The sequence below is a fragment of the Flavobacterium piscis genome (assembly GCF_001686925.1).
GTDB classification, from domain to species: domain Bacteria; phylum Bacteroidota; class Bacteroidia; order Flavobacteriales; family Flavobacteriaceae; genus Flavobacterium; species Flavobacterium piscis.
The window spans coordinates 57,672-115,342 of sequence record NZ_LVEN01000035.1; the positions used below are offsets into that span (position 1 = coordinate 57,672).

The window sequence follows — 57,671 nt, forward strand, 5'->3', positions numbered from 1 at the left end:
TAAAATAGTCGAAGAACCATTATCAGGTGTAATCATCGAGAAAGCCGCTTCCTGAGGCTCCAGGATCATCAAATCTGTTTCATTTTCACAAGACCAAAGTCCTGTAATTAAGGCAATAACTGTAAAGATTTTATATATGTGTTTCATTTTTCGTATCGTTTATGTTTTAAAAAAAGTTTTAGTAACCCGTGTTTTGAGTCAAATTTCTATTGGCTCCCAATGATCCTTCCGGAATAGGGAAAACGCTCATGTAAGCAGGAATCGAAATTCCTTTTGATGAATTTCCTTTCCAGGCCCAATTGTAAGATCCTCCGGTATATTTGCCAAAACGAATTAAATCTTGTCTTCGGTGTGCTTCCCAGTGTAATTCACGCGCTCTTTCATCAATTAAAAAATCCAGCGTTAACTCACTTAAAGTAATGTTTCCAACAGTCAAATTACTATTCGCTCTTTGTCTTAAAGCATTTACATAAGTTAATGCCTGAGCAGTTGTTCCGTTTCCGCCTCTTAAAGTCGCTTCTGCATACATTAAATACACATCTGCTAATCTGAATAATGGGAAATCAGTATCGGCATAAGTAGAACTGATTCCGTTTACTCCTGCGGTAGTTTTATTAGAAAATTTAGACAAAATATAACCTTGAGTTTTTACACCAATATCTTCAATATCAATAGACCTTTGTTTTGCAGGATCGCCCGCAACACCTTTCCCTATAGTATTTCTTGTATCTTGGCTGAATTTTACACCATCAAATTTTTGAGCAAATTCTTTTCTTATTCTAAGTGCTCCTGTCCAGCCGCCAATTCCAAAATCGGCACCATTGTTTTCCCATGCACCAATTTGTCCGTTTGTTAAAACCGTTGTTGCTCCCCAGTTTTGAGAAACCGCTCCATCCGACTGGATTCCGAAAATGATTTCTTCTGAGTTCTCGTTATCCGCTTTAAAGTTGTCCAGGTATTTTGGTTTCAAAGTATAACCACCGGCAATGATTTCGTTACACATTGTAATACAATCATCAAAACGATTGGCCTGAACATAAACCTGAGCATTCAGATACATTTTTGCCAAAATCATACGCGCCATAGATTGATCCAATCGTCCGTATTCATTGGTTCTGGCTGCTTTTAAATCTGGTAAAACCGCTTTTAATTCACTTTCGATAAAATCAAATAATTGTTTTCTGTTAAATTCAGGCCCCGCAAAATTTACAGGATCATTTTCAGTGTACATTGGTGCTTTTCCAAATAAATCCATCATGTTATAATACGCATACGCTCTTAAAACACGAACTTCCTTACGCCAAAGTGCAATATCTGCTAATGTTGTAGCATTTGTAATACCTCTTGAACTTAATTTTTCAGGCGTGCTCTGACGTAAAAATTCGTTGGCATAGGAAACAGAAACCATGGTTCTGCTGAACATTCCTAAAATAACAGGATTTGCGGCTGTCCAGATATTACGTTGTAATTCTGCGGTTCCTCCGTCATTTTCGTAACTCCAAACCAATTCGTCTGTCGTTAATTCCTGCATGTATAATAAACATCTTGTAAACTGGCTTGTTCCGGCATCTACCCCTTCAAGCGAAGAATTATCAGGCCCCAATACACCGGTTAAAGTTAAATTTCCGTAGACTCCTGCAAAAGCTTTTTTATATCCTTCCGGAGTCGAAAATAAAACATCAGACGAAAGAACGTCATCATCTTCAGAGACTACATTTAAGTCATCAGTACAAGAATGAAAAACGGTAGTCAATGCTAAAATTGTTATTAAAATATATTTTTTCATCTTTATTAAAATTTAAGATTAAGACCAAATAAAATAGATCGTTGTCTAGGATAAATTGTTTTGTCTACACCGTTATTGGTGATTTCAGGATCTAAACCGCTGTATTTTGTAATTACAAAAACGTTCTGAACTCCAGTCGAAAATCTTAACGATGCTTTACTGTTTAACCAGTTGTTTAAAGTATATCCTAACGTAACGTTGTCCATTTTTAAGAAAGAAGCATTCTCGATATAAAGATCTGACAATACTACATTTGAAGTAGTCTGAAAATTAGTATCTAGTATCTGAGACGGAACATTACTTAAAACCCCTCCGTTTTCCATAGCATCATATTGTGCTCTGCTGGCGTCTACGGCATTATAAATTCGGTTACCAATACTCGCTCTTAAATTGAATGAAAAATCGAATTTTTTATAATTCATATTCGATGCAAATCCTAATGTAAAGTCAGGATCTGGATTATTATAAATGTATTTATCAGCATCGTTTCTAACATTATCACCATTTAAATCTGCAAAAGCACCTTCAATTGGTTTTCCTTCGTTATTGTACATTTGTTTGTATACGTAGAAAGAATAAGGAGTATAACCTTCTCTGAAAATTTGTCCGGGAGTTCCTGTTCCTGCAATATTATCTCCTAAAAAGATATCGCTTCCGTTTACTAAATTTTTGATTCTTCTTTCAAATTTGGATACATTAAAATTCATATTCCAATTGAAATTCTCCGTTTTAATGGCATTCGCATTAAGCGTAAACTCTACTCCTTTTGTGGTAAAGCTTCCTACGTTTTGATACACACGGTTAGAGAAATTACTACCATCAGAGATTGCTGCATTTACCAGTAAATCTTTCGATTCTTTGTAATACACATCAAGTCCGGCAGATAAACGATTGTCTAAAAATCCAAAATCAAGACCTGCATTGTACGAAGTAGTTTCTTCCCATTTCAGGTTGTTTGTTCTTTTTGACGGAAGTGCAACCGGAACCGGACTTGTACCAAAATAGTATTCAGAGTTTCCGCTACCAACTTGATATTTCTGCAAGTATCCGTTTGGCTCAGGAATATCCTGCTGTCCTGTAATACCGTAACTTAATCTTAATTTTAAATCAGATAATACGGTACTTTCCTTAAAGAAATCCTCTTTGATTTTCCAGGCAAAAGCTACTGAAGGGAAATTTCCCCAACGATTCGCTTCTTCAAATCTTGAAGAACCATCTCTTCTGTAAGACAGTGTTAGTAAATATTTATCTCTGAAATTTAAGTTTGTTCTGGCAAAGAATCCTAATAAAACAACATCTGTATCCAAAGTGGTTTCAGGAAATGTTGATGGTAAATCCGGATTTAGGATATTACCTGTTTCAAATTTTGAGCTTTGAAATTTTTGATACGAATAACCTGCTGTCGCTTCAAAAACCAGTGATTTAAAGGTTTTATTATACACTAAATAAGTATCTAATAATTTATTTCGTCTGGTTGCTTCTGTATATTCATCTGTACCATACGGAATGTTGTTGTTTGATGGAGCAGAACCCGCATCAGCACCAACCAATCTTCTTCGGTCTCCGTTTGACTCATCAAAACCAACATTTACAACCGCTCTTAAAGCAGGAAAAAAGTGGAATTTATAATCAATTTCGAAATTTCCAAAAATTCTGTCATTCGTTCCTCTGTCATTGGTATTCAACAATTGCGAAACAGGATTTCTTGCTGCAGTAGATACTAAAGGATAATTTCCGTTGGAATCAATTCCGGTTGTATATTCAAAATAACCGCCATAAGGAGCGCCATCCACTTTTATGGGTTGAGTTGGATCAAAACCAATAGCAGCACCTTCAACAGCATCTGTAAATCTGTTTTTTTCGTTGGTGTAATTGGCTGAAAGCCTCAATTTTAAATGATTGTCAAGAAAAGCAGGATTCATAACTAAACCAACTGTGTTTCTTTTGAAAGTATTCGTTAAACGCAAACCTTGCTGATCTGTATTTCCTAAAGTTAAACTCGTTGGAATAATATTGAATAAACTTCCTCTAACGGCTAAACTTTGATCTATGGTTCCGGTGTTTCTGTAAATTGCTTTTTGCCAATCGGTATTTGCAGTTCCCAGTTTACTTAAATCATCGCTTCTTCTGTCGGCGATAACACTTCTAAACTCATCGGCACTAAAAACATCTACCGTTTTAGTCAGCGTTCCCGCTGCATATTGTACATTATAATCTACAGATAATGTTTTGCTTCCTTTTTTAGTTGTGATGATAATAACACCATTTGAAGCGCGTGAACCGTAAATGGCAGAAGCCGATGCATCTTTTAAAACCGTAATAGATTCTACCGTTGCAGGGTTTAGTGAAGCTAAAAAGGAAGACGAACCTGTATTGGTAGCATTATCAAGAGGCAATCCATCAATTACAATAAGAGGATCATTGCTTGCAAAAAGCGAACTTCCGCCTCGAATTCTGATTTGAGAACTAGATCCCGGAGCACCAGTTGAATTTACTGATAAACCGGCTACTCTTCCGTTCAGTAAATTTTCTGTCGTAATATTATTTCCTTTGTTAAAGTCTTTTGTAGTAAGTGCAGTAACAGATCCTGTCGCGTCTTTCTTTTTAACGCTTCCGTAACCTACCTGAACCACAACTTCTTTTAGCAGATTAGTATCTTCATCAAGAAATACCGTTATGTTTTTTTGGGTGCCAACCGGAATGGTCTGATTAGAATATCCGGTATAGGAAAACGTAATCTGACTATCTGCTTTTACTCCGGATAATTTAAATTTTCCGTCAAAGTCTGTAGAGGTACTAATATTTGCGCCTGATACTTTTATGTTTACTCCCGGTATGGGCTGTTTGGAAGATTTTTCCAATACAACGCCGGTAATTGTGTTCTGAGCAAAAACACAAAAAGGTAGTAAGAATAATAAAAGTAAAAATTTTGTTTTAATTCTTTTCATACTTTTTTAATGGGTTTGGTTTAAGATAGTTTTTGTTTATTAGTGTTGGTTACAAAATGATTGCAGCGTTATATAAGTTGTTTTATAACCTGCTTCTTAAAATAAGTTTATTCACTTTTTTAATAACTAGGAAAAGGTTTTCCTCTGTAAATGGTAATTGAAGTGTTGGTCATGTTTACATTGTTTTTGGTTAAGATAATTGGTTAGTTTTTTTTGATTGACTTGCTCTGAACAAAAAAGTAAAGCAGTATTACTCAAACGTTGTAGCTTGTCAACTCACTTTGCAAATTAAGTACAGAGCAAGGTATTTAGACAGGGAAAAATTCATTTATAAAAGGGGACAATTTCGTAAAAGTGTCTGTACAACACTTCATAAAAACATATTATCTATTTTTTTAATTCAAAAAAAATCAAAACATCAATAATTAAGCTTTAAAATAATAGAATTACTAATGAAATAGTTTGTTGTTTTTTAATCGGTTTATTCTGAAAAAAGCAATTTGATACGCTTAAATTTTAAATAAGAAAATTCAAAAAACCTATTAGAAAAAAATTACCGCAAAGAGCGCTAAGTTTTTTTTCTCTTAGCTTTTAAAAAAGGAAAAGTTCGCAAAGCTTTGTATTGATTCAGCTTTGCGAACTCTGTGTTTTTTTAAAGCAATCTTAAATAAAAACCTTTGTGTTCTCTGTGGTAAAAAACAATTACTATATTAACCTCAAAACCTTAGAGAAAGAAATATTTACCACAGAGAACGCTAAGTTTTTTTTAATATGATAAGTCTAATAACCACAGAGATCACAAAGCTTTGTCTTCATTTAGCTTTGTGATCTTTGTGTTTTTAAAGCAATCTTAAATAAAAATCTTTGTGTTCTCTGTGGTAAAATAATGTGGCAAGTATGTTTTTTAACTCTTAACTTTTATAAAGCAAAAGTTCAAAAGCTTTGTCTTCATTTAGCTTCGAACTCTGTGTTTTTATTTAAAATTAAGCTTAAATAAAATCTTTGTGTTCTCTGCGGTAAAAAAACAACTAGTAAGCATCTTTTTTTCCAAAGCAGTGAGCGTTGATTACAAAAAAACACTAAAATCATAATCCGCCATTCCTGTAAAAAACCAGTAGTGTTTTTTGAGCATTAGTTAATAAATGTGTTAATTTCGCAAAGTACACAGCTATCAACATATATTCACATAAAAAAATTGATCCTGATTTCTAATCACATCCCTTTTATTTTTCGTATATCAAAGAGCAGCATGCTTTTTAAAAAAATTTCTATGAATAAATTAAAGTTCTTTCTTGTTATTAGTCTTCTGCATCTACATGCATCCGGACAGAATTACCCGATAAGACATCTTGATATTTCATCGGGACTTTCGAACAATTCTGTTGCATCTATATATCAGGATCAAAATGGCTATATGTGGTTTGGAACTTTTGATGGACTAAACCGATATGATGGAAATGATTTTAAAGTTTACCGCCATATTCATACCGATCCAAATTCTATTCAGGGAAATGCTATTAGCTGTATCGAAGGTGATTTTGAAAATAATTTGTGGGTAGGAACAACTGCCGGACCGGTAGTTTTTAATGCAGAGCAATCTTCTTTTAGTCCGCTGCAATATTATGATACTAATAAAAAAATCAAACCTTTAAACTTTACGGCTTACGAAATAATTGCTGTTCATTCGCTACATATGATTCTCGTCGCTACAAAAGAGGGGATTGTAGTTTATAAAGAAGGGGAGAAAATTGGCACGGCAATCCCTTTCAACGGAAAATTAAATTATATCGCAAGATCAATAGCTTATAATGCAAAAAAACAAATTTTCTACGTTTTTATCACCGGAACCGGTCTTTGCCAATATGATATTAAATCAAAAAAACTAACACTTCTTAACCCTACCATTACAGGTTCAAATTGCATTAAATTGACAAATGACGGACTCTGGATAGGAACAGATGAAGGGGCGTACTTATATAATCATAACCTTAATACTTATTCTAAAAATTACTTTCTGGAAAAAACAGTCGTGCGTGATTTTTATCAGCAGGGAAACAGACTCTGGATTGCCACTGATGGTGCGGGCCTTTTTACCATTACCAAAAATCAGCCTGCTCCTGTTTTATATCGTGCCAGTGGGCCTGTTTCATTACTAAACAGTAAATCGCTGTATGATATATTTGAAAGCAAAACTGGAGAAATGTGGTTTGGAACCCTGCGTGGAGGTGTAAGTATGATGGGAGTAAAACCGCTCTATTTTAATCATTTTAAAAGCAAGGATCCGCTGACCAATAAAGAAGACGAAGATCCGGCTGCCAACTTCATGCTTTCTTTTTGTGAAGACGAAAAGAAAAATATCTGGATTGGTACAGATGGCGCCGGAATGCGATACTGGAACAGAAAACAAAACACTTACGATGTTTACTCGACCACCTCAGCTGCAGGCAGAAAAATTCAGAGCAATTTTGTTACAAGTATTGTCAGGGATGCTGATAATGCCATTTGGGTGGCGATGTGGAAAGGCGGAGTCTGTCGTATTGACCCGAAATCAAAAGCCATTCAGAATTTCTCTATTTATAATCAGATTACCAAAAAAGCAGAACAGGAATCCTGGCTGCTGTTTATAGACTCAAAAAAAACGCTTTGGCTTGCCGTTACTAATGGCGGAGCATTATATCAATTTGATAAAAAACAAAACAAATTCATTTGTTACAGCACCGCTTTGCGCGATGTTACTTGTCTCTACGAAACTCAGGACGGAAAAATCTGGGGCGGAACTTTCAATTCCTTTTTTGAGATCGATACCAAAACAAAAAAAGTAAAAAATTATCATTCAGAGTATACTATTCGATGTATAACCGAAGATGAAAATAAAAATCTTTGGATTGGTACGGTTGAAGGCGGTTTGCTTTTATTCAACCGAAAAACGGGCACTTTCAAAAAATATACCACACAAAACGGTCTTTCGAGCAATACCATTCTTCGTCTTTTAAAGGATAAAAAAGGAGATTTATGGATGAGTACGTATCAGGGAATCTCAAGATTAAATCCTAAGAACAATACTTTCAGAAATTTTGGAGTTTCTGATGGACTTCAGGGCAGTCAGTTTAGCTGGAATGCGGGAACGGAACTTTCGACAGGAGAATTTATTTTTGGAGGTATCAACGGATTCAATGTTTTTGATCCCAATACTATAAAAGACAAAAAAAATACGGGTAAGTTTTTATTAAATGATTTGCTGGTGAACAATCAGTCCTTAAAATTGGACAGCCCCTATATTACCGAAAAAAAGCTCGAAATGATCAGTGGCGCCGAACTTCCTTATGAAAAATCGGCAGTGAGTTTTGATTTTGTTTATCTTGATTATGTCAATTCAGAAAAAATCAATACCGCTTACTTTCTTGACGGATGGGACAAAGACTGGAACTATACCTCAAAAAATAACAGGGCAAATTATTCCAGGCTGACGGAAGGCACCTATATTTTTAAAGTAAAAACAACTGATGTTTTAGGCAACTGGACAAAGGAAGTAACGCTGGCAACAGTAAAAATCCTTCCGCCCTGGTACAGAACATGGTGGGCGTATACTTTTTACCTTATCGCTGCTGCCGGGGCCATTTATGCCTATGTACTTTACCACAAAAACAAAGAAAGATTGCGCTACGAAATAAAACTTTCCCGTATGGAACATAAAAAAGACAAAGAACATGCTGAAAAGCAGTCTTCGATGTTTACTTATATGGCCCATGAGCTGCGCACTCCCCTGTCTCTGATTATAAATCCGCTAAAAAGCGCGATGGACAGAAAAAACCGTTCTGAAGATGATCTCGATCTGAATCTTGCCTATAAAAATGCCAAAAGATTATTGAGCCTTACAGATCAGTTATTACTGTTTAGAAAAGCGGAAACAGATCTTGATGAACTCAAAATTTCGAAAATTAATTTAAATAACCTGTGTCGGGAAATCTACGAAAGCTTTACGCAAATGGCTGCGGTTAAAAGTCTCAATTATCAGTTTATTGAAGAAAAAACACCTGCTGAAATATACGGCGATTACGAAAAAATAGAGATTAGTCTTTTTAATTTAATCTCAAATGCTTTCAAATTTACACCAAATAAAGGTGCTATAACGATCGAAATCATCGAGAATACTGCTGATGTTTCTATCATTATATCAGATACCGGAAGCGGTATTCCTGAAAATGAAATTGATACTGTTTTTGAAAAATTCAAACAGGTTCAGTCTAAAGCCAGCAACGGATTTGGAATAGGTCTTTATGTAGTCAAATATTTTGTAAATAAACATCACGGCGAAATACAGTGTAAAAGCGAATTAGGAAAAGGTACTTCGTTTACTATTATTCTTCCAAAAGGAAAAAGTCACTTTGCAGCAATGAGCATCAATGAAAATCATCCTCAAATGTCGCCTCTTGTTGGGGAACTTTTAGAAGGAATGCCTGCTGATAATCAAAATACTCATGAAGACAAAAGTCAGCCCTCAAATCCTGAAAATATACAGTCAGCATTAATCAGTACCAAAAAAGTACTTTTAATTGTTGAAGACAATCCTGAAATGAATCATTATCTGGTGCAGCTTTTTTTCAACAACTATATTGTTTATTCGGCAGCAAATGGTCTCGAAGGTTTAAAACTTGTCGAAAAACACCTGCCGGATATTGTGCTGAGTGATATTTCGATGGAAGGCATGAACGGTTTGGATTTATGTAAAAAAATCAAGCAAAATGATGATTTAAGCCATATTCCGGTTATACTTCTCACAGCTACCACCAGCAATGATATTCACTTGCAAAGTATTACCGAAGGTGCAGACGACTATGTCACGAAACCTTTTGACAGCGATATACTTCTGGCACGTGTAGATGCTGTTCTTAGAAACAGAGGGCAATTGCGCAAGTATTACTTAGACAGTATTACACTTCGAGAAAATGTCAATAAAGTTCCTGTTGAATACAAAGAATTCCTTGATAAATGCATCGAAATCGTCGAAGCCAATCTTGAAAACAGTGAGTTTAACCTCAAAACTTTTTCTGCTGCAATGGGAATGAGTCATTCAAGTCTCTACAAAAAAATTAAAGCCATTTCAGGACAAACCGTCAATGTTTTTATAAGATCGATCAGAATCCGAAGAGCGGCTGTAATTATGCTTACAGAAAATATTAATATCGCGCAGGTAGGCCCTCAGGTAGGTATAGAAGATCAGCGTTATTTCCGTCAGCAGTTCGTGAAATTATTTGGGATGAAACCTTCTGAGTATATTAAAAAATACAGAAATTCTTTTAATAAGGAGTTGAATATTATTCAGAAGAGAGATGTAACGTAGTTATGATTTTTAACGAATAAAATAAACTTTTAATTATAATTTAATGAATAATCGCATCGCTAAAGAATTGATAGAAATGGCGCATCATGACCTGCAGGTACGCGAAGAACTTTTAAAAGAAGGGAAACTTTCACCTGGCTATAATCCTGATATGGAGCGCGTGCATCTGGAGAATGCGAAACGACTTAACGAAATCATCAATGCCATCGGCTACCCTACAAAATCAATTGTTGGCGAAGAAGCTAGTCAGGCAGCATGGCTGATTGTTCAGCACGCCATCAGTTTGCCGGTTTTTATGAAAAGATGTTATACGCTAATATCCGAAGCTGGTGATGAAGTCAGTCCGCAAAACTTTGCTTACCTGCATGACAGAATATGCTATTTTGAAGGAAGACCACAGAAATTCGGCACTCAGTTTGACAGCAACGGAATGTATCCCGTCGAAAATAAGACCGAAATGATACGCTTGCGCAAAGAACTACAACTTGACGCACACGACGAAAAATCTATAGTAGAGTTCATCCCTTCGGTTCATAAAACGGGCTTGCATCAAAATGATGCGGAGTTTAATCATTGGAGAAAGCAGGTTGGATGGTTATGAGCCTTTCTGAATATTTTAAAATATAAGAAATGACATTTTTTTTACAACTAAAAAGCCACAAACTGATTCTTTAATTGTTTAATACCGACTAACTACATTAGGATAATGTGGATTAAAATGCTGCAGAATTACTTTGGGTGTTGCAATAATTTCTTTGCGAATACTATCAAACCATTCGACCTCTTTCGTCACTTCAGCACAGCATTCGTTTTTTGAGTTGAAAAAGCTACTTTTAATTTTGATTGTATCATTGATATAACAATGTTTCATCTCCACAAAAAAAGGTTCAGTAAACATTAAATTTTTATAGCAAACCAGTTCATGATGTCCTTCCTGCAAACCCAGATGCAAAGCATTGAGTTTCTCTTTTGAAAATCCGTTATTAAATAAAAAATGATATAATAATCGAAGCGTGTATGAAATATAGGCGGTATTTTCCATTACCATATAATCATTTACATCTTCGCCGGCAACAACGTAATTTTTGCAGATCATTTAGATTCAGTTAGAGTTATTAAAAAAAGAGGCCAGTTCATTAATGAAACTGACCTCAGGCAATAGTCATGTTTAATGATCTTCCAAATCAAAAAAAGTTCTCTTTAGCTAATATGCGATGGGTAATTTCTATTAGCTAAATAGTTACTGACAGTGTTATTTTACCAATAAAAAATTATAGCTGATTTTTATTTTATCCGCAATTTTTTTTCTAACCATGCTTGGTATCTCGATATCAAAATCTTCAGGTTTTACTTCGAATGCACCAATGGCATTAACTCCGTTGGCCGCTTTTGAAATTTTTACGATTACCGTAACAGGTTTTGTTTTTCCGTGAATAGTAAGATCGCCTTTCAAGGTAAAATTTTTAGCTGTGCTTGTGATTTTTGCACTGTCAAAATCTTCTATTTTCCCTTTTAATGTTGCTTTCGAAAACTTTTCAGACTCCATATAATTTTCATTAAAATGTTCCTCCATCAGAGCCACTTTAAAACGAAAACCTTTTATAAGAACCAAAGCCGCAAAATCGCCTGTTGATTGTTCTAAAACAGCAGATACACTTTTGTTCTCGGCAGCCACTTCTTCATAAGAAGGCATTGTAGCCTGAAATTTTATATTTCCTGTTTTTGTGATCAGTTTTTGCGCAAATCCATTTGTATTGACAACTATTATCAGTAGTAATACAAAGAAATTTATAAGTTGTTTTTTCATAATAATTAATTTTCTTTAAGTCCGTCAGTATTCCATTTTACAATTACATCAATATTGGCCTGAGACATTCTTCCTGCTTGCGGCATAATCCCTTGTTGTCCTGTTTGCAGTTGAATACGGTTTAATAAACCAGCATTTTCAACCGCAGCTTTTACTTCGGCATAAGTCGTTAAAGGCCTGAAACCTGCAGATCTTCCTGCCTGATGGCAGCCTGTACAATTGCCATCAATAATTGATTTTACGTTTTTAGTGTAGCTGGTTGCCACCACCGGATCAGTCCCGGGCGTTCCCGTTCCCGGAGGTGTTACTGCTCCCGGAGGCGTTTCGATATCCTGATAAGTATCGGCATCGCTACAGCTTGTTAGTGCAAAAAGTAAAATTGTTATTGCTATTAATCTCTTCATAATGTGTCTGTTTATAGTTTTTAAAATACTCTGTATAAGTTAAATCCAAAAAAGAAATCTCCTTTACCCCAGTTGCCGGAAGCATTGGTAAGATATCCGCTCTCGCTCATTGATTGAGAATTGGTAAATATCAATTGAAAAACATGCCCGCCTGTCTCTATATCAAGACCTACAGACAAAGGATTTTCATAAAAACCAGGAGTATCAAAATTGTGCATGTATTCTAAGTTTACAGATAATCTTTTGGTGATTTTATAGCGACCGCCGCCTCCAAATGAAAATTGATTATCATTTTCGATTGTCGGATTGTAAAGGTTTTTATGAATAAAAGAAGGTACTAGCTCAAGAGATAGCCTTTCGTTAATTTTTCTTGACACCAATAACTGCTGTACATAAGTCGTGCGGTGCTTAAATTCCAGTCCTGGATATTGGTCTTTTTCTAAAAAACTATTAATATCGGCAACACTGTATCCAACAATGTCAACAGGAAAATTGGCATTTTGCCTCGCCATTCTGTATTTTAATCCGGTCTCGTACATTTTGTTTAATGTATGTCTGGAAAGACTGACCGATAACCAGTCTGTAACGCCATAAATTCCCCCTAGCTTAGTGGTTGCATTATCAAGACCAAAAAAACTATCAAAACCATCTTTTACAGTACCAAAACGATGTGAGACTACAAAATAGAACTCTTTTTTTGCTGCCATTTTTGTTGTTTGTAACGTTACAACCTGTAATGCTTTAAAAGTTGCTGCAGCATAACTATCTTCTACCTGAGTCGAATCCAGATCTTTGAGCAGATCCTCTTGCGAATAAGCCATCGTCGCCAAAAAAAGGCAGATTGGGATTAAAAATTTCTTCATAAAATTGATTAATTGTTTTGTTTATTAATGGTACACTGATCTAGTTTAATCTCCTGAAAAAGCTCATCATAACCTATGCACTTTCCTTTTACCGTCACATTTTTATTGGTAATTTTCTCTTTTATTTTTTGAGTAAAAAGACAAAAAACAGTACTTTCAAGGAGGATCACAGAGTCTGTTTGTTTGGTAATTTCACCCGTTATTTCAATAGTTTTATTGAGATATAATGAATCTGCTTTTTGTGGATTTGAGGTATAGTCTTTACTTAATTTTGCTGCTGTAAGACTAAAATCCGGCATTTCGGATGCGATATTGCGTGCTTCCTTATAAAGAAATCCGTAATAAAAATAATAGCCCGCAGGAATCAGCAAAAGCAAGACTACAATTATTAGTGTTATTCTTTTCCTTTTCATAAATAGATTTTAAATGCTGTTTTATCCGGTTATATGAAGTTGTATACCAGGATTTTACTTTATAAGTATTTCAAATTAGTCCGGTATAAATTGGACTAATTTGAAATTTCCTTAAAAAAAAATAGACCTTTTTTATATCGCCAGCGGAGCATCTTTTATCGCTACCGGCCAAACTCCAACAGCAGGAAAACTAACTCCTTTATTGGCACCTCGTACGTTTGCATCTTGTCCAAAATAATACAAAGGCCAGCCGTTGTAAACCAATTGAGATTTCCCAAATACTGTAATAACACTAAATTTAGATTTATCAAGTACAGAAGGAACTACGATTTTATCTGTTTCATAAATTGGCCAAATCGCATTGTTCGAAAAATCTGCTTTTGTAAAATTGTTTTTCTTGAAATTATCGTTCTTAAAAGTATACAGCGTTATTCCTTTAGCATCTGTAAAATAAGTAGTCAAACCATCTCCTTCAGTATAATCTGATTTATAGTTTTTAGTATCATGTCCTACAAGCTGACTTCTTACGATCATAATCGAGTAATCAGGTTTTGCAATAAACCAAACACCGCCAACTCCGTCTCCGGTTGTTTTACCGGCTGCTTCTGCAGTATTGGTTCCGTTTACACTTGGTGCGTAATAATATAAAGGCCATCCTTTATAGGTTACTTGTTTTTTGCCGGATGCTGTAGTTATGGTAGCAAAATCTGAAAATGTTAATCCTGTTCCTATTTTATCTGCCGTTAAATTATCTACCACAAAAGCAGGCCATACAGCTTCACATCCACCAGTACAAGAAGCTTGTCCGTTTGCATCTGTTGAAAAATAGTACAAAGATCTTCCGTCTTTATCAGAAAGATAAGAGCCTAATGTTGCACTGGTAGAAAGACTTACTTCTTTTTTTACTTCGGCAGTTGGAGTAGTATCATTGTTGTCACTGTTACAGCTTGTAAAAAAAGTTGTCGCTGCAAGAGCAACAAGGGCGATTTTAATTTGTTTTAATTTCATTGTTCTTTTGATTAGGTTAAGGGAGTTATTTTTTCCTCGTTTAATTGGATCCAATAGTAAAACAGCCTTGATGTAGATTACCCTACCAAAGAATTATATTTTTTTGAAAAAAAAGTAAAAAAAAAAGTGCAGAAGCCTTAATAAAACAAGATAGTTCAGGCTATAATGAAATCCTAAAACTCAGATTTGGAGTTCTTTGGAGTGAGAATGTTTCGACTTCCTCAATAGAATTTGAAAGTGAACTTACTCTGTAATATTCGCTGATTTCATTTCGTCTGTTCAGTATATTTAAGATAGAAAGTCCAATTTTATATTGAATTCCCTTTGCCGTTTCCCACTTATAAGTAGACGAAATATTAACCTGCGAAAAAATGTGCAAATTGGTATTGTTTGGTTTATTGTAAACCAATACAGGATCCGAAAGATCAATTTGAGAAAGATCCGGTGAAGTTTTTGGCCTGCCGGAGGACCATTTTGTGCCCAAAGCTATTTTAAAATTATTTTTCTCATAAATTCCTGCCCACGAAACCGTATGCATCAGCTGAAAATTGTTGGGGAAACTTGGGTATTCATAATTAGAAAAATGATAATTATTGTGGTTGTACGTATAACTTAACCAGGTTAAAAAATGATTCATTTTTTTCTGAATCAGCATTTCTGCTCCCCAAACTTCGTAGTTACCAGTTGTTTTAACAAATTCTAACTGGTTCTGAAATCCCTGGCTGGAGGTAGTAATGCCTTTTACTTTTTTATAAAAACTTTCGATATCCAGCAGCCAGTCGTTCTTTTTGTAGAATAAATTTAAGGATATCTGCCTGCTTCTCTGAATAGGAATAGTACTGTCATTTGAGGTAATCCAACGTCTTTTTTCGATGCCGAAATAATCTTTTTGCAAATCAATAATTTGTTGTGAGTTCTGGCTTTTTAGCTCGCCAAGCAATTCTAAATTCAGGTTTTTATTTATGCCGTAACTCAACTGCATGCGCGGTTCTACAATAAATTTCTTAAATTTTTCGATATAATTAATTCGGGTTCCTGCCTTAAAATAGATGCGTGAAAGTGTATCGTTAAACTTTCCTTCTACAATAAAAGCATGCGTCCTTAATACATCTTTGACTTTACGGTAGAAATCAGGATTGCTTACCTGCTCTAAATTAGTAATCCCCATTTCGTTAAACTGATAACCATCGTTTAAACTAAATTTAGAGCTAATAATATGGTTGTTTTCTAAATTAACACCATTATTGTTTACTGTATTTTCCTGAATAACAACCTGATCGCCAAATGTCGTTTTTTGGTTGGCCAAAAGTTCATAAGAAGAGTTATACACATTAATTTTAGTCGTATTAAAGCTGTTCCAGTTTCTTTTCCATGACAAATTTCCTCCATAATTCTGCTGGCGTAAAACATTGTCTTCAGATCTGTTCATGTCATATATAGTGGCACTTTGAAAAACCTCCAGATTGTCTTTGATGGTAATTAAATCCAGAATTATTTGGTCTTTACTTCCAATTTTCTGAGCATATTTTAGTGTAGCATCATAAAAACCAAATTTTTTATCACTTTGGTAATCAATATTCTGACTTTTAGAAAAATCAGTAATGGTCGTATTTTGAAATACTTTATTAAAATATTCCCTGTACGTTGGTGTTTCTACAAAATCAGTAATCGATTTACGGGCCGAAATTTCGATATAACTCTTTTTCGAAACATTGTACTTGGCGTAAACATCGGCATTAATCATATTGATTCCTGCGCTAAAAGCGTTTTTCTCTGTGTTTTCGGCAGTAGAGGAAATAGCCACAACACTAGAAACACTTTCTCCGTAAAAAGCAGAGCTTCCGTTTTTGTAAATCGAAATAGTATGTGCCAGATTGGGATTAAAAACAGATATTAAACCAAAAAAATGTCCCGTTTGAAACATTCGTATCCCATTCCATAAAAACAAATTTTGGTCGTGTGTGCCACCGCGAACATTAATGCTGGAAACACTTTCGTCAATACTGTTTACCCCAGGTATTTGCTGCATGGTCTGCAAAGCATCCGGTTCTATAAGCCCGGGAAGAATACCAAATTTCTTGGGTTTAATTTCAAATGATCCATCGGTATTTTTTGAAATTCCCGAAGCCAGAATAGCATTGGCTTTTATTTCTTCAAGTTGTGTAATTTCGGGGTCTAATACTATTTGAATACAATTTTCAGCGTCTGATTTGCCCAACAGAATTCTTTTCGATATAAATCCCACATGACTAATGATTAACAGGTTTGCATCGGCTTTGTTACATTCAAAATAGCCTTTTGCATCTGTAGCAATCTGAGCTTTGTTGGCTAAAGTAACATTGGCATTTTCAATAGGTTTTTTATCTGTACCTGAAAAAACATTACCGCAAATTCGTATTGCTTCTTTCTCTTTTTTATAAATATTAATAAACTGGTTTCCAATATTTTCAAAAGCCAAATTCGTTTTTTTTGCCAGATATTGCAATTTTTGCTCCAGCGAAAGTGTTTTTTTTGGTGGTGCTACTTCCAGGCCCGCAACATTATCTTCGGTATAATTAAAATTTACCTGATGCTGTTGTTCTATTTCAATTAATATCTTTTTTAAGGGTATAGCATTTCCTTTGTTCTGAGCAGAAAGATTCAGAACAAGAAAAAAAATCAAAATCAAAAAATGAAATGGTTTGGGGCGCAGCATTTATTTTTTGTCAAATATTATTTTATTGTTTGCCACTTTTTTTGCTTCTAAATGATAGGTTGTGCTAATGATATTTAAAGCTACATTCAAATCATTAGTAGGTAATTTTCCGGTAAACAGCGAAGTAGTATCTTTCGAGTTTAATTCTATAGTAATATTGTATTGTCTTTCCAATTCGTCTAACAAACTTTTAATGTTTTCTTTATTAAAACAAATTTGATTGTCGATCCATTCTGGCTTAGAAGACTTAACGGGAGTACTGAATTGTTTTCCATTTTCGAAAGTAACGCTTTCTCCGCGTGTTAAAATGATTTGTGCATTGCCGTAATTTACTTTTACACGTCCTTCATAACAAATGACATCAAATCTATTTTTTCTGGCTTTCACATTAAACTGAGTTCCTAATACGGATACTTTACCCAGACTGGTCTGTACTTCAAACTTTTTACCTTTGGCTACTCTAAAATAAGCTTCGCCTTGTAGTTCCAGATGCCTGTTGTTGTCCCAGTTCCATTTTTTATAATTGATTTCAGAACCTGAATTTAACACTACTTCAGAATTATCCGGAAGCGAAAAAGTACTTCTTTCTCCAAAATTGGCTGTTTGAATTTGTGGCACAAAATTTTTGACAGCAAAAGTAACTCCCAGTGCCAGAACAAAAATAGCGGCCGCACGAAAGATCCAATTTTGAGATAACGGAATCACTTTTGGAGTTTCTTTTTTCTGTTTAAGAATGTTGGCTAAAATAGTATTTTCATCCATATCATCTACTTCAAGATGAGCGGTGTAGTTCTTTATTTTTTGGTATTTTTCGAAATCCGGACTAGCTTTAAATTCAGCTAATTCTTGTTCTGATAAATCATCGCTGAGCCATTTGGCCAATAAGTGATTTTTTTTCATTGTATTGGTATTATATTGTTAAAACAATTAAAATTAATTTTACCCTACTTTTATAGATCAATTTCTTTACGTAAACTTAATAAAGCCAGATGAATGCGTTTTTCTACGGCTTTTACGCTAATATTTAAATCCAGTGCAATTTCGCTGTATTTTTTGCCGTCAATGCGGTGCATTAAAAAAGCTGTACGTTGTTTTTCATTGAGTTTTTCAATGGCTTTCAAGAGCTTTGTTTGAAATTGCTTTTCTTCGAGGATATACTCCGGATTTTCGTTTGTTTTATCCAAACCGGTAAAGTTTTTTTCATACCGCAAAACCACTTTTTGATGTGCAATTTGGTTCAGGCTGCTATTGTTTGCAATAGTATAAATATACGATTTCGCTTTTTCCAGCGGAACAGCACTGCAATTTTGCCAAAGTTTTACAAAGGCTTCCTGCGCCAGATCTTCGGCCTGTTGCATATTGCCAAATTTGTAAAAAAGAAAATTTCGAAGCGACTTGATCTGACTTTTAAAAAAAGACGAAAAAATCAGTTCATCACAGGTATTTGATTCGTTTTTATTTGGCATTTATCTCTTAATTTGGAATGTGCAAAAGTATTTGTTTTTAATTCAAGTAGGGTAAAAGAAGAACTTATTGTTTTATAAAAGTATAAATGCTATTACCATTTGATAATTTAGTATAAAGATTAAAATGAAAACCCTGATGTCGAATTTATTAAAAACTAGTTTCTTTAAATTTTATTACATTTGTGAAAATCTAAATATGTTCCCTTTTAAAAAATATTTATCAATTGCCGTTGTTCTGCTCTTGCTGTCTTGTCAAAGTGAGATAGATGAGGGAGATTATAATGTGCAGGGAACAATTACAAATGTTTCTCCGCTTACGTCCTATCTGCAAAGGGTTGCTATGGTGCCTACAGTACAGGATAATATCATAGACGGATCTAGTTATTGTACAATAAAATTACCCTATACGGTTACGGTAAACAGCCAGCAAATCGCACTAAGTACTACAGCTGATTATCAAAAAGTACTGGATAATATCAATGCAAGTACTTATGATGATGATATTGTAAGAATAGATTTTCCGGTAACAATGGTGTACTATAATTACATCGAAAAACTGATTCCTAATGAAGCGGATTTTAATACCTTAATTGATTATTGGAATATGTATCCTGATCTTTTATCCAAAATTAATGGACTAAAGATCAACTATCCCATTACGATTAATACTTACAACAGTGCCAATCAAATGGCAAGTTCAGTTTCTATTATAAGTGATCAGGCTTTTTTTAATTTTATAAAAAATCTAAACAGCAGTCAGTATATTTCATTAAAATATCCTATTTCGGTAGCAGATTATAATGATCAGCCTAAATCAATTAATACTAATTTAGAATTCGAAAATGCCATAAAATATGCTATTGATTACTGCCCGGAAAACAATATTGTTTCGCTGGATTTTGCAGCAACCATAACAAAAGGTTCCTGGATAATTCCTTATTATTTTTATGATTCAGATAAAACGTTCTTTTACAACGGGTATTCGTTTGTTTTTAAAAGTGATAAATCTGTAATAGCTACAAAAGGGGCCATGTCTGAAACAGGTCAATGGGAAACTAGCGTACAGAATAACGTTCGCGAATTGAAACTCACTTTTAGCACTGAATTAATGGGTAAATTAAATCATAGCTGGAAACTTTTTGAATTTAATAATTCGCAAATAAGATTACGCGATGTAAGCAATAGCACACAGTATCTTTATTTCGAAAAAAAATAAAAATCAATTGGTTATAAACTAATTGATGGATGAAGGCCTGACTTTTTTTTGGGTATTTGCAAAGGCAAAGTAAACTTAAAAGTACTGCCTTTTCCTAATTCGCTTTCGGCCCAGATTTTACCTTTATGTTTGTCTATAAATTCACGGCAAAGTAGTAATCCCATTCCGCTTCCTATTTCATTATCTGTTCCTCTGCGGATCACTTTTCCGTTGATTTTAAATAATTTTTCTTTGATCAAATCAGGAATTCCAATGCCATTATCGGTTATTGATATTTCGGCATTTTGATGTTTCTTTTGCACCTTAACTGCAATTTTACCATTTTCGCCAGTAAATTTAATCGCATTATTCAGCAAGTTGCGTACAATTGTGTCGATCATATTTTTATCTGCTTCAATTTCTACTTTTTCAGTGGATTCAAACAAAAGATCGATATTTTTATTAAGTGCTGCATTTTGATTGAGTTCTATATTTTGGGTAATTAATTCGTTCAGGGTAATTTTTTCGGGACTGTATTCCAACATTCCGTTTTGTGCTCTGGACCACTCTAATAGATTGTCCAGTAATTTGTAAATATTTTTATTGGATTGATGGAGCACTTCTACAATTTCGTTAATTGCTGCAAGGTTGCTTTCTTTTACATCCTCTATCAATAGTTTTGAAAGTGCTACTGATGAGCCCAATGGACCTCTTAAATCATGGGCAATTATAGAAAAAAAGATGTTTTTATCGTCTAAAAGTTTCTGAATTTTAAGGTCTTGTTTTTCCTTAATCAATAATAAAAATCCAACTGTACCAATAAGAGCAAATAAAAATAAGCTTATACTGTACAAAAGGTCTAACGTACTATTGACAAAAAATAAATTTTGCGGATTAAAATAACAGTAAATAGCCCTTACAAATAGCAAAACTTCAAATCCGGCGTAGCAAAGCGCATAGAAATTTCGGAAAAAATTATACCTGTTTTCGTTAAAATGACTGATTGTTGGAGGCAAATAAATAGCAAATATTCCCAGTAGCATTATTAAAATACGGGTATTTACTGCCGCCTCAAATAGTATTGCAGCATTGAATATGACAGCTGCAATAATAGTAATGCCTATTTGCAATTGATAACGTTTCTTTGATTTTATCCTAAGCGATGCCAGCATGGCGATCGTTTCATAAAAACAGGCTATAAAAATGATCGTATTGGCAATATTTACTGAGATAAAATCAGGTATAACGTTTCTTAAAAGAATGAGTATCCAGCCAACGGTTAATAGTAATTTTGCACGGCCAAAATGATTTAAAATTTTCTTGCTGTCACTTGTAGCATTGGAAAATGAATAGCTAAAAATGATAATAGATATAAATAAATTTTCAAGAAAAAATAATATAACTGTATTTGGATCTAATGGTAAGAATTTGAACATTATATATTGGGGGTTATTAGAAGAACTTGTAAGTGAAACGCCTTATTATTAGCTAAAATCTTTCCCGAAGTTTCGAGTATTTTACAACATTCATTAATAGATTTATTACAATAGAATTTCTCTATTTTTAATACAATGAAGCTGCAAAAATCCCGCTAAATCAGGTTGTAAATTTCAATATTCAAACAGGATAACATTTAATTAAACAAGATTTAAATGTCCTGAATAAGACTTTAATGTCCTTTTTTAATAATTGTTTGAAGAAGAAGCGTAAATAAATTTGAAGCAAAAAAATACTTTATGTTTTCAATATTTAAATCAAAATTTTATCTGCAGGAAATATTACCTGATGGCTATATTGATATTCATAACCATTTACTGGCAGGTATTGATGATGGTGCTAAAACCCCCGAAGAAACGAGCTATTTAATAACTCAGATGAAAGCACTTGGTATTCATGCTGCTATTGCCACCCCGCATACTTTTAGCGGGATCTGGAATAACACTTCTGAAAGTATCAAAGAGGCTTATGAAATAGCTCTTAAAAACGATAGTAATAAGATGTTTTTAAGAGGGCATGCAAGCGAGTATATGTTAGATGATACTTTAATTGAAAAAAGCAATCACGAAAAATTATTATGTCTGACTCATAATTATCTTTTGATAGAATTCAATTTATTTTATAATCCGCTGAATCTGTATGAAATGCTGTTTGAGTTAAAATCAAAAAATTATAACATAATTATAGCGCATCCTGAACGTTATCTTTATCTTCATAACTCGATTAGTAAGTATCAAAAATTAAAACAATCCGGAGTCTATTTTCAACTCAACTTACTTTCATTAACAGGATATTACGGAAAAAGTATTCAACGCCAGGCGCTAGAGTTACTTAATAATGATTTGTATGATTTTACGGGATCAGATATTCATAGTGAGACTGAAATTAATCAATTTAAAACAGTACCTCTTAAGATTCCTGACAAAAAGAAAATAGAACGTTTGCTGGAAAACAATACACTCTTTTTATAGCTCAATCTATATTTATTATAAAAACTCCTGAAGCATCCAGAAAAAGGCAAAAAAAAAGCTGTTCGATTATGAACAGCTTTTTTTACTAACAATAAATAACTAAATCGCATTTTACTTTTGACCAATAATCTGCAACCTTCAATCAAACTAACTTTTTAATTAAAAACCTTTTATCTTTTTTTTAGAATTAATTTGTCTTTTTTTCTAATTGCATCGAAGTGCAAATATTGTTTATTCTTTCGTTCAGCAGATCTTCTGTAACCTTAAAATTTTCTATGGTATCTAATTCTTCATTCACACTGATGTAGAATTTAATTTTTGGTTCAGTACCGCTAGGTCTTGCGCAAATTACAGATCCATCTTCGGTATAATAAATCAGGACATCTGCTTTGGGCATGTTTATCGTTTCTGATTGGTTATTAAGTAAATTAAAGGATACGGATGATTTATAATCTTCAACCCGCACTACTCTTTGATTGTTGATTTCTTTTAAAGGATTTTCTCTTAAGTTGACCATCATTTTATTGATTTCAGCCAATCCGTCGATTCCTTTTTTGGTAATAGAAATTAAATGTTCTTTATAAAAACCAAAATCTACGTAATGCTGCAATAATGCTTTGTATACAGAACTGTTATTCGCTTTGGCCTGGGCAGCTACTTCGCAAATTAGTAAACTTGCTGCAACCGCATCTTTATCGCGAACGCTGTCTCCTACCATAAAGCCAAAGCTTTCTTCGCCGCCGCCAATAAATTCGAGTTCAGGAAAGTCTTTGATCATTTTGGCTATCCATTTAAAACCGGTCAGACCACTTTTATAGGCAACGCCATAAGCTGCTGCCAATTCTTTAATCATTGGTGTCGAAACAATGGTTGAACCAATGAATTGTTTCCCGTTTATTTTTTCCACTTTTTTCCATTCTTCTAATAAAAAGGCGGTCATTAAAATCATGGACTGATTTCCGTTCAGTAAAGTCATTTTTCCGTCATTATCGCGAACCGCGACTCCTAAACGATCACAATCAGGATCAGTGCCAATAACAATATCAGCATTGGTTTTTTCTGCTAATGCCAGGGCCATTGTTAAGGCTTCCGGTTCTTCTGGATTTGGAGATTTTACCGTTGGGAAATCTCCATTTGGTACTCTTTGCTCTTCAACAATATGTACATTTTTATATCCTGCCAACGCTAATGTATCTGGTAAAACGGTAATTGAAGTCCCGTGCAAAGAGGTAAAAACAATATTCAGATTATCTTTTGCCTCACTTGTAGTATTAAAACTGGCATTTTGAACAGATGATTTCACGAAAGCCTCATCTATTTCGGTATCGATATACTGAATTAAATCATCATTTGCTTCAAACTTAATTTGGTCGTATTTCAGGTCTTCGATGGCTTTTATAATTTGTGCATCCTGAGGCGGAACAATTTGGCCGCCATCTTCCCAATATACTTTATACCCATTATATTCCGGTGGATTATGTGATGCTGTAAGTACAATCCCGCATTGACAATTGAGGTATTTTAAAGCAAAAGATAATTCAGGCGTTGGTCTCAGACTGGAAAACAAATATACCTGAATGCCATTGGCTGAGAAAACGTCAGCAACGGTTTTGGCCAGTGTATCACTATTATGACGGCAGTCGTACGCTATAACCGCCTTGAGCTTTTGGTCCGGAAATACTTTATACAAATAATTAGATAATCCCTGTGTACTTTTGCCCAGCGTATATTTGTTAATACGGTTATTACCAACCCCCATTACGCCGCGCATTCCGCCTGTACCAAATTCAAGATTTTTATAAAAACTTTCTTTTAATTCTTTGGGTTGTAAAGCAATCAGTTCATTTACTTTATCTTGTGTTTCCTGATCAAAAACGGGTGTTAACCATTCTTGTGCTTGTTTTAAAATACCTATCGCTAAATTCATTTGGATTGCTGTTACTTTATTTTTTTAGAATTGCATTCTTTTTCTACTACAATTTCGATTATTTCTTTTTTTTCCATCTTTGGAGCCATGATTTTTTTTCTGCTTCTCTTCCGTAACCATAACCATAACCGTAGTTGTATCCGTAACCATAACTTGAACTAAAATCAATATCGTTAAGTACATACCCCATATTGATGATTTTTTTATCCTTAAATAGTTTTTTAGAATAAGTCAACAGATTTTTTTCTGTAAATCCGGAACGTAAAACAAACAAAGTGGTATCTGCATACTTAGAAATCATAAGTGTATCACTAACCAATAAGGTTGGAGGTGTATCAAATATAATAATGTCATAGGCTGCTGTTACCTCATCAATAAAACTTGCAAAACGCTCATTGGATAATAATAAGGTTGGGTTTGGAGGTATAAGTCCGGATAAAAAAAGATCAAAAGAAAATTCATTATCCCCATTGTTAAGCAATAAATCTTTCCAATGTAAAGTATTATCATGCAAATAATTACTAAAGCCTCTGGTGTCCTTACTTATATTATCTAAGTTTCTGTGTAATTGTGGATTTCTAAAATCAGCACCTATAACAATTACTTTTTTATCAAGATGTGAGTAAGCGGTCGCTAAATTGTAAGAAACGAACGTTTTTCCCTCTCCCTTTATAGATGAAGTAACAAATATTACTTTCCCCTTTTTATCCTCGCTGTAAGGCGTAATAAAATTAGTATTTTGGGCTAAAGTCCTAAAAGCTTCTAAATTTTGAATTTGGGAATTTTTATCTTCTTTTAGCGAAGGCAGTTCTACCAGAATAGGGATATTGCCTGCTATATTTTCGACATCTGTTGCGGTATATATTTTATTATCTAATTTAAAAATTACAAATAAAATACTAAACGGAATCACCATACCTAAAAATAAAGCGATCAAAACAATCTTAGCTTTTTTTGGAGAAACGGGATAAATATCTGTAATAGCGTAATCTATAATTTTAGTATTAGCCACGGTAACGGCTAAATTGATCGAAGCTTCTTCACGTTTTTGAAGCAATAATAAATACAAACTTTCTTTAAGGTTTTGCTGACGTTCAATACTACGCAAAACTTTTTCTTTTTCAGGAATAGAAGCAAAACTTCCGTCAGCTGCTTTTTGAGCTGATTCGCTCTGAACCAGAGTGGTTTTTAGTTGCTGCTTAAAACCTTTTACAGAATTGATAATATTGTTCTTTAAGCTTACTAGTGTAGTAACCAAAAGCTGAATAGCCGGATTATTGCTTCCTGCACTTGTTTGTAGTTTTTGATAAGATAAAACAGCAGTATTATAATCCGCTACCAATTGATTGATTGTAGGATTTTGTATGCCGATATCTGCCGGTAAAAGTTCAAATGCTTTTTGAGATTCGATACTTTTTTTAAGTAAATCCGCTAATAATAATTGAGATTCTATATCAAATGAGGCTTGCTCCTTTGCTGTTTTCTGGAGAATACTTGAACCGGCATCTTCCTGAATAAAACTTAAATTATTGCTTTTCTTGTAGTTTTTTTTAGAACTTTCTATAGAGTCCAGTTCTTTTCTTAAATAAACAAAACGATCATCGACAAAATTGATTGTCCTACGCGAAACTTCTTGCTTATCTGTAATACCATCTGCCTCAAATACATGAATTAAATTATTGATAATTGCTTCTGATTGAGGGCCATTGGTTCCTTCTAAAGAGATCGAAAGAATGTCACTGTCTTTTCCTTCGGCATCAATTTCGAATGCATCACTGAGTTCTAATGCAGTCTCATTCAGTGGTTTTAGCGTGACATTATAGCTCATATCGACACTTTTTGTAATGTCTGATCCTAAGGCCGGCTTTATGCTTATAGGCAAATGGGCATTTTTTTTATCTGAATTGTATCCGGCAATCTCAAACTTTTGTCCCGATAAAACATCTAAAATGTTATATCCTGTTGGCGTTACCTTGATCGTATATTGCAAAGCAGCTTTTAGGTTTGTTATATCTTCATTGTAGCTCACAATAAAGGGAGCATTATAGATTTGTTTCGATCTCACCGTAGAATTATAGTAATACTCTACATTCAGTTTTAAATTCTTAACGACTTGTTCTGATAGGTGAACCGACTTAAACAAAGCGATTTCGTTTTCTAAATTAATGTTTGACTTATTAAATAATTTCGTTACATCTAATGTAAAATTCGAGCTTTCCTTATCTACCAATAATTTTACTTTGGCTTGTGATTTATAAACAACGTCAGCATATCTCAAATAGGCAAAAACGCTAAAAAGTGCTATTATAATGGTAAGTAAAAACCAAGGCCAATACCTTAAATATTTACTTAACATTTGTTTTAGTTGTACAGAATTCTCGTCTTCTATTGGGTCAAAATATTCATTTTTATCTGTATGCATGAGCTTTTTATCTGGTTAATAATATAATAGAACTTAGTATCAATGAAGCAATAGTAAGTACAGTACCTGTACTGCCAATATATCCGGCCGTTTTTACTTTTGCAGTATTGGGATTCACAACTAATACGTCATTTTGGCGAATCTGATATTGTGGGTTGTTCATCCAGTTTACTGTTGTAAGATCCACACTCATCATTATTCTCTTGCCTTCTGATTCTCTAATTAATAAAATATCATTTCGCTTGGCACTTATGGTTAAATCTCCGGCGTAACCCAAGGCTTGCGGAACAGATAGTGATTGCTCTAAAAAGGTATAAGTTCCGGGTGCTTTTACCTCGCCCAGAATGGTCACTTTAGCATTCAAAATTCGAATTGCAACGGTAGGATCTACTAAATGTCCTCCCTTTTCGAGTGCTCCTTTAATCTTTGTTTCTAAATCGGTTACAGATAATCCCGCTGTACTAACAGATCCTAAAATAGGCAGTACAATTGTTTCGTCAGGAGACACTAAATAGCCCTGAACTTTTAGCATATCTAATGTAGAATTGTTTGCGGCGTTTCCTGTTTGTATATTATAAGGTACTGCTGTCTCCGGAACCAGCGCGCCAATCCGGATACTTAAAATATCATTTGGCTGCACTAAAACAGCTTTGATAGAAGTTGGAACTGAAGCATAACCAGCAGCATCCTGAAAATAGATGATATCTTTTTTTGATGCACAGGACGAAAATAAAATAACGATAAGAAATAAAATGTAGGATACTCGATTCATAATAGATTGTTTAAGTAATTTAAAATTCCGGGAATAATAAATTATGGGGTTAAAAAGACAGAACTAGTATTGCAGTTTCGGAATACTTAGAGAAGTATAAATTCAATTGATTAGAACGTACTAATCAATTAATTGGATTCTAATTGGAATTTTTGTTTCGATTTCATGTTGTCATTCAATTTAGCCAAACGGTGCAGCTGTTTTTTTTGCACTTTGTCTTTTACATAAAAACGATACAATTCCTTGCCAATAAAAAAACCAGCAATAGAAACGCCAGAAATGAAACCAGCTAAATAAGAGATAAGGGTAATATTCATAACATTTTTTTTTAAGTTTAAAAAGCATTTTCATCCCCTTTCAGGGTTACAATTATGGTCAAAACACAAATTTTAATATCTTTTATGAGACTCCAGTTTTGCAGATAATCAATATCAGCTTTTACTCTTCGTTGCATATCCGAGACTTGTTTCGTTTCTCCTCTATGACCTGAAACCTGAGCCAAACCGGTAATTCCCGGTTTTACAAAATGGCGAACCATAAAATTATTAATCTGTTCGTTGTAGTCCTGCGTATGCTTGAGCATGTGAGGACGGGGTCCTACGACACTCATGTTTCCTAATAAAACATTAAAAAACTGAGGCAGTTCATCAATACTAGTTCGTCTAATAAATTTTCCTATGGGTGTAACTCTTGCGTCTTGTTTTTGAGCCTGTAAACTATCACTTTGACTATTAACAGTCATGCTTCTAAATTTATAACACCAAAAAGCTTCATTTTTTTTCCCTGTACGAAGCTGTTTGAATAAAACAGGTCCCTTACTTTGCTTTTTGATTATTATAGCCATTAACGGATACAGCCATGATAATATTAAAATCAAAACTGACAAACTAAAAACGATATCAAATACCCGTTTGACCAATCGATTGTATGCGTTTTGCAAGGGTTCATAACGAGGACGTATAACATGAAAATTTTCGAAATTAGAACTGCTGAAAGAAGACTTTGAAATTGTAGATAAATCAGGAACAAATTTCAAACGCATACAATAGCGGTCTGCCAATTCAAAATAGCCATTCAAATCGTCTATAAATTGTGGTTTTACTACAATGTACAACTCCTGAATACCGTTTCCTGAAGCTCTCAAAATAGCATTTGACAGGGCTTCTCCAAAAGTTGCTTTATCTGTAAAAATCTCTTCGTTGATATCGTTTATAATTCCGGGGAAATCATAAAAATAAGCGTTGCTTTCTAGTTTTGAAGCCAATTGTATACTCGTGGTATTAAAACCCCAAATGGCTACTATAAAAGGTTTTTTTATGAACTTTTTAATATTATTTAAAACCAGCGTAAAAACAATCCTGGACAATAAAAGGTAAAAAAGCAAATAACTAAATTGCAGCAAATTAGCTCCAATTGCCATTCTATATTCACTGGCACCCTGAAAAACAAGAAGGTAAATCTGCCATAAGATACACTGACTTAAAAATACTCGCCAACTGTTGCGATAAAAAGTAGTCAGGCTAAAAATAGTATCCAGTCGGTACAAATTAAAATACAAGGCTGCCACTAACCATCCCACTACAGCAAAGAGATAACTGTTTTCAACAACAAAAATATTCCATTGCACAGAAGCTTCTTCTGTAAAGTTGAAAAAAAGAAATATGCCTCCGATTATCGCAAAAAAATCAGAAAGGATACTGCAAAAAATAAAAGTAAATTTATGTCTGTTACGCATTTTTACTAAATAAAAAGTTGATTTTTTGAATTAAATGATACACTAAACAACCCAAAATACCTCCTGAAATTCCGAAGAAAATATCCATAAAATCCGGTTGACGCGTTGCTATAAAAAACTGTCCGCCCTCTGCCATGCAAACCACTACTGCAGTTATTATTATGCTTTTTAATCGAAAAGGAGATTGGGTAGCTGCAGCGTTAGAAAGTCCTTGCCATACTTCTAATAAATAGCCCAGAGCTACAAAGGGAACAGCAGTTCGTAAATTAAAATATTCATTACTCCAATTCCTGATCCAAAGGGGCAAATAAGTTTCGGTTTCCAAACCTGGATTGTGAATCCATGAGTAGTAAAAAATACTACCGGTACATACAAGCAAAAAAAGAATAATGATACTCTTTTTCCGCGCATTTTTTATTTTCATTCTTGGTAATGAGGTAATTGAAAGATTAGTTGATATATTGTTTCAGCGCTATTAATTTCTTCAGAAAAACAGCTCTAAATGCTGATAAACCATGATGTTTATAAATACGATAATCTTCATACAATACTTCAAAAGCTCTTTTATAAGAAGTGCTTAATCCGCCCATTCTCATTTTGACAACATAGGTACTCAGGTATACTAATTTTATTTTATTCACAAATAAATAGCGGAGCAGTAATTCAGTATCCGAAGCAATTGTAAAGTTCAAATCATAATCTCCTAATTTTTCGATCACAGATTTTCGCAAATAAACAGTGGGATGTAAAGGAAGCCAGCCTACTTTTAATTTTTCAAAAACAAAGTCTCCTCCTATTCTATTGCGGATTATTTTTTCTTCGGCATCGTTACTCACGTATATGCCGTCTCCGTAAATTCCTTCAGTCTGATTATTTCGCTGAAAAGCGCTTACAATTTTAGTGACAACACCAGCATCATAAAACTCATCATCAGAATGCATTAAACCTATAATATCTCCCGTAGCCATTTTCAATCCTTTATTGATGGCATCATACATCCCTTTATCAGGTTCTGAAAGGTATTGGCTAATTTTATCAGCATAAGATTGAATGATATCTTTTGTACCATCTTTAGAATTCCCATCGATGACAATGTATTCAATATTGGTATAGTTCTGATTTAAAACACTTTCTATACATTGGGCAATAGTATTTTTTCTATTGTAGCAAATAGTGATTATAGAAACTTTCATAATTATATTATTATTACAAATTATTGGCTGAACACCTGATAGGCATGAAGAGTTGATAAGCTTCTTCATAAAAAAGCTTATCAATCGTAAATTGAAAAAATGTATTAAGAAATTGGAGCTGCTATTATATACTATAATTCTCCACCATCCAGTCTACAGTTTGTTTCGTTCCTTTGCTTCTGGATACAGGTAAATGAGGTGCCAATTTTTGGATATCAGATAAATCGAAAAAATTATTGGTCGTCATGTTTTTTAATCGAAAACTCGTCATAGGAAATTTAACTTTCATTAGTTTCAGACAATCGCCAAAAAAAGCCGCCATTACAAAAACAGAATAAGGAACATTATGGATTTTTATATTTTTGGTTCCTGCAATTTCATCTGCCCAAGAAGTAATATTATAAGGCTCATAATCTCCCAAATAAAATATTTTTTGATCTACCAGCTCTTTATTTGAAGCAATAATTGATTGTATCTGGTAAATAAAATTATCGATATAGCCATACGTTTTTTTGCAGGCTTTACTGCCCATATGAAAGTACTTTCCGGAAAGTACTATTTTAAAAAAAAGATTATAAGGTTCATCAAAATAAGGTCCCCAAATAGAGGTTGGCCTTACAATAGTCCAGGTATATTTAGGATTCCAGTCTGTGATGTTTTTTTCTGTTAAAACTTTACTTTCTCCGTAAATGGTATGAGGTGTAAAGTCATTAAAATCCTGAGGGACATAACCTGGCTGGCAAACATACATTGAGGAAGCAAAAATGACTTTTTTAAGATTTTTTAGTTGATCTAAAACAAATAGTAAATTTTTTACTCCGCCAATATTAGCATCATAATCTTCTAATGTTTTTCCATTTAAGTCTGTTCTGGCTCCTAAATGAATGACATATGCCGGATCATATGAAAGTATTACACTCTCTAATTCTTGCCTGTTGCATAAATTTACCTTTCTAAAAATAGAATTATGTTCCTTTGTTTTAGGTTCCTTAATATCGATACTCACTACCTGGTGATTATCTTTTAGTAATTTATTGATCAAATTGGTACCAATAAACCCTGATCCGCCGGTAATTAAAAATTTTGCCATTTTTATAATTTTAAATTCTGTCTTTTATTGCAATAGCTGGAGTTCCTACACATATTTTACCGCCTGGCATGCTCTTTAACACGGAACTTCTGGCGGCGATTATTGAACCTTTGCCAATAGTTACTCCCGGAGCAACATATACATCATTTGTTAGCCAACATTCATCTTCGATAACTACCGGTTCGCAAAAAATATCAAAAGAAATTTTATCGTATTCATGTCCGCCCGTATTGATGTAGACTTTATGTGCTAAGGCAACATTACTGCCTATTTTAATTTTTCCAAGACTGTACAAAACATTGTCCTCGCCTATCCAGCTATAATCTCCTATTTCGATATTCCAGGGATAAGTAACCTTTACGGTCGATCTTAATAGTACTCCTTTTCCAATTTTGGCTCCAAACGACCGAAGAAGAAAACGACGCCATCCATAAAAAAATTGAGGCGACAATGCAAAAAGTGTTCCTTGTACGATCCACCATAATTGTACAGTAATTTTAGATTTTCCGCGAAATGTTTTGGGTACAGTAAATTTTTGTAAATCCTGATAGATCATCTTAAATAAGTGATTTTAAAACTTTGTTTAATCTTTGGGCAGTGCTTTTTACATCAAAATGTTTTTGATATAGTGAAAAGGCATTTTTGCCCATTTCTGTTTTTTCATTTTTATTCAGTGCTTCCCATTTTTTTAGAATTCCCAGAATTCCATTAAAAGTATCAGCACCAACAAAACCTCCTCCACCATCTTCAATCTCCCTGTAAATATTGACTTTATCTGTAATTAATACTGCTTTTTCGCAGGCCAGTGCTTCGACAATAGCAATACCAAAATTCTCCTGATGACTTGGTAACAAGTAGGCTTCGCAATTGTAGAAAGCGCCCCATTTTTCATCGCCCTGCAACATTCCTGAAAAATGAATTTTTGAATTTTCGGCGGCCATTTTTACCATTTCCTGTCCGTAAACAGATTCATGTGGTCCCGCAATTACTAAATCCGGAAGAGCGGGATTATCGATAGAAAGCTGATTGTAAGCCTGAATCAATAAATCGACTCCTTTTTTTTCGTGAATCCTGCTTAAAAAAAGCCAATATTCCTTGTGGAGCACTTCAGGACATTTTTTATAGAATGCAGTATCAAATTCCGGCTTTCTGACGGGTGGTGCCTGAATTCCGTAGCTCACATTAATCGCCTTTTTAGGGCTATATCCTTCAAAAGTTGTTGACGCCAGCTGCAATTCTTCCTGACACGTATAAAAAAGGGCATCGGCGTTATTTATGCATTTTTTTTCTATAAAATACCAAACCATTTCATTTCTAAAAGCTTTCCATTTTCGGTCAGCCGCAGTTTGAAAATAAGGATCTAGCATACCATGTGGCATGATCACTACTTTTGGTACTTTTTTATAAGACTTTTTTAAAGAATTAATTGCCTTGTAAACCATTAAATTATAATGCTGCCAAAGACCATGAACCATTACCACATCATACTTTAAAGCGTTTTTTATCAACCAGTCATATAATAAAGGCTGGTATTGATAAGAGGTTTTTCCTTTTCCTATTTTATGAATAATAAAATCATCTTTTGTAGCATACTCTTCCTCTGCATTATCCAAACATACTACTTCGACCTCTGTACCTAATTGTTTAATAAAAGGATTTACATTACGTATTCCCTGACAAGGACCTCCAGTTTTTGGATTCATGGAGGTTATAACTCTGAGTACTTTCATTTCTTGTTATGGTTGTTTAATTTTAAATCGTGGTGATGCATTTTTCATCTATTCTGCAGCAATAACTGTTTCTTTATTATTGCTTTTTTTAGTTGAAGGGTAAAAACGATCTCTCAAACGCAATGAAGGCCATTCGATAATGGTTGATGTTACGTATCCTAAAAATAAACTTAGAGATAACTGAAACAGCATTACTATAATTAAAATAACCAGGTCATTATATCCTTGATTAAAAAGTATCTGTTGGATTTTTTTGGAAGGTCCAACAGAGACCGAGTGCCATAGATAAATTCCATAAGAATAAATTCCGATCCATGCTATAAAACGATAAATAATACTTTTTTTAAGAATCGATTTAGAAGTTACGACCTGTACAATTAGTAATGTAAAACCAATGGCCTGAACTAAATAACCAATGCTTCGGTCGAGATACGGATTATTTACCGTGAAAAAAATTGTTAGTACTAAAACAGCAAATGAAATGTTAAGTAATAACCGATTAGAAGCCAAACGATCAAATGATTCTTTGTAATAAATATGCACTACTGATAAAATAACACCAAACAGCAAACTATCCATTCTATATTGTGTCTGGCGAAAAGTGGCGTCTAAATAGCCATAATTTACAGCAACCAAACGTAAGCTCACAGATATTACAATAACTATTAATAGATTGAATATGATTTTCTTTGGTGGATTTTTTGCCTGATACGATATAAAAAAAGCAAGAAATATATAAAAATGCTCTTCTACCGCTAACGACCAGGTTTGATTAATTGAAGAACCAAAATAATTTTGTACATGAAAAAGATTTTGCCACAAAAAAGTACTAATAGGATGATGGCCTGAAAACAGATGAACAATCAAAAGAAAGTATAGCGGAGGCCAAATTTTTATCGCTCTTCGAACTAAAAATCTTGGCGCATTGATGTCTCCTGTCGCCTTTAATTCTTTCAACAATAATCCTCCTACCAGAAAACCGCTTAAAGCAAAGAAAAGATTAACTCCGGTTCCTCCAAACGATTTAACCGTTAAGATCGCCTTATCTAAAAAGTATAATCCTGAAGTGGGTGCATTAAAATGTAATCCCAAAACCAACAAAATAGCTAAACCTCTCAGAAAATCCAATTCAATTCTTCTATTGGCTACTTTAGGCTGACTGAACAATTTTATCTTCATTATTTTCATTATTAAAAAAATGCAAAAAGAAATAAATCCTCTTATTCTATTATTAGTTTATACTGTTGTTCTAATTGATTTAAAAAAAATTCAGTGTCAAATTTTTTAATCGACTCTAATCCTGTAGCGATACATTCCTGTCTTTCTGAATCAGAAAGATTTACAATTCTGGTTATTTGATTTGCTGCTTTTTTACTCCAATCTTCCACTAATAATGCATTAAATGGCCTACGCTGTATTAGAAAAAAATCAGCAAAACCAAGAATCTCTGTCATAGGAGCCCGATTTGTAGTCACTACCGGACACCCACATGCCATTGCTTCTGCTATTGGCCAGCCAAATCCCTCATCGAGCGAAGGAAACAATAAGCAGGTGGCCCCGGAATAAGCTGCATTAATATATTGGTCATCAAGGCCTATTACGAAATGAATGTCTTTTTTGTATAAAGATTTTTCATATACCTCTTTTAGTTTGTCTGTAGGTTGGGCACCTACCAATACAAGCGGCAAAAAAACATCCGACGAGGCTCTCCAGGCATTGTAAATCTCTATTACTCCTTTTCTGTTTTTATAAAACTGATTGCCGCCAACATGAAGAATATAACCTGCTGATAAATCAATATTCAAGAGATTATCCAGAGAATTGCGTGACGAATGAGTATCTAAAACTTTAAACTCTCTGTTTAAGCCATTATAACAAACTACCGAGGATGAAATTTTACCTTCGTGCAATTCATGCAAATCTTCCTGTGTTTTTTTTGATATCGATATAAAGTGCTTTCCTTTAGAAAATCCTTTTCGAATAAAATCCTGATAGATTTTTCCGGTTCCTCGAGTGGGATTTTCAGGAATTTTTCCTAAAGCTGAATTTAGTGCTAAAAAATCATGACAATGAATGACATGCGGTTTCGTTTTTACTAATGGTACCCATGGACCTAAAGCCTGATCGGCAAAAACAAAAATCGTATCCTTAGAACAATGTTTGAGTTTTGATTTTACTTTTAAAGGAAAAACAAGGTATTGATCAATATATCCTAACCATTTTTTGATGGGCGAAAACGGTAATTTATGAAAAAAAGCCTGAGGTTGCCATGTCAGCACTTCGTAGCCTTTTTGCTGCATGCCATCGGCTAACATTTTTGCATATCTGGGCATACTTTGTGATCCTACAAAACTGGGGTGTGTAAATAATACTATTTTCATGATTGTTTTTTCTATAGGCTTACTTCGCCAATATCTACTACTATTTAAGCGGTATAAATATCTTTGTCGGTTGATTTTTTTTAAGAAAAATGAGGACCATTTCTAAGCGGTCTGCGAGATGATTATCTTCTGTTTTTTTTAGGCAGCTGCATTAGTTTTATTAAAAAAACCAATAGCCAAAAAATAAAACATTGTTGCCAAAACCCTCTTAATATATAAGCTAATGGAACGATAGAACTAATAGAGTTTCTGAAAATACCCAGAAAACCAAATATATTTATGAGTCCCAGAGTTGAGAATAATATGGTGCCATTTTTAAATAAAACAAGACTATCCATTAATGTAAATGACAAAAACAATAATACAAACACGATCGGGAAACACCAATAACCAAATGTGGCCAACCCATCTCCAACCAGGCTTGTAACCCGGAATCCGCCTAATGCAGAAGGTGTATGCGTACCGGTAAAGTAAAGCTTATCTCCGGGAGAATATTCTAACTCTTCTTTATCAATAGTAACTCCAACTACAGACAAAAATGGAAGCGGATAAATCGCTAACGTTTTTTCGAAAAAACTCTTTTGCATTTTTTCATTTCCATAGCCAATTTTATTGGCATAATATAAGGTTTGATCAATAACCCTTGCATTACCATATCTGTTAATCATAAAATTATTCAGATAGGTTTCGTCCCAGCCTCTGCTATAACTAAATACATTATCCTGTACTTCTATTGAGGTATTTCTAAGCTTTTCCATCAGCTTTTCGTTTTGCATGGTTTCGATAGTATTGTCCAAAAGTTCACTTCGACTTACATCATTACGAATTTTTCTGTTGGCAAGCATCGCTAAGGAAATATCAGACAGAAATCCTAATCCAAAAAATACCAGAAAAATGATTGTCCCTATTTTCCAGGGTGAAAGAATGCTGAAAATAGAAATGTTATCTTTTAATAAATAAAGAATAAACAATAAAAGAACCGTAAAAATGGGATAAATCATTTGTTGACGGCTGTTTGCAGCAAAACTTAAAACAAACGTAAATGATGCATAGATAACGACAAGATTACTGCGAAACTTGTTGTATGGCAGTCCTGATAATGAAGGGAAAAACATAATTATAGGCGCATATTGCAAATAAGTTAATCCTTCTAAAAACTTGTTTCCAGCGTCTCCATACTGCACTTCGTTTACCACTGCAAGACTTTTTATTCTGGCCAATAAACCTATAAGTCCTAAAATCCATAATGTTGAAGGTTCGGTTTCGAAAAAATTTAGGTTGTATAAGGTGCGCTGTATGATATTGTTGCGTCTTCGTTTTCTGTAAACTACTACATAAAATGATAATGAAGCTACAATAAAAATCAGTGTTTGATAAAAAAAGGTCTCATAAGGATTTTGAAAACCGTATGTAATGGGTTTTGATTCTATTAATGTTGCCGTCAAAGGAATAAAACTCGCCAGAAAAATAGATGAAAATGCTAAAAAAGAAAACGGATGTTCCAGTATAATTTTCTTTTTAAAGAAAAAATTACGAAAGATTAGCCAAACTATTACTGTCATCACACAACCGGCAAAATTTTGCCAGGAAGGGAAAAAAAATATTTCGCCAATTATAGAAAGTACTACTACTAAATCAATATACTTAGTTACTGATTGTAAAGCACTTCCTTTCCTTCGTATTTTTAGATTATCAGTCATTTTTTTGCGCGGTTTTCAGCATTCTCTTCACAGCTTCTTCGTTAGAATATCCAGAGGTTTTACATCTTTGTATTCCTCCTTCAATTATTTGCCTGCGTTCTTCTTCGTTATTTAAATAATAGCGGCATTTTTCTAATAGTTCTTGATCGTCAGCAAAAAAAACAGCTTCTTTATTTTCACTAAACAATTCCAAATGTTCTGCTGTTCGCTCGGCCAGCATAAAACCGCCACATGCCGGAATTTCCATTGTACGGGAGGTTTGAGTATCAGAATTCATTTTTCTTAAAAAACAAAGAGAAATTTTAAATGCCTGCAGTGCCTTCGAATAATCTTCTGAATAAATTCCAGGTGCTATTTCAAGGTTTTCAGTTTTATATTCATTCCATTTTTTATCTCCAAAAACCTTAACTTTTATTCCATTCTTTGCTAAATATAAAATACTGTCACACCGCTCTTTTTCCCAGGCTCCAATAAATCCGACATCACCTCCCAATCGCTGTATTTCATCCTCGCTAAGCATTCTGGGATAATGAAAAGTTTGTTCGTAATGTTTGTTCGTAAAAACTATTTTTCTGGCACCCAGACGTCGCATGTGCTCAAGGATGTAAGATTTTGTGGTAAAATGCAGATCATAAAGCGGAATACAATCGAGATAATTTTGACTCTGATTGTGCCTTAAAGCCATATTATCCGGTGAATAACTTACAATCTTTGTATTAGGCGAAAGCTTCCTGATATGTGCCAGAGTTTTACGGTTTATGGTAACTCCTTTATCGATCCAGACAATGTCATAAGGAGATTCGGTAGCTTTACTTATAAAATCCTTTATTTTTTTATTGGCTGATGAATTATCCGGCAACCTGACCGCCAGACCTGACTGAAACAAATGATAGGCAATTCGATACCAGATAGAAAAGGGTTTCTTGCGTGTATTGACCACATGAATTTCATCTGAAATCTTTTTTAACGCCCAATGACGATGCAGACAAGTATTGGACAAGCCTGACATATTTCCTATAGATAATATCTTCACTTTATTATGTATTGATCTTTTTGATAAAAAAACTAAAAATGAACTAGTTTAAAACGCAGGTTCTTTGGTTAATAATTGCCTTTTTTTTCTATTAATGATTTTATATCCTGGACAAATTCGTCAGTAAGAGCCTGACTTTCTTTTAAGGCATCGGGATAAATTACAGCCTGAGAAATATCTTTGGCCAAATCTCCTGAAAACAAAACGGGCGGATATTTGTAAAAATCATACTTTTCGGATCTTGGGGCAAACAGTACACATTTCTTTTTCATTAAAATGCTCCAGTAAACGGCATGGTAACTATTGGTTAAAACCACTTCAGAGCTTCCTATAAATGCAATCATTTCTTTTAATGAAGCGCTGTTTGTAATTTTATCAAATTCATGAATTTCCTGCGGAAGATGGTGCGGAACATCTTTATGTGCCACTACTCCAATATATCTCTTGACTGGATACTCCTGCTGTAATTCTGGTAAAGCACACGTAGCGCAAGGCACATAACGAAAATCATTGTATTTGAAATCGCGAACTGCAACCAAATCAAAAGCTTTGAAATCGACTTTTTTATTGATTTTTTGTTTAGCATTAGAGTTGAATCCTGCGGACCATACTACTGCTTTTCCGGCTTTTTTTGCTGCTTTATTGATATTATAGTTCCATTCGGGCATGGCGTTAAGCAATCCGCCGCCGCCTACAAGTATTACATCATTCTTTTTAATCAATGAGAAATCGACTTTATTTACATCGTGTACGATGCATTTGTACTGGTCAAACTCCGGAAGAAAATACTGGTAATAGCCACAAACTTTATCTCCGGTATTATTGGTAATATATCTGTGTATAAAATGAACAGTAGGGGTTGTTGTAACGTAATTTTGGTTCAATATTTTTGTGGTATATTTTTTTCCGGATCTCCAAATTTGGAACACGGTAAATAAATCGTACTTATTTACTAAAAGCCTGTAGGTGTTTTTGATTGACATTTTTAAGGGTATTTAATTAGCCTCTTTACAAGCAATTAGCTCGCTGTAAAAGTTGCTTTACTTTTTTTTAAAATAAATTTTGCCTGATCCCATAATCCGGCATACATTTCTTTAAAGCTGATGTTAAGAAACTTATTGTTATTCCTTAATGTGTATACAAAAAGGGCAAATTCTGTAAGTACAAGTGCCAAAGGAATCAGGTTCATATTAGGTTCTATTTTTAGAAACACATAACACAATGCTACTCCGGCAACCTGAGAAATTAAAAATACTACCGTAAAGCGAACGTGGGTGTTGGTAGAAAGCGGAATGACACTTGACAATCCGGAAAGGCATGAAATCAAGAGTACAAACAACATTCCTATAAAGAAAACTTCATTGAATACTATGGCATGTTTGGTCCATTCCATATAAATTGTTTTTCCTGTAAATACCAGTAAAATAATGCATAATAAAGTAGCAGCAAATGTGATTACGAGTGATTTGTTGTAAATATTTAATATCGTTTTATAATCCTTTCTTCCGTAAGCTGCACAAATTTCAGGATTGATGGATGTGGACAACATATTCATCATCTGACGCAGAAAATTAACAAGCGTTCTTGTTGTGGTAAAAACAACCAGAAAAGTCCCGCCCAAAAGTACATTCACTACAAACACCATCCCCTGGCTGGAAACGGCCTGCCCTAACGGAAAAAACATAAAAGCAAGCGACGGTTTCATAATCGATTTAAAAACAGGTCCATCAAAATTGCGCAGGTAAAGTCCTGATGCGAATGTTTTTCGGGAAGCAAAATGCTTAAACAAAATTCCTGCTATCGAAGGAATAAGATATATGATAAGCATTAAAATAATATCCATTTTAAAAAAGATCCCACAAAACAGTATAATCAACTCAGCCATACGTATCAGGTTGTCTGCTACAATAACTACGTGAGTTCGTGATGTAGCCCTAAAAATACCATGGTACACTCTGCCATACATCATGGCAAAAACTTCACACAAAAGTAAAACAAAGGCAACGGAGGTTTCTTTTTCTGTAAAGTGCTCTACTCCCAGCATTCCTTTAAACCCCCAAAGGACGAAGATCAAAACAGATACTAAAAGAAACACACCAAATACAGATAAAACAAATAAGAAGGCATTTGTTTGCAATTTTAAGCAGGTATCATAATCCTTTTGATTGTACTTAATGACAAATTCATTGTTACTTGCCCGGTTGAGTCCCATATCGGTCATCGCAAAAAACGAGGAAAGAGCCGTAATTAATATCCAGTCAGCATATTTATCAATTCCCCAGTACATAATAAACAAAGGAACCATTGCGATCTGGTTAAGAAAACTAACCCCCATTCCGAATATACTTGCCGCGAAATTTTTTACTATTGACTCATATACTGACATAATTGTGCGTAATTTTTAAGATTTTAAGATAGTCCTAAGACTAAAATGTAGTGTTGGCCGGCGGTTAGAGAAGAACAATAAAAAGACCCAAGAATAGTGTTATGCTTACTTATCATATAAGTACAACATCTGCATACAGTAACACCGTTTTTAATTATACCCCAAAACAATTAAAATAAAACTAGATCTTACCATGAAGAAAGATTGATCTGTGTGTTAATGCATGTCAGACTCTGTATCCATTGGGTCTTAATGTTCTTTATGATTTTTTGATTAGATTCTTTGATGATATTGAAACTCCATAGGGCAGTATTTTTGTGTGCAATTATCCATTAATTAAAATTGAATTTTTCATCAAAATATACACGCAAATCATCCCGATACCCCATTTTTGTTTCTAAGCAATCTAAGACCCCTATGTTTTTTATATTGGTAAACTTATTCAGGAATTTCGGGCAGTGATTGCAAATTAATAACTGAATTCCATGAGTATACAACCTAAACAAATCGATTAAATCATCTTCAGAATAAAGGACAAAAACAATTAGTGAAAGGTCTGTATTTATCTCATTTCCATAGATAATGGCCTTTTTATTACCCGTTAAAAATTTGATGTCTTTGAACTCATACTTTAAAAATCTCGAAAAATAATGAAAGTCATCAAAAACCAATACTTTACTTTGATTCATGTTTTTAAAATTTAAAAATTAATGTTTCATTAAAAATATTTGAAACTATTATTACTACTTCAATTGCTTTTCCGGAGATAAAAAAAATAAAAGTTCAGTATTATTTACTTCAGGTGCCTTTTTAAAATCAGACTAAAAAGAAACTTTTTTAACATTTTCTACATTGGCCAAAAACCAGTTGTAGGTTTCCTCAATTCCTTCTTCTAAAGCGACCTGATGTTTCCAGCCCAATTGATTCATTTTAGCACTATCCATTAATTTTCGTGGAGTTCCGTCTGGCTTTGTTGTATCCCATATAATTTCTCCGCGATGTCCAACAATTTGCTGTATTGTCCAGGCTAATTTTTCAATACTTAAATCTTCCCCGGTTCCTACATTGTAGAGATAATCCGGAAGTTGATTTTCTAAAGCAAATACAACGGCCTGTGCCATATCATCTACAAAAAGAAACTCTCTTAGCGGTGTTCCTGTTCCCCAAAGTGTTACAGGCGAATGATCGTTTTCTTTAGCTTCATGAAATTTGCGTATCATAGCAGGTAAAACATGCGAACTTGTCAAATCAAAATTGTCATGAATGCCGTATAAGTTAGTGGGCATGAGACTCACATAATCTTTTCCAAATTGTTTTCTGATGGCTTCGCAGGATTTAATTCCTGAAATTTTAGCCAGCGCATACCACTCATTAGTGGGTTCCAGGGAATCTGTCAGGAGATATTCTTCTAATAAGGGTTGCGGAGCCAGTTTAGGATAAATACAAGAGCTGCCTAAAAAAATAAACTTTTCTATTCCTGCATGCAAAGCAGTATCAATAAGATTATTCTGGATCTGCATGTTCTCCATAATAAATTGATACGGGTAATCTTTGTTTGCCAGAATCCCTCCTACTTTTGCTGCCGCATCAATAATGGCATCCGGTTTTTCTCTGGATATAAATGCTCTCACAGCTTCCTGATTGCGAAGGTCTAATTCCTGACTAGACTGACCTATTAGATTTGAATATCCTTTCTTTTCTAATGCTCTCCAAACTGCTGAGCCTACCATCCCGCGATGTCCGGCAATATATATTTTTGCTGTTTTATCTAAACCCATTTTTATTCGTAATAATTCATTGTTTGATATCCTGCTTCTTCCAGATGGTGATCTTTTTTCATTAATTTCACATCTGATTCCATCATATCGGTCACTAAATCCTGAAGATCATATTCCGGAGTCCAGCCTAGTTTAGTATTGGCCTTGGTGGCATCACCAATCAATAATTCGACTTCTGTTGGACGGAAATAACGAGGATTTACCGCCAAAACTTCTTTTCCTATTTCGATTTGATAATCCGGATTACGACAAATTGCGACATACGCTTTTTCATCTACACCAGTTCCTGTAAACGCTAATTCGATACCAACGTGAGCAAAACTCATTTTAACAAATTCGCGAACCGGAGTTGTAGTACCTGTTGCAATAACCCAATCTTCCGGCTCTTCTGCCTGAAGAATCATCCACATCATACGTACATAATCTTTAGCGTGTCCCCAATCTCTTTGCGCATCAAGATTTCCTAAATAAAATTTATCCTGCAATCCTAAGGCAATTCTGGAAACCGCACGGGTAATTTTTCTGGTTACAAAGGTTTCTCCACGAATAGGAGATTCATGGTTGAATAAAATTCCGTTACAGGCATACATTCCATAAGCTTCCCTGTAATTAACCGTTATCCAGTAGGCGTACATTTTTGCAACAGCATACGGAGAACGAGGGTAAAAAGGCGTAGTTTCTGATTGTGGAACTTCTTGAACTTTTCCGTATAACTCAGATGTAGAAGCCTGATAAATACGGGTTTTCTTTTCTAATCCTAACAAACGAACTGCATCTAAAACCCTTAGTGTTCCTAAACCATCAGCGTTTCCTGTATATTCCGGTATTTCAAAAGAAACCTGAACATGACTCATTGCTGCCAGGTTATAAATCTCATCGGGCTGAATTTGCTGAATCAAACGAATTAAGTTCGTACTATCAGTCATGTCGCCATAATGCAATATAAATCGTTGATTATTTACATGCGGATCTTGATACAAATGATCAATACGATCTGTATTAAACAAAGAACTTCTTCTTTTTACGCCATGAACAATATAGTCTTTTTTTAATAAAAACTCACTTAAATAAGCTCCATCCTGACCAGTTACCCCTGTTATTAGTGCTACTTTAGCCATAATTATTTATCTTTTATTTTGTTTTGATTTTGTACTTTTCATCTTGTGCAGAGATGAATTCTGTTTTCTTTAGGTCCGGTGATTGTCAATACAAATTGCTGCGCTAAATCAAACAAGAACCTGATAACTCCAGCTGTTGATACACCTCTTTAACTTCTTGCGAATATTTTTTTTGTAAAACCAAAAGGGCATCAGGAGTATGAACCAATAAGCAATCTTCTAAACCTACAAAGGCCGTATGCACATCAGAACCAATTACAATATTTCCGTTAAGATCTGCTGAATGTCCGTTTTGCATCAAATAATCATATACCGCTTCAAAAGATCCTAAATCAGACCATTCGAAATGAGTAGCCACTACTTTTATATTTTTACTTCGCTCCATTACAGCGTAGTCTACACTGATAGAAGGTATTTGAAGCGATAATTCATAATTTAATAAACCATCGACATTATCCTGCCAAACCAGTTGGGCTCGCTTGTAAAGTTCCGGTTCCTGTACTTTTAACTCTTCTAAAAAGAAACCAGCTTTAAAACAGAACAAACCACTGTTCCACAAAAATCTTCCGCTTTCTGTAAAGGATATTGCTTTTTCTAAATTTGGTTTTTCATGAAATGCCAATACTGTATCTCCATCAAATTCAATATATCCATAGCCGGTTTCCGGTCTTAAAGGCTGTATACCAAAAGTGACTAAAAAGTTATTTTTTGCTAATGCTATAGCCTGATCCAATCCCGCCTTATATTGTACTTCTCCTTCTATGATATGATCAGATGGTGTTACGATCAATATGTCATCCGGATCAGCATTAAATGCAGCAAAAGCAATTGCAGCAGCTGTATTTCTTGGCGTAGCTTCAATGATATGCGTAAAAGGAACACCTAATTTTTTCATGACGTTCTCCGTCAAATGACTATTATCTCTGTTTCCAACCACTACAACATCATCTGCCACTGCGGCATTTCGTTCTAAAGTCAGTTCAAATAGCGATTTACCCTCAAATAAATCCAGATATTGCTTGGGCTGGCTTTTACGGGAAAGTGGCCAAAGCCTGCTTCCTACTCCTCCCGTTAGCACAACATGTATTATTTTATTTGTTGAATTCATATTTTCTCATTTAATAATTCAATCTGAAAAACCTCTCTGCGTAAATTAGAACTCGAAAAACGATGGTCTCTCGTATTGAAATAAAGTACAATACCTTTTTCTTCGCAATAGTTTCTGCCTGTAAAATCCCTTTCCTTATATTCATCACCTACAATGCGCACATCGATTTGAAAAGCTTTTAAGATATCTTCTAAATCCTGCTCTGTGGTATAAGGCACAATCTCATCTACAAACTTGCACGCCTTCAACTGAATGTAACGTTCTACAACTGTCTGCGTGGGTTTGTTTTTTGTAGGTCTGTCAATCGTTGGATCTGTTTGTAAGCCAACAATCAAATAATCACAATGTAATCTCGCCTCTTCAAGCATTTTCACATGACCCGCATGCAATAAATCAAAAGCACTAAAGGTTATTCCTGTTTTCATAATATTGGTTTTTTGCTTATAAATGAGTTCAAAAAATAAATCGGGCTGTAAAAGATATTTATACAAATATTTTAAAATTGAACAAGGGTTCCCCGTGAATAGTTACATTTTACTATCCCTAAAAAAAATAAAATTTATTATTTTTTTGACTTATTATGTTTGGAAAAAGTTGGAAAGTGACTACAAAAAAACGACTACCAACAAGGCAAAATTAACACAGACTCAGAATAATCGAAACTTAATTTAGTGGTTAAAAAGTCTTAATAAGGAATAATTACAATTGAAAAGAGCGTCTAAAGAAATAAAACACAATTAATTTCACTTACCTATATATTAAATCTATTTGCAACAAAAACAAACTGTTAAAGTGTATTTAACTGCACAAAACAAAATCTTACAAATAATTAATATTCAATAATTTACAATTAATATACCGCTATACTATTAATAGGTATTTAAAGAAAAGTCAAGTATCAATAAATATTAATTTAACATTCAAAGAAGAACAGATAAAATATTATGAAAACTAAAATTACTAAAATCTGCTGTATCGGTGCTGGTTATGTTGGTGGACCCACCATGGCAGTAATTGCTAAAAAATGTCCACACATACAAGTAACAGTTGTTGACTTAAATACAGAACGCATAGCGGCCTGGAATGATAAGGATGTAGCCAATATTCCAATTTACGAGCCAGGGCTTAGTGCTATTGTAGAGGAAGCCAGAGGAAGAAACTTATTTTTCTCTACCGATGTTGAAAAAGCGATAGAAGAAGCCCAGATTATTTTTATCTCAGTAAATACGCCAACGAAAACGTATGGAAAAGGAAAAGGAAAAGCAGCCGATTTAAAATATATTGAACTTTGCGCCAGACAAATCGCCAAAATTTCAAAAGATGATAAAATTGTGGTAGAGAAATCTACTCTGCCGGTACGAACTGCTGAGGCTATCAAAAGTATTCTGGACAACACCGGAAACGGAGTGCAATTTCAAATTTTATCCAATCCTGAATTCCTGGCAGAAGGAACAGCTGTTACTGATTTATTACATCCGGACCGAATTTTAATAGGTGGCGAAACAACTCCTGAAGGACAAGAAGCAATTGAGGCATTAGTTGATGTTTACAAAAATTGGGTTCCCGAAGAAAAGATATTAACTACAAATGTATGGTCTTCAGAATTGTCTAAACTAACTGCCAATGCTTTCCTGGCACAGCGCATTTCGTCGATAAACGCTTTATCTGAACTTTGCGAAAAAACCGGTGCTGATGTTAATGAAGTAGCAAAAGCGATTGGAATGGACAGCCGAATTGGTTCTAAATTTCTAAAAGCATCAGTTGGATTTGGAGGTTCTTGTTTTCAAAAAGATATTTTAAACTTAGTTTATATCGCAAAATCATACGGATTAAATGAAGTGGCTGATTATTGGGAGCAGGTTATTATTATGAACGATTATCAGAAAAAAAGATTCTCGACCAAAATAACACAAACTTTATATAATACGGTTGCCGATAAAAAAATAACATTCTTTGGCTGGGCTTTCAAAAAAGATACGAATGATACCAGAGAATCGGCAGCTATTTATGTTGCAGATGATCTAATCTCGGAACAGGCTAAAATTGCAGTTTATGATCCTAAAGTAAGCAGAGAAAAAATACTGGCCGATTTAGATTATTTAAAAACCAGATCGCAGGAAGAAAACAAAGCAAGCCTGGGTTCTTACCAAAATCCTTATGAAGCTTGTCAGGAATCACATGCCATTGCAGTGCTCACAGAATGGGACGAATTTAAGACTTATGACTGGCAAAAAATATACGATTCGATGCTAAAACCGGCTTTTGTATTTGATGGCAGAAATATTTTAAATAAAACAGAACTGGAATCTATTGGTTTCATTTATCAGGCAATTGGTTCTTAAAGTGGTATAAAAAAGACTAAAAATCATCTTGTACAATCCAAAAACATATATAAAATGAACTGGTACGTTATCTATACAAAACCAAAATGGGAAAAAAGAGTTGCTGACCAACTCACGCAGTTGGGCGTAAACTGCTATTGTCCTTTAATAAAAACTACAAAGCAATATTCAGACAGAAAAAAAACGCTGGAAGTACCGCTTTTTAGTAACTATGTATTTGTTCAATTGGCTGATAAAGACCGAAATTTAGTTTTTTTATCACGCGGAGCCATCCGGTATTTATACTGGCTAGGAAAACATGCCATTGTAAAAGATAAAGAAATCAGCACTATAAAAGAGTGGCTTACTGAAGACGCCGCTATTAGTATTAGCCAATACAATGTTGGCGAAACGATTAAAGTAAATTCAGGCCCTTTTTTAAATCATGATGCTGTAATCAAAGAAGTAACTAATTCTCACTATGTCCTGATTTTAGAATCTCTGGGTTATGTCTTAAAAATTAAGCACAAAGCCGCAGAAATTAAGATCGCGATTTAATAAAAATGAAATAAAAAAATGGATTTTAATTTATCTAAAGAAGCAGACAAGGATACAATATTTAAAAAGATCGCTTCATTTTTGGAAGACCAAAATTTTAAAGTAGTACAACAGGATAACACAAGGCCATGGGGAGGTTTTTTTGTAATAGATGAAAAACAAGCACAAGCTTTTGCAGCGCAATTTTTTCCGCATTTAGAAATGTCCGAAATTCAGATTACCAATAAGTTGAGCCCAAAAATTTTAATTGTCGCACCTAATAAACGATTGTCCTGGCAATATCATTTTAGAAGAGCCGAAATCTGGACCATTCTTTCTGGTCCTGTTGGTGTAAAAACAAGTGATACTGATGAAGAAAAAGAACTTCAAATACTTGATCCGGGTCAATTTATTCAAATGAATAAAGGAGAACGCCATCGTTTGACAGGTTTGGATTCCTGGGGAATTGTTGCTGAAATCTGGCAGCATACTGATCCGGATCACCCTTCTGATGAAGATGATATCGTTCGCTTACAAGACGATTTTGGGAGATAATGCAAACGACTAAAAAATACAAAGCCATAAATCTTAAACTCTTAAAGATTTATGGCTTTATATTTCTAAGAAAGAATGTTATAATTATTTCTTTTTAATGTAAATCTGCGGAGAGATTCCTGTCACTTCCTTAAAGGTTGTATAAAACGGACTATAAGATGAAAATCCTACTTTACTGGCTAAAGATTCTATAGTGTTTGACTGTAAATAACCTTTTTCTATTAATTGTAATGCATCGTGTATTCGTACTATTTTTTTAAATTCAGTAAAACTTACTCTTGAAAGATACTTGAAAACAAATGTCAAATGACTTTTGGGTATTTTAAGTCTATTCGCCATATCATTGAGCGATGCATTTGGGTTTCGAAAAATTTCGTGCTTAAAAACCAATTTTTCAATATCGTGAATATAGCTGCTAGTATATTTTGCAATTTTTGCACCTAGCGCTTTGTCCTGAACATTAGTAATGCCTTCTAAAGAATCTAAAATCCATAAATCTTTTAAAATAAAATTAGATTTGTCATGCTCTTTTACTTTGTCCAGCATGACAGTATAACCATACAATATTTCCGGAGTAAATAATATTTTAAAATACATGATGTTCAGCAATAAAGCCGGAAAAAATTTATAGTTATTTAATTCAAGATTATTTACAGATTTCAAATTCAGAGAAATAACAACAATCAGGTGAAAAACAATTAAGGCGTATAAATAAAAAATAAAAAACGCCCATTGCTTTACTATTCTATTTTGTTTAATGTTCAAAAGATCCAGTTCTTTATTCCAGATTTTATTTTTTAAGAATACATAAATAATTGTAGTATAGTAAATAACATAGGCCTCAAACAAAATCGAAAAAAATAACTTAATCGTAAATAACGGTACCGATTCAATCAGTAATCTCCTGGCAAGTAAATTAAATACCACTAAAAATATCGGAAAAATAAAATGCACCAACTCCTTATAGTTGAATTTTTTACTGTCTTTATCAATATTAATAAAAAACAAATACATTGCCGGAATAATTACAATTAGAAAAGGATAATACGCATTATGCCCCATTTCAGTTAAGCACAAAATATTAAAACCATCCAAACCTTTGAGTAAAAAATTGAGAGCAAGTAACTTAAAAGAGAGTAATAAATAAATGTTTAATAATTTATTGTATTTAAACTGCATTATTATAATTATAAAACAGATTAGTCCAAGTAATCCTGAAAATAGATAAAAAAGGTTTATCAGCATTTTTTTGTGTGGTTTTTTTGAATGAAATTTGTTTTTTCTTCAATGTAATAAATTTTATTACGGTTTAAATGTAATAAACTTTATCAACTGAATATTTGATTTTATTTTATAATTGTAGTAATCACACATTAGCTTGGGGTTTTGTAATAAAAACACTAGTCTAATCCTTTTGATGAATATAAATAATAAAATTAACATAAAGAATGTCGATTATTTTGTTTTTTCTTACATGGCAATGTTTAGAAAGTTTTTCGAAATAAAAAACTTTTTTTTACTATTAAGTCTTTAACAAGTGTTAAAATGTCCTTTATTAGGAATTAAAGTTACAGTTGTAACGAAAAAAAAAAAACGAAATATTTACTTTTGGAATTAATGTAGCTAAAGTAAGTTAATTACAAGTTTTAAAAGATGAATCCTGCAGTGTACAAGAATATAAAAAAAATAAGAGAATTAAAAAACCTAACCAGGGACCATGTGGCCGATGAGCTTAAAATGAGTACTAGCGGTTATGGGAAAATTGAGCGTGGAGAGGTTGATTTAACTGTATCCAAATTAGAAAAAATAGCAGAAGTTCTAGATGTGTCAATTGAGTTTATTTTTAGATTTGATGTTTCGCTTTTTTTTGAAAATAAAACAAATAGAAGAAAAGACCTATTTTAAAAAACATCTGCAAGTTATTTCCGCCAATGTCATAACTAATCTATGGCATTAAGAGCACAAAAAAGACTAATACGTCCTACGGCTATAACATTAATTTAAAAGTACTAAAAAACAACCCTGAGTTATAATTTTAAAGATATAGTACTGCCTAATAAAAACAATTTCATTTCCGGTCGTTGCAAAACTTATTTCTAATTGTCATTATTTGTTGGCTCTTACTAAGTTATAGTAATCCAAAGGCGTATTTCCTGTATATTTTTTAAAACTTCTGTAGAACGGATCATAAGAAGCAAAACCAACTTCTTTACTTAAATAATTAAGTGTGTTAGTTTGCAGATAATTATTTTTTATCAGGACAGTGGCGTGGTGTATTTTTATTATTTTTTTTAATTCTATGAAGGTAACAGTTGAATGGTATTTGAATATATAATTTAAATGGCTTTTAGGGATTTTTAATTTATTTGACAAATTTTTAATTTTTACATCTGACTGAATAAAAAAAACATCATTAAGAATCAGAGATTCAATTTCCTTAATATATTCAGGTAAGCTACTATCAATTTTCGCTTTCAAAACCTGATCCTGCAGGCTATTAGGGATATTTGTATTCGAAAGAATCCAAATCGAATTAAATTTTAAAGGAGTATCTCCCTCTTCGTTGATTTTATTTTTCAGATGTGTATATCCATAAAATATCTCAGGGCAGCATACTATTTTACAGCATACAATTAGTAGAGTGACACAACTTACCGGCTGGTATATCGAATCTGTTTCTGTAAGATCCTTGAACCAGTACAATATCAATGGCGCAAATGCCATTATGATGATTTCAAGATAAATAAATTTTGTCCATTTAGATATCCACGTATTTCTAAAATGATGATTATTATCTCCTTTTTTATCCAATATGTTTCTATATAAAAGCATCGAGCAGAGATAAACATACAGCAATACAAATACACCAAAAAAGTAGTATACAATATTATCATTAAAATAAAAATAGAAGGATTTATCCAAGGGGTAGCTTTTGAAAAGTACCACCAAAAAATACGTTAATGGAAAAATAGCATGAAGTAAAACACTATTGATGGTTACGTTACTTTCCTTACTAAACAATTTTCTAAAGTAGATATAAACTATCGGTAATATTAGTATTGAAATACTCGATTCAAAATAAAAATTAGTAAATATTGCTTTTTGAAAGAAAAGAAGATTTAGCCCCATCCCCAATTGGATCAAAGAAATCAACATCATAAATACAATAAAATAAATATTTATGGCTTGATTGGATTTATAATTTTTTAGTATAATGGATGAAACTGTAGTTCCAAATATTCCAGTAATAAATGAAAGAAGAATCAAATGGATTTCCACAAAAACGAGTAATTAGATGATGTGTAAATTTAAAAAAAATATACCTAAACGTAAATTTATAATTCGTTAATCTTTTAATAATTTAATGACTTTACTATTTAATTATTTTCTTAAAAAAGAGAAATAAAATACTGCAAATCAATCATTTATTTTGTGCTATCATTAATTTTTATTTTTTATCTTTAGGTTTTCAATTTTATCTTTTTAATTAAGCTTTTTTAATTTTACAAAACATGCTGAAAATTTGAAATGTTTAATTTAAACCAAAGTAGTTTATCACAGTGTTTTTTGATCATAATTTTAATAAATAGATTTGCTGCAAGTTGTTATAGACAATGATTTAAGTATTAATTTTTTAATTCATTTTAAGTAATATGGTTGGTATAAAAATTAAAGAAATTAGAGAACGAAATAAGTTAACCAGAGAATACGTTGCTATTCAAATGGAGATGTCGCTAAGTCAATACAGTAAAATTGAAACAGAAAACGTTGATTTAAAATTATCAAAACTTGATAAACTCGTAAAGATTATAGGAGCAAAAAAAAGTGAACTTTTTTCAGGCAGAACATAATAAAATTACTTTCTTTCTTTTTTATCTCTTCTGATAAAAAAAGAATATAAAACAATCTGACACCAGAATTAAGGATTATTAATTTGTTTTTACTTAACATTTTACTCCTGTTCAATTTACTATTCTCGTCTTCAATTTACTATTCTCGTCGCATATTCATTTTTTTAATCCTCAAAAAATAAAATCTTTCATTTTCTACGATCATGATCCTGTATGCTGTTTATTGTTTACAGGTATTGAATAATGAAAAGTAATATTGATGGATATTAGTCTAAAGGCATAGGATAATTACAAATATCTTCTTCGATATTAAGATCAAAAAAACAGAAAATATTTTTTGATCTAATTGTAAAAAGCACTTGTTTTTTTGGGCTTTCAAAAAAACATTTAAAAATTGATTTTAACGAAATTGAAACTTAAAATTATTGCAAAAGCGTTTAAAAAAATATGTTTTTCAGTTTCGTAAAAACGACGGAAAACATGAGTTGGCTAAAGGTCTAATACTTTCAATAAAAAAAGAAGATAATCAAAATAGATAACCTCCTTAAACTAGCAAAATCAAATATTTATAAACAAAAAAACCTCCGAAAATATTAAATACATTTTGGAGGTTTTGGTGAACTTAGAAGGAGTGAATTCAAACCTTTTATTTGAAGATTTAAAAATTTTAGCCGACTATTTTGAGGATATTTTGTGATGCAATGAAGTAAAACTAATCATTCGCTAAATGTAATAAAATATAACTGGTTAAACTTTCGATATGATTTTTCCTCTTATGCAAATATATTGATTTCCATTTTTAAAATGTCTCAAAAATAAAATTATCCATGGTAATTTAAGCAGAAATTCAATTTCATCGTGAAGTGAAAATGGTTATAAATAATATGGTAATTTTGTTGTTTTCAAAAACATTTAACATATATTCTTATTTTTTTAAATGGATCAACTAATCAGCTTTTTTGTTGCGGGTACAACTTTATTACTTGCATTTTTAATCTTTGCAAATATTAATCACTCCAACTGCAAGGCTAGTCGATGGTTTGGTTCTTTTATTTTGTGCATTTTCATTATTCAGTTTAATGACTTATTAGAAAAAACTCAGTTTTTAAAAACCAGAATGCTCATAAACGATTTTCTGGGGATAACGGATTTTATTATCGCTCCGGTTTTTTACTTTAGTATAATTTATTTCATTAGACCTAATAGAAAATGGCGCGTAAAAGATAATTTTCATTTTGCATTTGCTTTTCTAATGCTACTTTTAATTTTAATTTCACTCCTGATTGAGGTACCAGCCCCAACAACTGCTGATAGAAAAAATGCCGAAATTATTGTTATTGTTTTTGACTTATTTTTTTGTCTTCAGGTTATTTTATATTGTATTTCGTCTTATAAAGAAATTGTTGCATATCAAAAGCATCTGTTTCTGTATACTTCTAATACAGAAACAATCAACTTAAAATGGTTACAGAAAGTAGTCATTTGTATATTGATTGTAACTGGGCTTTGGTTGATTGACAACGTCTTTAAAATAGCAAAAAATAATTATCTATTTGATCATTTTGCCAGTCTGATTTATCTGGTCGGGATTTTTTTTATTGCTTATTTTTCTTTAAAGCAAAAAGATTTTATCCCGCTTAACAAACAAGAAAAAGAAGAAATCGACATCATTATAATTGAGGCTTCGAATTCAGAAGTAAGCCAGAAAAAACTAATCTCTGATGTGTATCTACAAGAAATGAAATCTTGTTTGATTCTGGTAATGGAAAACAAAAAGCCTTTTTTGGATCCTGAATTAAGCTTATTCAAATTAGCTTCTCAATTAAAGATTTCATCTCACATACTTTCTTACATCATTAATAAAGGTTTTAATGAAAATTTTTATCAATTTATAAATAGGTACCGCATCGAAGAGGCAAAAAAAATGATGCTGCATCCTGGCATGCAACATTTAAGTTTAATAGGAATTGCTTTTGAGGTTGGATTCAATTCTAAAACAGTTTTTAATACTACTTTTAAGAAAACAACCTATAAAACCCCATCTCAGTTTAAAAAAACAAATCTTGCTTTGGTACAAATTGTTTTATAATATTTGACTTTTTATGCAAATAGTAAATTTGCAGCCTGGAATTTGTTTGTAAATAGGTTCGGATTCATAAATCCGAACTTTCGGGTGCTCAGTAATATTGATATTTGTATCGAAGTTACAAAAGAAACTAAAATAATACTGATGATCTTAAAAAACGCACCCAAAAAATTAAATCTAAAAAAAGTCAATGCAATTAGAAAATTATTTTTCTTTATAACAGCTATTTCTTCTCTCAGTCTTACCTCCTGCTCTGATGACGATAAAAATCGCAATTCAGAATATACTGGTACTGAAGTAGAGTTAGGAACGCATAAATTAATAGCTTACTCAGTATCTAAAAGTTCAGAATACTTAGTTGTTTTTGAGTCTGGTCTCGGGAATGATCATACGTCCTGGTACAGTACCGGGAAATCCTCAGAGATTGTATCCATATCTAATACTTTAGATTCTGATGTTTTATTATACGATAGAGCCGGTTACGGAAAATCAGAATCTGGCACTAATACACCCAGAGACATCAATAAATTAAGAAGTGAGCTTGAAGTGGTTATTGATAAATTTGCAAACGGCAGAAAAGTACTCCTTGTAGGTCACTCATTGGGAGGATTGATCATTAGGGATTTTGCTGTAAAAAATCCAGAGAAAGTTGCTGGATTAGTATTTGTTGATGCTTCTCATGAAAAGTATAACCATTTTTCGCAGAGTCAGATAGACTCCCTATATAACGCTTTTAAGGCCGATTATGGCGCTAATTCAGGAATAGCATTAGAAACCCTGCAATTAATCGAGGATTTCAGATACATGAAAGGACTGCCTAATTTACCTGACGTTCCAGTTATTGCAATAAATAGTATGAAAATTGATGCTGAACATGATATGACCGATAGACAACTATGGTACGATGCACAGGAATCGCTTAAGGCCGGAGTGACTGATTTCACGCATATAACAACAATAAAGTCAGGACATTTTATCCAGCTTGATGAACCTGAACTGGTCTTAGCTAAGATCAAACTATTGTTGTCAAAACTACCTTGAAAAGTTAGAATTCATTAAAACTGAGGAATCTGTCATGCAGCAGTTTTCAGTAAAATCCAGCAACATTTTTGTAACAGCCTTTACAAAGGTTCTGTCGCATCTATGCTCCGTTTTATCTTTAGTTTTTCAAAACTAATAAAAATAAATACTAAAGTTCATTGTTATCCAAAATGCGTAATTCTTCAGGCAGTGTATTTTACCATAATAAAGGTTGAATTATGGTCTTCATGTGCAAACTACGTGCAAACATTTTATAAAAAAGATGATAAAGGACAATTTCATTTTTCGGGAATTGCAGAAAACAAAAAAGCCACTCGATTTGAATGGCTTTTCGTGAACGCAGAAGGATTCGAACCTTCGACCGCCTGCTTAGAAGGCAGGTGCTCTATCCAGCTGAGCTATGCGTCCTTATTCTTTACTTAACTTTCTGGATTTATACTTGAAAATCAAAATCTTAAATCCAGCTAATATATACCACTAAGCCATCTTAATAAAACAAAAAAGCCACTCGATTGAATGGCTTTTTATGTGAACGCAGAAGGATTCGAACCTTCGACCGCCTGCTTAGAAGGCAGGTGCTCTATCCAGCTGAGCTATGCGTCCATTTGTTTTAAAACTTTATGGCAAAGTTTCTGTCGGGGTGGCAGGATTCGAACCTGCGGCCTCCTGCTCCCAAAGCAGGCGCGATAACCGGGCTACGCTACACCCCGAAGGCAAAAATTAAGCGGAGAGACAGGGACTCGAACCCTGGCGACGGTTACCCGTCGACAGATTAGCAATCTGCTCCATTACCGCTCTGGCACCTCTCCAAGCTCAAGAAACGTGTTCTGTTTTGCGGTTGCAAATGTAAGACAACATTCCATATCTCACAACTATTTCTGTGCTTTTTTTAAACTTTTTTCAATCTTTTTTTTAAACCACTTCACAATCAAACAAATAGAATTAACAAAAAAATGATATTAAATTTAAAATCCAATGAAACTGATACATATTCATACAAAATTTGAATTTATTTAAATAAAGAGTAAATTTGCTTGATTAACTAATATTAACAGAAAATGAACAAAAGAGTTGTTATCGTTTCTGCCGTTAGAACACCTATCGGAAGTTTCATGGGAGGTTTATCTACCGTACCCGCACCAAAATTAGGTGCCGCCGCTATAAAAGGCGCACTTCAAAAAATTAACCTGGACCCAAAATTAGTTGATGAAGTTTTTATGGGCAACGTTGTTCAGGCAGGAGTTGGACAAGCTCCAGCACGTCAGGCCGCGCTTTTCGCAGGTTTGTCTGAAGAAGTTGCTGCTACAACTGTAAACAAAGTTTGTGCTTCCGGAATGAAAGCTGTAATGTTCGCTGCTCAGGCTATTGCTTGTGGTGATGCTGAAATTGTAGTTGCCGGAGGAATGGAAAACATGAGCTTGATTCCGCACTACGTACAGATGCGTAACGGAACTAAATTTGGCCCGGCAACTATGCTTGACGGAATGCAAAAAGATGGTTTGACAGATGCTTACGATAACAACGCAATGGGAGTTTGCGCTGATTTATGTGCATCTGAATACAACATCAGCCGTGAGGACCAAGACAATTTTGCTATTCAATCCTACGAAAGAAGTGCAAAAGCCTGGGATGCCGGAAAATTCGACAACGAAATTGTTCCTGTCGAAGTACCACAAAGACGCGGTGAACCAATTATCGTTTCTAAAGATGAGGAATACACTAATGTAAAATTGGATAAAATTCCTTCATTAGCTGCTGTTTTCACCAAAGACGGAACAGTTACTGCTGCAAATGCTTCTACAATCAACGACGGAGCTGCTGCTTTAGTTTTAATGTCTGAAGAAAAAGCAATCTCATTAGGATTAAAACCTTTAGCGTACATCAAAGGTTATGCAGACGCTGCTCAGGAACCAAAATGGTTTACAACAAGCCCGGCAAAAGCATTACCAAAAGCCTTAAACAAAGCCGGAATCGCCATTGGAGATGTTGATTATTTCGAATTCAACGAAGCTTTCGCAGTGGTTGGATTAGCCAATTCAAAAATCCTTGATCTGGATAACGATAAAGTAAACGTAAATGGCGGTGCTGTTTCACTAGGACATCCTTTAGGTTGTTCAGGAGCCAGAATCATCGTAACTTTACTAAATGTTTTAGAACAAAACAATGCTAAAACCGGAGCTGCTGCAATTTGCAATGGCGGTGGTGGAGCATCTGCAATTGTTATCGAAAGAGCTTAAATAATAATACAATAGATTGGGAGTTATTTAAAATAGTAACTCCCAATTTTCAACTTATAAATTACCCTAAATGTTCGGAATTTGCAATCTAGCCATAGTACCCGTTCGATCTGAACCAAGTGACAGAAGTGAAATCGTTACACAACTTTTGTTTGGCGAGCACATCGAAATTTTAGAACGTCAAAATCAATGGGCCCGAATAAAAATTCAGTTTGATGACTATGAAGGCTGGGTAGATTCGAAACAATATCAGGTAATTTCTGAAGCCAATTACAA

Annotated in this window: 49 protein-coding genes and 4 tRNA genes (2 of these 53 cut by a window edge); 13 read left to right on the plus strand and 40 right to left on the minus strand. The window is 33.6% G+C overall.

Annotated features, from left to right (window positions below; genetic code table 11):
* The 3 genes in view from FLP_RS15090 to FLP_RS15100 are tightly spaced (at most 31 nt apart) and all read right to left on the minus strand, a layout consistent with a single transcriptional unit that may run on beyond the window.
* Positions 1-147 carry the 5' end (the start) of a SusE domain-containing protein gene (locus tag FLP_RS15090; RefSeq protein ID WP_065450359.1) on the minus strand. Its footprint begins 921 nt before the window's first position, so 147 of the gene's 1,068 nt are visible here — the first part of the coding sequence; the start codon lies at positions 145-147; the stop codon falls past the left edge of the window.
* Between the two features lie 31 nt (positions 148-178).
* Complete coding sequence (locus tag FLP_RS15095) at positions 179-1,786, minus strand: RagB/SusD family nutrient uptake outer membrane protein (protein ID WP_083195886.1); 1,608 nt, start codon at positions 1,784-1,786, stop codon at positions 179-181.
* A gap of 5 nt (positions 1,787-1,791) precedes the next feature.
* Positions 1,792-4,734 (minus strand): SusC/RagA family TonB-linked outer membrane protein, encoded by a 2,943-nt coding sequence (locus FLP_RS15100; RefSeq protein WP_065450361.1) that lies wholly within the window; start codon positions 4,732-4,734, stop codon positions 1,792-1,794.
* A 1,270-nt stretch (positions 4,735-6,004) separates the two neighbouring features.
* Between FLP_RS15100 and FLP_RS15105 the strand changes: the two genes are divergently transcribed.
* Complete coding sequence (locus FLP_RS15105) at positions 6,005-10,075, plus strand: hybrid sensor histidine kinase/response regulator transcription factor (RefSeq protein ID WP_065450649.1); 4,071 nt, start codon at positions 6,005-6,007, stop codon at positions 10,073-10,075.
* A 43-nt stretch (positions 10,076-10,118) separates the two neighbouring features.
* Positions 10,119-10,676 (plus strand): DUF6624 domain-containing protein, encoded by a 558-nt coding sequence (locus FLP_RS15110; RefSeq protein WP_065450362.1) that lies wholly within the window; start codon positions 10,119-10,121, stop codon positions 10,674-10,676.
* Between the two features lie 78 nt (positions 10,677-10,754).
* Here FLP_RS15110 and FLP_RS15115 read toward each other — a convergent pair whose 3' ends face one another.
* The 9 genes from FLP_RS15115 to FLP_RS15155 form a co-directional block, all read right to left on the minus strand.
* Positions 10,755-11,171, minus strand: coding sequence for a hypothetical protein (locus FLP_RS15115; RefSeq protein WP_065450363.1), 417 nt, complete (start codon positions 11,169-11,171; stop codon positions 10,755-10,757).
* A 156-nt stretch (positions 11,172-11,327) separates the two neighbouring features.
* Entirely contained in the window at positions 11,328-11,882 is a 555-nt protein-coding gene (locus FLP_RS15120) for a YceI family protein (RefSeq protein WP_065450364.1), read from the minus strand.
* Positions 11,883-11,887: 5 nt separating this feature from the next.
* A complete protein-coding gene (locus FLP_RS15125; RefSeq protein WP_065450365.1) occupies positions 11,888-12,286 on the minus strand; it encodes a hypothetical protein in 399 nt (132 codons plus the stop codon).
* Positions 12,287-12,306: 20 nt separating this feature from the next.
* A complete protein-coding gene (locus tag FLP_RS15130; protein WP_065450366.1) occupies positions 12,307-13,149 on the minus strand; it encodes a DUF5777 family beta-barrel protein in 843 nt (280 codons plus the stop codon).
* Positions 13,150-13,157: 8 nt separating this feature from the next.
* Positions 13,158-13,562, minus strand: a complete 405-nt coding sequence (locus FLP_RS15135) for an OB-fold protein (protein WP_065450367.1) — start codon at positions 13,560-13,562, stop codon at positions 13,158-13,160.
* 132 nt (positions 13,563-13,694) lie between these two features.
* On the minus strand, positions 13,695-14,570 hold the full coding sequence (locus tag FLP_RS15140) for a COG4315 family predicted lipoprotein (RefSeq protein WP_065450650.1): 876 nt from the start codon (positions 14,568-14,570) through the stop codon (positions 13,695-13,697).
* 160 nt (positions 14,571-14,730) lie between these two features.
* Positions 14,731-17,238 carry a carboxypeptidase-like regulatory domain-containing protein gene (locus tag FLP_RS15145; protein ID WP_243397561.1) on the minus strand — a complete coding sequence of 836 codons (2,508 nt, stop codon included), beginning with the start codon at positions 17,236-17,238 and terminating at the stop codon, positions 14,731-14,733.
* A 27-nt stretch (positions 17,239-17,265) separates the two neighbouring features.
* Positions 17,266-18,165 (minus strand): FecR family protein, encoded by a 900-nt coding sequence (locus FLP_RS15150; protein ID WP_065450369.1) that lies wholly within the window; start codon positions 18,163-18,165, stop codon positions 17,266-17,268.
* Between the two features lie 50 nt (positions 18,166-18,215).
* The gene (locus FLP_RS15155) at positions 18,216-18,731 is read right to left on the minus strand and encodes an RNA polymerase sigma factor (RefSeq protein WP_065450370.1); all 516 of its coding nucleotides are present in this window, start codon (positions 18,729-18,731) and stop codon (positions 18,216-18,218) included.
* Between the two features lie 136 nt (positions 18,732-18,867).
* Here FLP_RS15155 and FLP_RS15160 point away from each other — a divergent pair, with 136 nt between their 5' ends.
* Positions 18,868-19,947 carry a hypothetical protein gene (locus FLP_RS15160; RefSeq protein WP_243397560.1) on the plus strand — a complete coding sequence of 360 codons (1,080 nt, stop codon included), beginning with the start codon at positions 18,868-18,870 and terminating at the stop codon, positions 19,945-19,947.
* Between the two features lie 11 nt (positions 19,948-19,958).
* Here the strand turns inward: FLP_RS15160 and FLP_RS15165 are convergent, their stop codons facing one another.
* The gene (locus FLP_RS15165) at positions 19,959-21,362 is read right to left on the minus strand and encodes a sensor histidine kinase (RefSeq protein WP_065450372.1); all 1,404 of its coding nucleotides are present in this window, start codon (positions 21,360-21,362) and stop codon (positions 19,959-19,961) included.
* Between the two features lie 300 nt (positions 21,363-21,662).
* Between FLP_RS15165 and FLP_RS15170 the strand changes: the two genes are divergently transcribed.
* The gene (locus FLP_RS15170; RefSeq protein ID WP_065450373.1) at positions 21,663-22,394 is read left to right on the plus strand and encodes a tyrosine-protein phosphatase; all 732 of its coding nucleotides are present in this window, start codon (positions 21,663-21,665) and stop codon (positions 22,392-22,394) included.
* 187 nt (positions 22,395-22,581) lie between these two features.
* On the opposite strand, the gene FLP_RS15175 is transcribed toward FLP_RS15170, so the two are convergent.
* From FLP_RS15175 to FLP_RS15275, 21 genes are all read right to left on the minus strand, one after another.
* Positions 22,582-24,321 (minus strand): phospho-sugar mutase, encoded by a 1,740-nt coding sequence (locus tag FLP_RS15175; RefSeq protein WP_065450374.1) that lies wholly within the window; start codon positions 24,319-24,321, stop codon positions 22,582-22,584.
* 58 nt (positions 24,322-24,379) lie between these two features.
* Positions 24,380-26,743, minus strand: coding sequence for a GumC family protein (locus FLP_RS15180; protein ID WP_065450375.1), 2,364 nt, complete (start codon positions 26,741-26,743; stop codon positions 24,380-24,382).
* Positions 26,744-26,750: 7 nt separating this feature from the next.
* Positions 26,751-27,515 (minus strand): polysaccharide biosynthesis/export family protein, encoded by a 765-nt coding sequence (locus FLP_RS15185; RefSeq protein WP_065450376.1) that lies wholly within the window; start codon positions 27,513-27,515, stop codon positions 26,751-26,753.
* A 128-nt stretch (positions 27,516-27,643) separates the two neighbouring features.
* Positions 27,644-27,832, minus strand: coding sequence for a hypothetical protein (locus tag FLP_RS15190; protein WP_065450377.1), 189 nt, complete (start codon positions 27,830-27,832; stop codon positions 27,644-27,646).
* A 17-nt stretch (positions 27,833-27,849) separates the two neighbouring features.
* Complete coding sequence (locus tag FLP_RS15195; protein ID WP_065450378.1) at positions 27,850-29,250, minus strand: exopolysaccharide biosynthesis polyprenyl glycosylphosphotransferase; 1,401 nt, start codon at positions 29,248-29,250, stop codon at positions 27,850-27,852.
* A complete protein-coding gene (locus tag FLP_RS15200) occupies positions 29,243-29,674 on the minus strand; it encodes a VanZ family protein (RefSeq protein ID WP_065450379.1) in 432 nt (143 codons plus the stop codon). Before FLP_RS15200 ends, FLP_RS15195 begins: the two co-directional genes overlap by 8 nt.
* Before the next feature lie 25 nt (positions 29,675-29,699).
* Complete coding sequence (locus FLP_RS15205) at positions 29,700-30,443, minus strand: glycosyltransferase family 2 protein (RefSeq protein WP_065450380.1); 744 nt, start codon at positions 30,441-30,443, stop codon at positions 29,700-29,702.
* 124 nt (positions 30,444-30,567) lie between these two features.
* Positions 30,568-31,533 carry an NAD-dependent epimerase/dehydratase family protein gene (locus FLP_RS15210; protein WP_065450381.1) on the minus strand — a complete coding sequence of 322 codons (966 nt, stop codon included), beginning with the start codon at positions 31,531-31,533 and terminating at the stop codon, positions 30,568-30,570.
* Between the two features lie 10 nt (positions 31,534-31,543).
* Complete coding sequence (locus FLP_RS15215; RefSeq protein WP_065450382.1) at positions 31,544-32,089, minus strand: WcaF family extracellular polysaccharide biosynthesis acetyltransferase; 546 nt, start codon at positions 32,087-32,089, stop codon at positions 31,544-31,546.
* Position 32,090: 1 nt separating this feature from the next.
* A complete protein-coding gene (locus FLP_RS15220) occupies positions 32,091-33,263 on the minus strand; it encodes a glycosyltransferase (RefSeq protein ID WP_065450383.1) in 1,173 nt (390 codons plus the stop codon).
* Between the two features lie 48 nt (positions 33,264-33,311).
* Positions 33,312-34,442, minus strand: coding sequence for an acyltransferase family protein (locus tag FLP_RS15225; RefSeq protein ID WP_165606684.1), 1,131 nt, complete (start codon positions 34,440-34,442; stop codon positions 33,312-33,314).
* Between the two features lie 41 nt (positions 34,443-34,483).
* Positions 34,484-35,644, minus strand: a complete 1,161-nt coding sequence (locus FLP_RS15230) for a glycosyltransferase family 4 protein (RefSeq protein WP_065450384.1) — start codon at positions 35,642-35,644, stop codon at positions 34,484-34,486.
* A 122-nt stretch (positions 35,645-35,766) separates the two neighbouring features.
* Positions 35,767-37,344: a hypothetical protein gene (locus FLP_RS15235; protein WP_065450385.1), complete on the minus strand. Its 1,578-nt coding sequence runs from the start codon at positions 37,342-37,344 to the stop codon at positions 35,767-35,769.
* Positions 37,337-38,377: a CgeB family protein gene (locus tag FLP_RS15240; RefSeq protein WP_065450386.1), complete on the minus strand. Its 1,041-nt coding sequence runs from the start codon at positions 38,375-38,377 to the stop codon at positions 37,337-37,339. Before FLP_RS15240 ends, FLP_RS15235 begins: the two co-directional genes overlap by 8 nt.
* 68 nt (positions 38,378-38,445) lie before the next feature.
* Entirely contained in the window at positions 38,446-39,360 is a 915-nt protein-coding gene (locus FLP_RS15245) for a polysaccharide pyruvyl transferase family protein (RefSeq protein ID WP_065450387.1), read from the minus strand.
* A gap of 35 nt (positions 39,361-39,395) precedes the next feature.
* Complete coding sequence (locus FLP_RS15250; protein ID WP_065450388.1) at positions 39,396-40,763, minus strand: lipopolysaccharide biosynthesis protein; 1,368 nt, start codon at positions 40,761-40,763, stop codon at positions 39,396-39,398.
* Positions 40,764-41,095: 332 nt separating this feature from the next.
* Complete coding sequence (locus FLP_RS15255; protein WP_065450389.1) at positions 41,096-41,452, minus strand: hypothetical protein; 357 nt, start codon at positions 41,450-41,452, stop codon at positions 41,096-41,098.
* A gap of 132 nt (positions 41,453-41,584) precedes the next feature.
* Positions 41,585-42,541 (minus strand): GDP-L-fucose synthase family protein, encoded by a 957-nt coding sequence (locus tag FLP_RS15260; protein WP_065450390.1) that lies wholly within the window; start codon positions 42,539-42,541, stop codon positions 41,585-41,587.
* 2 nt (positions 42,542-42,543) lie between these two features.
* Positions 42,544-43,659, minus strand: a complete 1,116-nt coding sequence (gene gmd, locus FLP_RS15265; protein ID WP_065450391.1) for a GDP-mannose 4,6-dehydratase — start codon at positions 43,657-43,659, stop codon at positions 42,544-42,546.
* 103 nt (positions 43,660-43,762) lie between these two features.
* Entirely contained in the window at positions 43,763-44,767 is a 1,005-nt protein-coding gene (locus FLP_RS15270; RefSeq protein ID WP_065450392.1) for a mannose-1-phosphate guanylyltransferase, read from the minus strand.
* Entirely contained in the window at positions 44,764-45,192 is a 429-nt protein-coding gene (locus tag FLP_RS15275; protein ID WP_065450393.1) for an adenylyltransferase/cytidyltransferase family protein, read from the minus strand. Before FLP_RS15275 ends, FLP_RS15270 begins: the two co-directional genes overlap by 4 nt.
* 519 nt (positions 45,193-45,711) lie before the next feature.
* Here FLP_RS15275 and FLP_RS15285 point away from each other — a divergent pair.
* Genes FLP_RS15285 through FLP_RS15295 form a run of 3 tightly spaced genes read left to right on the plus strand, consistent with a single transcriptional unit; the run spans position 45,712 to position 48,180 of the window.
* Positions 45,712-47,109 (plus strand): UDP-glucose 6-dehydrogenase, encoded by a 1,398-nt coding sequence (locus tag FLP_RS15285; RefSeq protein WP_065450395.1) that lies wholly within the window; start codon positions 45,712-45,714, stop codon positions 47,107-47,109.
* 54 nt (positions 47,110-47,163) lie between these two features.
* Complete coding sequence (locus tag FLP_RS15290; RefSeq protein ID WP_065450396.1) at positions 47,164-47,646, plus strand: UpxY family transcription antiterminator; 483 nt, start codon at positions 47,164-47,166, stop codon at positions 47,644-47,646.
* Between the two features lie 18 nt (positions 47,647-47,664).
* Positions 47,665-48,180 carry a cupin domain-containing protein gene (locus FLP_RS15295; protein ID WP_065450397.1) on the plus strand — a complete coding sequence of 172 codons (516 nt, stop codon included), beginning with the start codon at positions 47,665-47,667 and terminating at the stop codon, positions 48,178-48,180.
* Between the two features lie 84 nt (positions 48,181-48,264).
* On the opposite strand, the gene FLP_RS15300 is transcribed toward FLP_RS15295, so the two are convergent.
* Complete coding sequence (locus tag FLP_RS15300; protein ID WP_065450398.1) at positions 48,265-49,359, minus strand: helix-turn-helix domain-containing protein; 1,095 nt, start codon at positions 49,357-49,359, stop codon at positions 48,265-48,267.
* Positions 49,360-49,833: 474 nt separating this feature from the next.
* Between FLP_RS15300 and FLP_RS15305 the strand changes: the two genes are divergently transcribed.
* Positions 49,834-50,085, plus strand: a complete 252-nt coding sequence (locus FLP_RS15305) for a helix-turn-helix domain-containing protein (protein WP_065450399.1) — start codon at positions 49,834-49,836, stop codon at positions 50,083-50,085.
* A 201-nt stretch (positions 50,086-50,286) separates the two neighbouring features.
* On the opposite strand, the gene FLP_RS25275 is transcribed toward FLP_RS15305, so the two are convergent.
* Positions 50,287-51,102 (minus strand): helix-turn-helix domain-containing protein, encoded by an 816-nt coding sequence (locus tag FLP_RS25275; RefSeq protein ID WP_165606685.1) that lies wholly within the window; start codon positions 51,100-51,102, stop codon positions 50,287-50,289.
* A gap of 731 nt (positions 51,103-51,833) precedes the next feature.
* Between FLP_RS25275 and FLP_RS25925 the strand changes: the two genes are divergently transcribed.
* The 3 genes from FLP_RS25925 (at position 51,834) to FLP_RS15325 (ending at position 55,158) form a co-directional block, all read left to right on the plus strand.
* Positions 51,834-52,031 (plus strand): helix-turn-helix domain-containing protein, encoded by a 198-nt coding sequence (locus FLP_RS25925; RefSeq protein WP_065450401.1) that lies wholly within the window; start codon positions 51,834-51,836, stop codon positions 52,029-52,031.
* Positions 52,032-52,968: 937 nt separating this feature from the next.
* Positions 52,969-54,120: a helix-turn-helix domain-containing protein gene (locus tag FLP_RS15320; protein ID WP_065450402.1), complete on the plus strand. Its 1,152-nt coding sequence runs from the start codon at positions 52,969-52,971 to the stop codon at positions 54,118-54,120.
* Between the two features lie 141 nt (positions 54,121-54,261).
* Positions 54,262-55,158 (plus strand): alpha/beta fold hydrolase, encoded by an 897-nt coding sequence (locus tag FLP_RS15325; protein ID WP_065450652.1) that lies wholly within the window; start codon positions 54,262-54,264, stop codon positions 55,156-55,158.
* A gap of 334 nt (positions 55,159-55,492) precedes the next feature.
* Here FLP_RS15325 and FLP_RS15330 read toward each other — a convergent pair.
* From FLP_RS15330 to FLP_RS15345, 4 genes are all read right to left on the minus strand, one after another.
* Positions 55,493-55,566: transfer RNA gene (locus FLP_RS15330), tRNA-Arg, on the minus strand.
* A 121-nt stretch (positions 55,567-55,687) separates the two neighbouring features.
* Positions 55,688-55,761: transfer RNA gene (locus tag FLP_RS15335), tRNA-Arg, on the minus strand.
* Between the two features lie 32 nt (positions 55,762-55,793).
* A tRNA-Pro gene (locus tag FLP_RS15340) sits at positions 55,794-55,868 on the minus strand.
* Between the two features lie 15 nt (positions 55,869-55,883).
* Positions 55,884-55,967: transfer RNA gene (locus FLP_RS15345), tRNA-Ser, on the minus strand.
* Between the two features lie 249 nt (positions 55,968-56,216).
* Between FLP_RS15345 and FLP_RS15350 the strand changes: the two genes are divergently transcribed.
* Positions 56,217-57,395, plus strand: coding sequence for an acetyl-CoA C-acyltransferase (locus tag FLP_RS15350; protein ID WP_065450403.1), 1,179 nt, complete (start codon positions 56,217-56,219; stop codon positions 57,393-57,395).
* A 70-nt stretch (positions 57,396-57,465) separates the two neighbouring features.
* A protein-coding gene (locus tag FLP_RS15355; RefSeq protein ID WP_065450404.1) for a C40 family peptidase crosses the window boundary here: on the plus strand, positions 57,466-57,671 show its start. Its footprint extends 556 nt past the window's final position; the window shows 206 of its 762 coding nt (coding positions 1-206); it begins with the start codon at positions 57,466-57,468; the stop codon falls past the right edge of the window.

Excerpts from the sequence above, each read along its gene's own strand:
- FLP_RS15110 (WP_065450362.1), top strand. The coding sequence starts at position 10,119 with ATGAATAATCGCATCGCTAAAGAATTGATAGAAATGGCGCATCATGAC.
- FLP_RS15235 (WP_065450385.1), bottom strand. The coding sequence starts at position 37,344 with ATGACTGATAATCTAAAAATACGAAGGAAAGGAAGTGCTTTACAATCA.
- FLP_RS15300 (WP_065450398.1), bottom strand. The coding sequence starts at position 49,359 with ATGCAGTTTAAATACAATAAATTATTAAACATTTATTTATTACTCTCT.
- FLP_RS15290 (WP_065450396.1), top strand. The coding sequence starts at position 47,164 with ATGAACTGGTACGTTATCTATACAAAACCAAAATGGGAAAAAAGAGTT.
- FLP_RS15175 (WP_065450374.1), bottom strand. The coding sequence starts at position 24,321 with ATGAATTTAGCGATAGGTATTTTAAAACAAGCACAAGAATGGTTAACA.
- FLP_RS15220 (WP_065450383.1), bottom strand. The coding sequence starts at position 33,263 with ATGAAAGTACTCAGAGTTATAACCTCCATGAATCCAAAAACTGGAGGT.
- FLP_RS15190 (WP_065450377.1), bottom strand. The coding sequence starts at position 27,832 with ATGAATATTACCCTTATCTCTTATTTAGCTGGTTTCATTTCTGGCGTT.
- FLP_RS15170 (WP_065450373.1), top strand. The coding sequence starts at position 21,663 with ATGTTTTCAATATTTAAATCAAAATTTTATCTGCAGGAAATATTACCT.
- FLP_RS15130 (WP_065450366.1), bottom strand. The coding sequence starts at position 13,149 with ATGAAGAAATTTTTAATCCCAATCTGCCTTTTTTTGGCGACGATGGCT.
- FLP_RS15120 (WP_065450364.1), bottom strand. The coding sequence starts at position 11,882 with ATGAAAAAACAACTTATAAATTTCTTTGTATTACTACTGATAATAGTT.
- FLP_RS15270 (WP_065450392.1), bottom strand. The coding sequence starts at position 44,767 with ATGAATTCAACAAATAAAATAATACATGTTGTGCTAACGGGAGGAGTA.
- FLP_RS15250 (WP_065450388.1), bottom strand. The coding sequence starts at position 40,763 with ATGTCAGTATATGAGTCAATAGTAAAAAATTTCGCGGCAAGTATATTC.
- FLP_RS15125 (WP_065450365.1), bottom strand. The coding sequence starts at position 12,286 with ATGAAGAGATTAATAGCAATAACAATTTTACTTTTTGCACTAACAAGC.
- gmd (WP_065450391.1), bottom strand. The coding sequence starts at position 43,659 with ATGGCTAAAGTAGCACTAATAACAGGGGTAACTGGTCAGGATGGAGCT.
- FLP_RS15295 (WP_065450397.1), top strand. The coding sequence starts at position 47,665 with ATGGATTTTAATTTATCTAAAGAAGCAGACAAGGATACAATATTTAAA.
- FLP_RS15200 (WP_065450379.1), bottom strand. The coding sequence starts at position 29,674 with ATGAAAATAAAAAATGCGCGGAAAAAGAGTATCATTATTCTTTTTTTG.
- FLP_RS15225 (WP_165606684.1), bottom strand. The coding sequence starts at position 34,442 with ATGAAGATAAAATTGTTCAGTCAGCCTAAAGTAGCCAATAGAAGAATT.
- FLP_RS15260 (WP_065450390.1), bottom strand. The coding sequence starts at position 42,541 with ATGGGTTTAGATAAAACAGCAAAAATATATATTGCCGGACATCGCGGG.
- FLP_RS15205 (WP_065450380.1), bottom strand. The coding sequence starts at position 30,443 with ATGAAAGTTTCTATAATCACTATTTGCTACAATAGAAAAAATACTATT.
- FLP_RS15115 (WP_065450363.1), bottom strand. The coding sequence starts at position 11,171 with ATGATCTGCAAAAATTACGTTGTTGCCGGCGAAGATGTAAATGATTAT.
- FLP_RS15325 (WP_065450652.1), top strand. The coding sequence starts at position 54,262 with ATGATCTTAAAAAACGCACCCAAAAAATTAAATCTAAAAAAAGTCAAT.
- FLP_RS15275 (WP_065450393.1), bottom strand. The coding sequence starts at position 45,192 with ATGAAAACAGGAATAACCTTTAGTGCTTTTGATTTATTGCATGCGGGT.
- FLP_RS15245 (WP_065450387.1), bottom strand. The coding sequence starts at position 39,360 with ATGTCAATCAAAAACACCTACAGGCTTTTAGTAAATAAGTACGATTTA.
- FLP_RS25925 (WP_065450401.1), top strand. The coding sequence starts at position 51,834 with ATGGTTGGTATAAAAATTAAAGAAATTAGAGAACGAAATAAGTTAACC.
- FLP_RS15180 (WP_065450375.1), bottom strand. The coding sequence starts at position 26,743 with ATGCATACAGATAAAAATGAATATTTTGACCCAATAGAAGACGAGAAT.
- FLP_RS15195 (WP_065450378.1), bottom strand. The coding sequence starts at position 29,250 with ATGCGTAACAGACATAAATTTACTTTTATTTTTTGCAGTATCCTTTCT.
- FLP_RS15155 (WP_065450370.1), bottom strand. The coding sequence starts at position 18,731 with ATGCCAAATAAAAACGAATCAAATACCTGTGATGAACTGATTTTTTCG.
- FLP_RS15160 (WP_243397560.1), top strand. The coding sequence starts at position 18,868 with ATGTCGAATTTATTAAAAACTAGTTTCTTTAAATTTTATTACATTTGT.
- FLP_RS15230 (WP_065450384.1), bottom strand. The coding sequence starts at position 35,644 with ATGAAAATAGTATTATTTACACACCCCAGTTTTGTAGGATCACAAAGT.
- FLP_RS15255 (WP_065450389.1), bottom strand. The coding sequence starts at position 41,452 with ATGAATCAAAGTAAAGTATTGGTTTTTGATGACTTTCATTATTTTTCG.
- FLP_RS15165 (WP_065450372.1), bottom strand. The coding sequence starts at position 21,362 with ATGTTCAAATTCTTACCATTAGATCCAAATACAGTTATATTATTTTTT.
- FLP_RS15285 (WP_065450395.1), top strand. The coding sequence starts at position 45,712 with ATGAAAACTAAAATTACTAAAATCTGCTGTATCGGTGCTGGTTATGTT.
- FLP_RS15140 (WP_065450650.1), bottom strand. The coding sequence starts at position 14,570 with ATGAAATTAAAACAAATTAAAATCGCCCTTGTTGCTCTTGCAGCGACA.
- FLP_RS15150 (WP_065450369.1), bottom strand. The coding sequence starts at position 18,165 with ATGAAAAAAAATCACTTATTGGCCAAATGGCTCAGCGATGATTTATCA.
- FLP_RS15100 (WP_065450361.1), bottom strand. The coding sequence starts at position 4,734 with ATGAAAAGAATTAAAACAAAATTTTTACTTTTATTATTCTTACTACCT.
- FLP_RS15210 (WP_065450381.1), bottom strand. The coding sequence starts at position 31,533 with ATGGCAAAATTTTTAATTACCGGCGGATCAGGGTTTATTGGTACCAAT.
- FLP_RS15185 (WP_065450376.1), bottom strand. The coding sequence starts at position 27,515 with ATGAATCGAGTATCCTACATTTTATTTCTTATCGTTATTTTATTTTCG.
- FLP_RS15135 (WP_065450367.1), bottom strand. The coding sequence starts at position 13,562 with ATGAAAAGGAAAAGAATAACACTAATAATTGTAGTCTTGCTTTTGCTG.
- FLP_RS15350 (WP_065450403.1), top strand. The coding sequence starts at position 56,217 with ATGAACAAAAGAGTTGTTATCGTTTCTGCCGTTAGAACACCTATCGGA.
- FLP_RS15105 (WP_065450649.1), top strand. The coding sequence starts at position 6,005 with ATGAATAAATTAAAGTTCTTTCTTGTTATTAGTCTTCTGCATCTACAT.
- FLP_RS15320 (WP_065450402.1), top strand. The coding sequence starts at position 52,969 with ATGGATCAACTAATCAGCTTTTTTGTTGCGGGTACAACTTTATTACTT.
- FLP_RS15305 (WP_065450399.1), top strand. The coding sequence starts at position 49,834 with ATGAATCCTGCAGTGTACAAGAATATAAAAAAAATAAGAGAATTAAAA.
- FLP_RS15215 (WP_065450382.1), bottom strand. The coding sequence starts at position 32,089 with ATGATCTATCAGGATTTACAAAAATTTACTGTACCCAAAACATTTCGC.
- FLP_RS15095 (WP_083195886.1), bottom strand. The coding sequence starts at position 1,786 with ATGAAAAAATATATTTTAATAACAATTTTAGCATTGACTACCGTTTTT.